This window comes from Saccharopolyspora sp. NPDC000359, from assembly GCF_040300525.1.
Taxonomy (GTDB): domain Bacteria; phylum Actinomycetota; class Actinomycetes; order Mycobacteriales; family Pseudonocardiaceae; genus Saccharopolyspora.
In genome coordinates, this window is sequence record NZ_JBEPDU010000019.1 from 57,672 (window position 1) to 113,247 (window position 55,576).

The 55,576-nt window shown below is 72.5% G+C and carries 56 protein-coding genes (2 of these 56 only partly in view); 32 read left to right on the forward strand and 24 right to left on the reverse strand.

What is annotated here, in order from left to right; genetic code table 11:
- Both ABT324_RS14740 and ABT324_RS14745 read right to left on the reverse strand, forming a co-directional pair.
- On the reverse strand, positions 1–920 hold the 5' portion of the coding sequence (locus tag ABT324_RS14740; protein WP_351176389.1) for an NAD(P)/FAD-dependent oxidoreductase. 478 nt of this gene lie to the left of the window's left edge; the window shows 920 of its 1,398 coding nt (coding positions 1–920); the start codon lies at positions 918–920; its stop codon lies beyond the left edge, outside the window.
- 6 nt (positions 921–926) lie between these two features.
- Positions 927–1,310 (reverse strand): DUF5313 family protein, encoded by a 384-nt coding sequence (locus tag ABT324_RS14745; protein ID WP_351176392.1) that lies wholly within the window; start codon positions 1,308–1,310, stop codon positions 927–929.
- A 171-nt stretch (positions 1,311–1,481) separates the two neighbouring features.
- Between ABT324_RS14745 and ABT324_RS14750 the strand changes: the two genes are divergently transcribed.
- Entirely contained in the window at positions 1,482–1,664 is a 183-nt protein-coding gene (locus tag ABT324_RS14750) for a hypothetical protein (protein ID WP_351176394.1), read from the forward strand.
- A gap of 50 nt (positions 1,665–1,714) precedes the next feature.
- On the opposite strand, the gene ABT324_RS14755 is transcribed toward ABT324_RS14750, so the two are convergent.
- Positions 1,715–2,881 carry a fumarylacetoacetate hydrolase family protein gene (locus tag ABT324_RS14755; protein ID WP_351176396.1) on the reverse strand — a complete coding sequence of 389 codons (1,167 nt, stop codon included), beginning with the start codon at positions 2,879–2,881 and terminating at the stop codon, positions 1,715–1,717.
- 207 nt (positions 2,882–3,088) lie between these two features.
- Here ABT324_RS14755 and ABT324_RS14760 point away from each other — a divergent pair, with 207 nt between their 5' ends.
- From ABT324_RS14760 to ABT324_RS14770, 3 genes are all read left to right on the forward strand, one after another.
- Complete coding sequence (locus ABT324_RS14760; protein WP_351176399.1) at positions 3,089–3,730, forward strand: hypothetical protein; 642 nt, start codon at positions 3,089–3,091, stop codon at positions 3,728–3,730.
- A gap of 53 nt (positions 3,731–3,783) precedes the next feature.
- Positions 3,784–4,584, forward strand: a complete 801-nt coding sequence (locus ABT324_RS14765) for an SDR family oxidoreductase (protein ID WP_351176402.1) — start codon at positions 3,784–3,786, stop codon at positions 4,582–4,584.
- Between the two features lie 93 nt (positions 4,585–4,677).
- On the forward strand, positions 4,678–5,442 hold the full coding sequence (locus ABT324_RS14770) for a TetR/AcrR family transcriptional regulator (RefSeq protein ID WP_351176405.1): 765 nt from the start codon (positions 4,678–4,680) through the stop codon (positions 5,440–5,442).
- Positions 5,443–5,451: 9 nt separating this feature from the next.
- Here the strand turns inward: ABT324_RS14770 and ABT324_RS14775 are convergent, their stop codons facing one another.
- Complete coding sequence (locus ABT324_RS14775; RefSeq protein WP_351176407.1) at positions 5,452–6,456, reverse strand: NADP-dependent oxidoreductase; 1,005 nt, start codon at positions 6,454–6,456, stop codon at positions 5,452–5,454.
- Between the two features lie 113 nt (positions 6,457–6,569).
- Between ABT324_RS14775 and ABT324_RS14780 the strand changes: the two genes are divergently transcribed.
- Positions 6,570–7,214, forward strand: a complete 645-nt coding sequence (locus tag ABT324_RS14780; RefSeq protein ID WP_351176410.1) for a TetR family transcriptional regulator — start codon at positions 6,570–6,572, stop codon at positions 7,212–7,214.
- Between the two features lie 43 nt (positions 7,215–7,257).
- Positions 7,258–8,205, forward strand: a complete 948-nt coding sequence (locus ABT324_RS14785; RefSeq protein ID WP_351176550.1) for a threo-3-hydroxy-L-aspartate ammonia-lyase — start codon at positions 7,258–7,260, stop codon at positions 8,203–8,205.
- Here ABT324_RS14785 and ABT324_RS14790 read toward each other — a convergent pair whose 3' ends face one another.
- From ABT324_RS14790 to ABT324_RS14805, 4 genes are all read right to left on the reverse strand, one after another.
- Positions 8,206–9,591 carry an amidase gene (locus ABT324_RS14790; protein ID WP_351176413.1) on the reverse strand — a complete coding sequence of 462 codons (1,386 nt, stop codon included), beginning with the start codon at positions 9,589–9,591 and terminating at the stop codon, positions 8,206–8,208.
- Between the two features lie 165 nt (positions 9,592–9,756).
- Positions 9,757–10,839 (reverse strand): VIT1/CCC1 transporter family protein, encoded by a 1,083-nt coding sequence (locus ABT324_RS14795; RefSeq protein WP_351176416.1) that lies wholly within the window; start codon positions 10,837–10,839, stop codon positions 9,757–9,759.
- Positions 10,840–10,883: 44 nt separating this feature from the next.
- The gene (locus tag ABT324_RS14800; protein WP_351176418.1) at positions 10,884–11,663 is read right to left on the reverse strand and encodes an enoyl-CoA hydratase-related protein; all 780 of its coding nucleotides are present in this window, start codon (positions 11,661–11,663) and stop codon (positions 10,884–10,886) included.
- Positions 11,664–11,727: 64 nt separating this feature from the next.
- Complete coding sequence (locus ABT324_RS14805) at positions 11,728–12,678, reverse strand: DUF1177 domain-containing protein (protein ID WP_351176421.1); 951 nt, start codon at positions 12,676–12,678, stop codon at positions 11,728–11,730.
- Between the two features lie 172 nt (positions 12,679–12,850).
- On the opposite strand from ABT324_RS14805, the gene ABT324_RS14810 reads away from it, so the two are divergent.
- From ABT324_RS14810 to ABT324_RS14825, 4 genes are all read left to right on the forward strand, one after another.
- Complete coding sequence (locus tag ABT324_RS14810; protein ID WP_351176422.1) at positions 12,851–13,705, forward strand: IclR family transcriptional regulator; 855 nt, start codon at positions 12,851–12,853, stop codon at positions 13,703–13,705.
- Between the two features lie 49 nt (positions 13,706–13,754).
- A complete protein-coding gene (locus tag ABT324_RS14815) occupies positions 13,755–13,940 on the forward strand; it encodes a hypothetical protein (RefSeq protein ID WP_351176424.1) in 186 nt (61 codons plus the stop codon).
- Between the two features lie 559 nt (positions 13,941–14,499).
- On the forward strand, positions 14,500–14,676 hold the full coding sequence (locus tag ABT324_RS14820; protein ID WP_351176425.1) for a hypothetical protein: 177 nt from the start codon (positions 14,500–14,502) through the stop codon (positions 14,674–14,676).
- 83 nt (positions 14,677–14,759) lie between these two features.
- On the forward strand, positions 14,760–16,652 hold the full coding sequence (locus tag ABT324_RS14825; RefSeq protein WP_351176428.1) for an ABC transporter ATP-binding protein: 1,893 nt from the start codon (positions 14,760–14,762) through the stop codon (positions 16,650–16,652).
- Here ABT324_RS14825 and ABT324_RS14830 read toward each other — a convergent pair whose 3' ends face one another.
- Complete coding sequence (locus ABT324_RS14830; protein WP_351176431.1) at positions 16,653–17,846, reverse strand: FAD-dependent monooxygenase; 1,194 nt, start codon at positions 17,844–17,846, stop codon at positions 16,653–16,655.
- A 275-nt stretch (positions 17,847–18,121) separates the two neighbouring features.
- On the opposite strand from ABT324_RS14830, the gene qcrB reads away from it, so the two are divergent.
- The 6 genes from qcrB (at position 18,122) to ABT324_RS14860 (ending at position 23,407) form a co-directional block, all read left to right on the forward strand.
- Positions 18,122–19,789, forward strand: coding sequence for a cytochrome bc1 complex cytochrome b subunit (gene qcrB / locus ABT324_RS14835; RefSeq protein ID WP_351176434.1), 1,668 nt, complete (start codon positions 18,122–18,124; stop codon positions 19,787–19,789).
- Between the two features lie 47 nt (positions 19,790–19,836).
- Complete coding sequence (locus tag ABT324_RS14840) at positions 19,837–20,751, forward strand: ribonuclease Z (RefSeq protein WP_351176437.1); 915 nt, start codon at positions 19,837–19,839, stop codon at positions 20,749–20,751.
- Between the two features lie 40 nt (positions 20,752–20,791).
- Complete coding sequence (locus tag ABT324_RS14845; RefSeq protein ID WP_351176440.1) at positions 20,792–21,823, forward strand: CobW family GTP-binding protein; 1,032 nt, start codon at positions 20,792–20,794, stop codon at positions 21,821–21,823.
- A 64-nt stretch (positions 21,824–21,887) separates the two neighbouring features.
- The gene (locus ABT324_RS14850; RefSeq protein ID WP_351176443.1) at positions 21,888–22,370 is read left to right on the forward strand and encodes a DnaJ family domain-containing protein; all 483 of its coding nucleotides are present in this window, start codon (positions 21,888–21,890) and stop codon (positions 22,368–22,370) included.
- Between the two features lie 200 nt (positions 22,371–22,570).
- Positions 22,571–23,092 (forward strand): winged helix-turn-helix domain-containing protein, encoded by a 522-nt coding sequence (locus ABT324_RS14855; protein ID WP_351176446.1) that lies wholly within the window; start codon positions 22,571–22,573, stop codon positions 23,090–23,092.
- A gap of 36 nt (positions 23,093–23,128) precedes the next feature.
- Positions 23,129–23,407: a DUF6343 family protein gene (locus ABT324_RS14860; protein ID WP_351176449.1), complete on the forward strand. Its 279-nt coding sequence runs from the start codon at positions 23,129–23,131 to the stop codon at positions 23,405–23,407.
- 6 nt (positions 23,408–23,413) lie between these two features.
- Here the strand turns inward: ABT324_RS14860 and ABT324_RS14865 are convergent, their stop codons facing one another.
- From ABT324_RS14865 to ABT324_RS14890, 6 genes are read right to left on the reverse strand one after another with little or no spacing between them, the layout of a single operon-like run.
- Positions 23,414–24,988 (reverse strand): dipeptide ABC transporter ATP-binding protein, encoded by a 1,575-nt coding sequence (locus ABT324_RS14865; RefSeq protein ID WP_351176452.1) that lies wholly within the window; start codon positions 24,986–24,988, stop codon positions 23,414–23,416.
- A gap of 22 nt (positions 24,989–25,010) precedes the next feature.
- Positions 25,011–27,317 carry an arylsulfatase gene (locus tag ABT324_RS14870; RefSeq protein ID WP_351176455.1) on the reverse strand — a complete coding sequence of 769 codons (2,307 nt, stop codon included), beginning with the start codon at positions 27,315–27,317 and terminating at the stop codon, positions 25,011–25,013.
- A complete protein-coding gene (locus tag ABT324_RS14875; protein ID WP_351176458.1) occupies positions 27,314–28,156 on the reverse strand; it encodes an ABC transporter permease in 843 nt (280 codons plus the stop codon). The genes ABT324_RS14870 and ABT324_RS14875 overlap by 4 nt, the downstream gene beginning before the upstream one ends.
- Complete coding sequence (locus ABT324_RS14880) at positions 28,153–29,112, reverse strand: ABC transporter permease (protein ID WP_351176461.1); 960 nt, start codon at positions 29,110–29,112, stop codon at positions 28,153–28,155. Before ABT324_RS14880 ends, ABT324_RS14875 begins: the two co-directional genes overlap by 4 nt.
- Before the next feature lie 18 nt (positions 29,113–29,130).
- Positions 29,131–30,684, reverse strand: a complete 1,554-nt coding sequence (locus ABT324_RS14885; protein WP_351176464.1) for an ABC transporter substrate-binding protein — start codon at positions 30,682–30,684, stop codon at positions 29,131–29,133.
- Positions 30,681–31,856 (reverse strand): ROK family transcriptional regulator, encoded by a 1,176-nt coding sequence (locus ABT324_RS14890; RefSeq protein ID WP_351176553.1) that lies wholly within the window; start codon positions 31,854–31,856, stop codon positions 30,681–30,683. Before ABT324_RS14890 ends, ABT324_RS14885 begins: the two co-directional genes overlap by 4 nt.
- 394 nt (positions 31,857–32,250) lie before the next feature.
- On the opposite strand from ABT324_RS14890, the gene ABT324_RS14895 reads away from it, so the two are divergent.
- From ABT324_RS14895 to ABT324_RS14905, 3 genes are read left to right on the forward strand one after another with little or no spacing between them, the layout of a single operon-like run.
- On the forward strand, positions 32,251–33,171 hold the full coding sequence (locus ABT324_RS14895; protein ID WP_351176467.1) for a TauD/TfdA dioxygenase family protein: 921 nt from the start codon (positions 32,251–32,253) through the stop codon (positions 33,169–33,171).
- Positions 33,172–33,216: 45 nt separating this feature from the next.
- On the forward strand, positions 33,217–34,629 hold the full coding sequence (locus ABT324_RS14900; RefSeq protein ID WP_351176470.1) for an RtcB family protein: 1,413 nt from the start codon (positions 33,217–33,219) through the stop codon (positions 34,627–34,629).
- Positions 34,626–35,036 carry an archease gene (locus ABT324_RS14905; protein ID WP_351176473.1) on the forward strand — a complete coding sequence of 137 codons (411 nt, stop codon included), beginning with the start codon at positions 34,626–34,628 and terminating at the stop codon, positions 35,034–35,036. Before ABT324_RS14900 ends, ABT324_RS14905 begins: the two co-directional genes overlap by 4 nt.
- A 3-nt stretch (positions 35,037–35,039) precedes the next feature.
- Here the strand turns inward: ABT324_RS14905 and ABT324_RS14910 are convergent, their stop codons facing one another.
- Positions 35,040–35,840, reverse strand: a complete 801-nt coding sequence (locus ABT324_RS14910; protein ID WP_351176476.1) for an MBL fold metallo-hydrolase — start codon at positions 35,838–35,840, stop codon at positions 35,040–35,042.
- A gap of 418 nt (positions 35,841–36,258) precedes the next feature.
- On the opposite strand from ABT324_RS14910, the gene ABT324_RS14915 reads away from it, so the two are divergent.
- The 5 genes from ABT324_RS14915 (at position 36,259) to ABT324_RS14935 (ending at position 39,172) form a co-directional block, all read left to right on the forward strand.
- Complete coding sequence (locus ABT324_RS14915; RefSeq protein WP_351176478.1) at positions 36,259–36,528, forward strand: hypothetical protein; 270 nt, start codon at positions 36,259–36,261, stop codon at positions 36,526–36,528.
- Positions 36,529–36,613: 85 nt separating this feature from the next.
- Positions 36,614–36,832 carry a DUF2277 domain-containing protein gene (locus ABT324_RS14920; protein ID WP_351176481.1) on the forward strand — a complete coding sequence of 73 codons (219 nt, stop codon included), beginning with the start codon at positions 36,614–36,616 and terminating at the stop codon, positions 36,830–36,832.
- Positions 36,833–36,918: 86 nt separating this feature from the next.
- On the forward strand, positions 36,919–37,386 hold the full coding sequence (locus ABT324_RS14925; protein WP_351176484.1) for a hypothetical protein: 468 nt from the start codon (positions 36,919–36,921) through the stop codon (positions 37,384–37,386).
- Positions 37,383–38,405 carry an alpha/beta fold hydrolase gene (locus ABT324_RS14930; RefSeq protein ID WP_351176487.1) on the forward strand — a complete coding sequence of 341 codons (1,023 nt, stop codon included), beginning with the start codon at positions 37,383–37,385 and terminating at the stop codon, positions 38,403–38,405. The genes ABT324_RS14925 and ABT324_RS14930 overlap by 4 nt, the downstream gene beginning before the upstream one ends.
- A complete protein-coding gene (locus ABT324_RS14935; protein WP_351176490.1) occupies positions 38,381–39,172 on the forward strand; it encodes an alpha/beta fold hydrolase in 792 nt (263 codons plus the stop codon). The genes ABT324_RS14930 and ABT324_RS14935 overlap by 25 nt, the downstream gene beginning before the upstream one ends.
- 53 nt (positions 39,173–39,225) lie before the next feature.
- On the opposite strand, the gene ABT324_RS14940 is transcribed toward ABT324_RS14935, so the two are convergent.
- From ABT324_RS14940 to ABT324_RS14950, 3 genes are read right to left on the reverse strand one after another with little or no spacing between them, the layout of a single operon-like run.
- Complete coding sequence (locus tag ABT324_RS14940) at positions 39,226–40,731, reverse strand: tripartite tricarboxylate transporter permease (RefSeq protein WP_351176493.1); 1,506 nt, start codon at positions 40,729–40,731, stop codon at positions 39,226–39,228.
- A gap of 3 nt (positions 40,732–40,734) precedes the next feature.
- Entirely contained in the window at positions 40,735–41,250 is a 516-nt protein-coding gene (locus ABT324_RS14945) for a tripartite tricarboxylate transporter TctB family protein (protein ID WP_351176495.1), read from the reverse strand.
- Positions 41,247–42,236, reverse strand: a complete 990-nt coding sequence (locus tag ABT324_RS14950; protein ID WP_351176556.1) for a Bug family tripartite tricarboxylate transporter substrate binding protein — start codon at positions 42,234–42,236, stop codon at positions 41,247–41,249. Before ABT324_RS14950 ends, ABT324_RS14945 begins: the two co-directional genes overlap by 4 nt.
- 264 nt (positions 42,237–42,500) lie before the next feature.
- On the opposite strand from ABT324_RS14950, the gene tatA reads away from it, so the two are divergent.
- The gene (tatA, locus tag ABT324_RS14955; protein WP_351176498.1) at positions 42,501–42,698 is read left to right on the forward strand and encodes a Sec-independent protein translocase subunit TatA; all 198 of its coding nucleotides are present in this window, start codon (positions 42,501–42,503) and stop codon (positions 42,696–42,698) included.
- Between the two features lie 63 nt (positions 42,699–42,761).
- Here the strand turns inward: tatA and ABT324_RS14960 are convergent, their stop codons facing one another.
- On the reverse strand, positions 42,762–43,766 hold the full coding sequence (locus tag ABT324_RS14960; RefSeq protein ID WP_351176501.1) for an ABC transporter substrate-binding protein: 1,005 nt from the start codon (positions 43,764–43,766) through the stop codon (positions 42,762–42,764).
- Between the two features lie 62 nt (positions 43,767–43,828).
- On the opposite strand from ABT324_RS14960, the gene ABT324_RS14965 reads away from it, so the two are divergent.
- Both ABT324_RS14965 and ABT324_RS14970 read left to right on the forward strand, forming a co-directional pair.
- On the forward strand, positions 43,829–44,752 hold the full coding sequence (locus tag ABT324_RS14965) for a siderophore-interacting protein (RefSeq protein ID WP_351176504.1): 924 nt from the start codon (positions 43,829–43,831) through the stop codon (positions 44,750–44,752).
- A gap of 118 nt (positions 44,753–44,870) precedes the next feature.
- Positions 44,871–45,848: a sigma-70 family RNA polymerase sigma factor gene (locus ABT324_RS14970; RefSeq protein WP_351176507.1), complete on the forward strand. Its 978-nt coding sequence runs from the start codon at positions 44,871–44,873 to the stop codon at positions 45,846–45,848.
- 3 nt (positions 45,849–45,851) lie between these two features.
- Here the strand turns inward: ABT324_RS14970 and ABT324_RS14975 are convergent, their stop codons facing one another.
- On the reverse strand, positions 45,852–46,640 hold the full coding sequence (locus ABT324_RS14975; protein ID WP_351176510.1) for an alpha/beta fold hydrolase: 789 nt from the start codon (positions 46,638–46,640) through the stop codon (positions 45,852–45,854).
- Between the two features lie 61 nt (positions 46,641–46,701).
- Here ABT324_RS14975 and selD point away from each other — a divergent pair, with 61 nt between their 5' ends.
- The 5 genes from selD (at position 46,702) to ABT324_RS15000 (ending at position 51,620) form a co-directional block, all read left to right on the forward strand.
- Complete coding sequence (selD, locus tag ABT324_RS14980; protein ID WP_502949742.1) at positions 46,702–47,703, forward strand: selenide, water dikinase SelD; 1,002 nt, start codon at positions 46,702–46,704, stop codon at positions 47,701–47,703.
- 68 nt (positions 47,704–47,771) lie between these two features.
- Entirely contained in the window at positions 47,772–47,852 is an 81-nt protein-coding gene (locus ABT324_RS14985; protein ID WP_351176559.1) for a putative leader peptide, read from the forward strand.
- An 87-nt stretch (positions 47,853–47,939) separates the two neighbouring features.
- On the forward strand, positions 47,940–49,100 hold the full coding sequence (locus ABT324_RS14990; RefSeq protein ID WP_351176516.1) for an LLM class flavin-dependent oxidoreductase: 1,161 nt from the start codon (positions 47,940–47,942) through the stop codon (positions 49,098–49,100).
- On the forward strand, positions 49,097–50,464 hold the full coding sequence (locus ABT324_RS14995; protein ID WP_351176519.1) for an NtaA/DmoA family FMN-dependent monooxygenase: 1,368 nt from the start codon (positions 49,097–49,099) through the stop codon (positions 50,462–50,464). The genes ABT324_RS14990 and ABT324_RS14995 overlap by 4 nt, the downstream gene beginning before the upstream one ends.
- Before the next feature lie 25 nt (positions 50,465–50,489).
- Positions 50,490–51,620 carry an MsnO8 family LLM class oxidoreductase gene (locus ABT324_RS15000; protein WP_351176522.1) on the forward strand — a complete coding sequence of 377 codons (1,131 nt, stop codon included), beginning with the start codon at positions 50,490–50,492 and terminating at the stop codon, positions 51,618–51,620.
- Here the strand turns inward: ABT324_RS15000 and ABT324_RS15005 are convergent.
- The 3 genes from ABT324_RS15005 to ABT324_RS15020 form a co-directional block, all read right to left on the reverse strand.
- Positions 51,617–52,360, reverse strand: a complete 744-nt coding sequence (locus tag ABT324_RS15005) for an SDR family oxidoreductase (protein ID WP_351176525.1) — start codon at positions 52,358–52,360, stop codon at positions 51,617–51,619. The genes ABT324_RS15000 and ABT324_RS15005 overlap by 4 nt on opposite strands.
- A 66-nt stretch (positions 52,361–52,426) precedes the next feature.
- Positions 52,427–53,713 (reverse strand): M14 family metallopeptidase, encoded by a 1,287-nt coding sequence (locus ABT324_RS15010; RefSeq protein WP_351176528.1) that lies wholly within the window; start codon positions 53,711–53,713, stop codon positions 52,427–52,429.
- Positions 53,714–54,470: 757 nt separating this feature from the next.
- Positions 54,471–55,576 carry the 3' portion of a carboxypeptidase regulatory-like domain-containing protein gene (locus ABT324_RS15020; RefSeq protein WP_351176531.1) on the reverse strand. Its footprint extends 217 nt past the window's final position, so 1,106 of the gene's 1,323 nt are visible here — the last part of the coding sequence; its start codon lies beyond the right edge, outside the window — the gene reads right to left on this strand; it ends in the stop codon at positions 54,471–54,473.

Here is a 55,576-nt window from a genome sequence, read left to right on the forward strand (position 1 = left end):
CGACCGTCCGGGGTCGGGCGGTAGTAGTGGAAGCGGTTCGCGCTGTCGGTGACGCCCTGGCGCTCCCGCCACCCCAGCTCCGCCCACTGCTGGTCCGACAGCGGTTCGGTGGCCAGCACGTAGTCCCAGATCGGCAGCACGCGGCGGCGGATCGCGCGCAGCGGGGCGCGGAAGGCGTTGGTGCCCAGCACGACGCCCTGCGCGCGGACCACCCCGCGGGGCGTGCGCACCCGGACCTGTCCGCCGCGCTCGCGCAGCCCGCGCACCGGGGTGGTCTCGTGGATGCGCACGCCGAGGCGCTGCGCCGCGTCCGCCAACCCCCAGGTCAGCCGCGCCGGGTCGACCAGGCCACCGGCGTCGGGCAGCCGGATCCCCGCCCGGTAGGTCGGCGAGTTGATGTCCGCGCGAACTCCCCCGGCACCCAGGAAGCGGGCGGCCATCCCGTGCTCCCGGTACAGCTCGGCTTCCTCGCTGAGCTCGGCGACCTCGTGCGGTTCGGTGGCCACCGCGGTCTTGCCGCACAACCTCAGGTCGGCGTCGATGTCCTGGTCCCGGACGAACTTCTCGATCTCCAGCAGGTTCTCGCGCCCGAGGGCGACCAGCCGGTCCAGCTCGCCGGGCCAGTGCAGCGCGCCGTGCGCCAGACCGTGCGTCAGGGACTCGGACAGGAAGCCGCCGTTGCGGCCGCTGCCGCCGTGCCCGAGCTGGTGCGCTTCGAGCAGCAGCACGTCCAGTTCTGGGCGGTGCTGCTTTGCCAGGATCGCCGCCCACAGCCCGGTGAACCCGCCGCCGACCACCACCAGGTCCGCGCGGTCATCACCGGCGAGGGGCTCGCGCGGCTCGGGGCGGTCGGCGCGGTCGGTCCAGAGCACGGCGATCTCGGCGTCGGCCAAGGCGGCCTCGGGTCGTGCTGCGCTCATCGACGGCTACTCCCACCAGGGGCGGTAGCCGACACCGTGCTTGGCCACGCGCTGGACGTCGCGGCGCAGTTCCCGGGTCTCGCGCGCCACCCCCGGCGGAAACCCGTGCTTGATGGCGCGGTGCTCGGCGGTCTCACCCATGTAGCAGACCGAGTAGAACAGGCCGACCAGCAGCCCGAGCAGGATGGCGCTCAACCTGATCTCCAGCGGGCCGGGCAGCAGCACCAGCGAGCAGAACGGCGCCAGCTGGGTCAGCGCGCGGAGGACGTGCCGCAGCACCCAGGTGCGGCAGGTGACGTCGTGCAGCACCCACTCGGCGCAGCGGTCCGGGAGCCTGCCGCCGTAGGCGTACCAGACCCATTGCGCTGGATTGGGTCGATTGGTCGCCATGCTCTCCAGGCTAGTCCTCACCGGGTCGACCGGAGCCGTCCCTTCGGCCGGTCCTGCTCGACGCCGAATCCTAGCCGCCCCTCCGGCGGGTCCCCGCGCTCGGTTCCGGCAATCCGCGTCACACCGGGCGGTGAACCGCGTCCCACCGGTAACGAAACCGATCGTGGACCGATGTTCACGGCAGAAGGGGTGAGTGACGTGTTCGTGGTCGTCGTGGCGCTGTTGTTGGTCGTGGTCCTGGGTGCGGTGATGTTCACCGACGTGTTCGACGGGAAGGGCTCGTCGGACCGCCGGTACCTCAAGCACCTGGCGGCGGAGCTGAAGCGGGGCATCCGCACGCCCAGCCACCGCTGATCTGTCCGAAGTGGACTCCGGGCCCGGCCGACCGGCCGGGCCCCTTCGCGTCAGAGCAGGCCGCGGCGGGCGAGGTTGCCGATCAGCGCCCGCACCCCGAAGGTCCACGGTGGACAGTCCTCGGCGCGGGCCACCCGGTTGACCAGGGTGCCCAGCCGCGGGGTGGAGATGCGCACCACGTCGCCGGTGCGGTGGGTGAAGCCCGCGCCGGGCGCGCCGCGGTCCGCGGTGGGGGCGAACAGCGTGCCCGTGTAGAGGACCAGGCCGTCCGGGTACTGGTGGTGGGCGCCGAGCGCGGCGCGGGACAGCTCCACCGGGTCGCGGCTGATCTCCCGCATCGAACTGGCCCCGGCGAGCACGAACCCGTCCTCTCCGACCACCTCCAGGCGCACCTCCAGGGCCCGCACGTCGTCGAGCCCGAACGAGTCGTCGAACAGCCGCAGGAACGGTCCGAGGGCGGCCGAGGCGTTGTTGTCCTTGGCCTTGGGCAGCAGCAGGGCGCTGCGACCCTCCACGTCTCGGAGGTTGACGTCGTTGCCGAGCGTCGCCCCGACGATGCGGCCGTCGGAGCGGACCGCCAGCGCCACCTCGGGTTCGGGGTTGTTCCACTCCGAGCCCGCCGCGACGCCGACCTCGGCGCCGACGCCGACCGCGGCCAGCAGCGGCGCCTTGGTGAAGATCTCCGGGTCCGGGCCGAGCCCGACCTCCAGGTACTGCGACCACAGCCCGTCGCGGACCAGCACCTCCTTGACCGCCCGCGCCTGCGCGGAACCCGGCACGACCGCGGCGAGCGTCCCGCCGATCGCCCGCTCCACCTGGGCGCGGACCTCGGCGGCCCGCGACGCGTCGCCCCCGGCGCGCTCCTCGATGACCCGCTCCAGCATGCTCTGGGCGAAGGTCACCCCAGCGGCCCTGAGCACCTGCAGGTCGGCCGGGGCCAGCAGGTGCGCGCCGCGGCGACCGGCGAGGGTGTCGGCGAGCACCGGCGGCAGCGGCCAGCCCCTGCGAGCCGGTGCGGAGCGGGCCAAGCCCACCGCGTCGGGGTGTTCCAGCAGGTCGGCGAGCGTCGGGGTGACGGCGGTGAGGTCCACGAGCTCGTCCCCGCGGACCGCGACCACGGCGGGCCCGTCCTCGTCCGGGTCGTGCAGCCGTCCGACCAGCGTCGCCGCGGTGCGGTCGGCGGGCAGGACGTCGAGGGCGTTGTCGAGCAGTTCCACGCGCACCCCTCCCGGTCGGTGTTGATCACGGAGGGTACCCCGCCGGACACCCCGGGCCGAGCCGCTGACCAGTGATGATCTTGCCCCGGGGCTGGCGGCGTGGATCAGCGGTCACGTAGGGTTCGACCGGACCGTCTCACCCATTCGAGTGAGACGGTGGACGAGACGACCGATCAGGTGGGGTGACAACAAGTGGGCAGTTCGTCGTTGCCTCGGACCCGCGGCCGCCACCGGCGCGTGCCGCCCAAGACCCGGCACCGCGCAGCTCCCCCGCGCTTGCTCGGCTACGCCGTCGCGGTGTTCGTCACCGCGATCGCGGTCAGCAGCGCGCACTACGGCACCGCCGCCGCACCCACCCCAGCACCGCAGGCCGCGGCACCGCAGCCAGCCGCGCAGTTCCTGCCACCGGAGCCCACCACGACCGCGCCGGACCTGAGCCACGCGGAACCGGTCGTGCTCGCCGAAGCGCCGCCGCAGGTCCCCGGGACCACGAGCAGGCCAGAGCCCACCGCCGATCCGGAACCGGTCCGCACGACCGAGGCCCCGGAGCCCGAGGAGCGGTCCACCACCGCCTCGGCACCCACGACGACGAGCTCGCCCGCGAGCAGCGTCCCCGCGGAGACCTCCGAACCGACGCCACCCACCGCGACCGCACCACCCACCGAGACCGCACCACCCTCGGAAACCGCGCCGCCCTCGGAAACCGCGCCGCCGACCGAGGAGCCGGACGAGACCGCGCCGCCGTCGGAGGAGCAGCCGCCGACCGACTCCGAGCCGGAGCGGCCCCGGCTGCTGCCCCGCCTCGGTGACGTCATCGACGGGATCACCCGGCCGCTGCTGGGCGGTTAGCCGTCGCGATCCGCGGTACCCGGTGGGACAGTCGATCCCGAGGGGGTGCCGCCATGGACGTCGTCGCGATCACCGGTGGAACTGGTCATCTGGGGCGCGAACTCGTGCGCCTGCTCAAACCCGGGCACCAGGTCCGCGTCCTCACCCGCCGCCCCGGCACCGACCCCGAGGTGCAGTGGGTGCAGGGCGACCTGACCACCGGTGAGGGCGTGGCCGAACTGGTCGCCGGTGCGAGCACCGTGGTGCACGCGGCCACGTCCTCCCCCGCCGCGCAGCGCGGGTACCTGCACCCGGTCGACTTCTGGCGCAGCCCGCCCGACGTGGACGTGGACGGCACCAGCCGGTTGCTGGAGGACTCCACCGCCGCGGAGGTGCGGCACTTCCTCTACGTCTCCATCGTCGGCGTGGACCGGCCAGCGCTGCCGTACCTGCAGCTCAAGCACACCGCCGAGGAACTGGTCAGCGTCTCCGACCTGCCGTGGTCCACGGTGCGCGCCACCCAGTTCCACTGGCTGCTGGACCGGATGCTCAACCGCGCCGCGCGCATGCCGCTGCTGCCGCTGCCCGCCGCGCTGCCCACCCAGCCGGTGGACGTCCGGGACTTCGCGGAGTACCTCGTGGAGTGCATCGGCAACGGCCCCGGCGGTCGGCGGGAGGACTTCGGTGGGCCCGAGGTGCTGACGCTCGGCGACGCGCTGCGCACCTGGCAGGACGCGCGCGGCAAGCACCGCAAGGTCATCGAGGTGCCCGCACCGCGCCGGTTGCGGCGGATCGCCGCCGACATGACCTGCCCCGGCGCGCGGCGTGGCCGGACCACCTGGGCGGACTGGCTGCGCAGCCACCCCGGCGAGTGACCCTCCACATCGGACGTCCACGCCCCGCGACCGGCGCCCCGCCGCGCCCTCCTACCATTCTCCCGTACGGGGTACGGCGAAAGCGGAGGGGCGATGGCGACCGAGCACAGCGGCGGGGGTGACCCGGTGCGCAGCCTGGCGCTGCTGTGGCGGACCCAGGACGGGCCGAGCAGCGGTCGCCGCGGGCGCTCCGACCTGGGCGTGGACCGGATCGTGCGCGCCGGGATCGAGATCGCCGACGCCGAAGGCCTCGCCGCGCTGTCCATGCGCCGGGTGGCCGACCACCTCGGCGTCGGCACCATGTCGCTGTACACCTACGTGCCGGGCAAGGCCGAGCTGATCGACGTCATGCTCGACACCGCCTACGGCGAGACCGCCCGCCCCGAGCCCGGCGCGACCGGCTGGCGCGAGCAGCTCACCGGGATCGCGCGGGAGAACTGGGCGCTCTACCACCGCCACCCGTGGATGCTGCAGGTCGCGACCGGCCGAGCGGTGCTGGGTCCGAACGCCATCGCCAAGTACGACTACGAACTGGGCGCGCTCACCGGCCTCGGGCTCACCGACGTCGAGGTCGACGCCACGCTGAGCCTGGTGCTCGGCCACGCCGAGGCCGCCGCCCGCCGCGCGGTGGAGGCGGTGCAGGTCGAGCAGCGCAGCGGGATGACCGACGAGCATTGGTGGCGTGCGCACGCACCCCTGCTCGGCCAGCTGGTGGACCCGCAGCGCTACCCGACCGCGACCCGCGTCGGTGCGGCCGCCGGGCAGGCCCACGGCTCGGCGCACGACCCCGAGCACGCCTTCGAGTTCGGCCTGCAGCGCATCCTCGACGGCATCGAGGCCCTCGTCGCCCAGCGGTGAGGCCGGGCTTCAGGCGATCTTGACCAGCATCTTGCCGGTGTTCTCGCCGCGGAGCAGGCCCAGGAAGGCCTCCGGGGCGTTGCGCAGGCCGTCCACCACGGTCTCCCGGTAGTTGATCCTGCCGTCGCGCAGCCAGCCGCCGACCTCGGCGAAGAACTGGTCCTTGAGGTGGGCGCGGTCGCCGACGATGAAGCCCTCCAGGCGCAGGCGCTTGGAGACGATCTTGAACAGGTTGTTCGGGCCGGGCTTGGGCTCGGCGTTGTTGTACTGCGAGATCATGCCGCACTCGGCGACCCGGCCGAAGTCGTTGAGCACGTCGATCGCCGCTTCCAGGTGCTCGCCGCCGACGTTGTCGAAGTAGACGTCGACGCCGTTCGGGGCGGCGGCGCGCAGCTGCTCGACCACCGGGCCGTCGTGGTAGTTGAAGGCGGCGTCGAAACCGGCCTCCTCGGTGAGGTAGCGGACCTTCTCCGCCGACCCGGCGCTGCCGATCACCCGGGAGGCGCCGCGCAGCTTGGCAATCTGCCCGACCAGCGAGCCGACCGCGCCCGCCGCGCCGGAGACGAACACGACGTCGCCCTCCTGCTGCTTGGCGACGTCGACCAGGCCGACGTAGGCGGTCATGCCGGGCATGCCGAGCGCGTAGAGGTAGGCGTTCAGCGGTGCCGCCTGCGGGTCGACCTTGACCGCCCGCTCGGCCTTGACCACCGCGTGGTCGCGCCAGCCGAGGTCGTGCAGCACGTGGTCGCCGGGCTGGAAGCCCTCCGCGCGGGAGGCCACCACCTCGCCCACCGCGCCGCCCTGCAGCGCCTTGCCGACCTCGAACGGCGGCACGTAGGACTTGCCCTCGTTCATCCGGCCCCGCATGTACGGGTCGACGCTCATCACCAGGTTGCGCACCAGCAGCTGGCCCTCGCCGGGCTGCGGGGTGTCGACCTCGACGACGTCGAAGTTGTCCGGGGTCGGCCAGCCCTTGGGGCGGGACGCCAGGCGGATCTCCAGGCCCTTGCTCATCGGTACTCCTCCACGGGACGGGTTCGGCACCGACCCTACCCAAAGTGTCAGTGACTGCCAATTGTCGTTCAATGACTTATGTCTCGGTCTGCCGCGGTGGCAGAATGGTCGGCATGAGTGCCCCGACGGACCAGGGTGGCCTACGCGCCCGCAAGAAGCAGCGCACCCGCGCGGCCCTGATCGACGCGGGGCTGGACCTGTTCCTCGCCAACGGCTACGAGGCGACCAACGTGGACGAGATCGCCGCCGCGGTGGAGGTCTCCTCGCGCACCTTCTTCCGCTACTTCGCCAGCAAGGAGGACATCGCGCTGGCCAAGGGCGCCGAGTTCGACGAGCTGCTGCTGGACGCCCTGGCCTCCCGGCCCGCCGAGGAACCCCCGCTGACCGCGCTGCGGCACGCGGTGCTGGGCATGCTCCGCGAAGCCGCCACCGACTCCGGCGTCCAGCGGTTCCTGAGCACCCAGCACCTGATCACCCGGACACCCGCCCTGCTGGCCGGCAACCTCCGGCGGGCCGTGGGCACCGAAGGACGGCTGACCGCCGAGATCGCTTGCCGCCAGGGCGTGGACCCCGACCGGGACATGCGCCCCCGGGTGCTCGTCGCCGCGGTCTGCGGAGCGCTGCGCATCGGCCTGGAGGCGACCTGCGCCGACCCCAGCCGCGAGCTCGGGCGGATGGTCGAGCTCGTGGAGCAGGCGGTCGACCTGGCCACCGCCGGGATCCCGCAGCACTGGGGAGACGACCCGCACCGCTGGTGACTACGATCACCGGCAGCCGACCGGGAGGAGCGCGGTGGACGAGATCGTGAGCGCGGCCGACGTGCAGGACGCCGCCGAACGGCTGGCGGGCGTCGCGCACCGCACCCCGGTGGTCACCTCCAGCACGCTGGACGAGCTGGTCGGCGCCGAGGTCTTCCTCAAGTGCGAGAACTTTCAGCGGATGGGCGCGTTCAAGTTCCGCGGTGCCTACAACGCGATCTCCCGGCTGGGCCCGGAGCAGCTGCGGCGCGGGGTCGTGGCGTACTCGTCCGGCAACCACGCGCAGGCCGTCGCGCTGGCCTGTCGGCTGCTCGGCACCACGGCAGTGATCCTGATGCCCGAGGACGCCCCGGCCGCCAAGCTCGCCGCCACCCGCGGCTACGGCGCGGAGGTCATCACCTTCGACCGCTACACCGAGGACCGCGAGCAGCTGGGCCGCGAACTGGCCGAGGAGCGCGGGCTCGCACTCGTCCCGCCGTACGACCACCCGCACATCATGGCCGGTCAGGGCACCGCGGCACTGGAGCTGCTGGCCGAGACCGGGCCGCTGGACGCGCTCGTGGTGCCGGTCGGCGGCGGCGGGCTGATCGCCGGGTGCGCGACGGTGGCCAAGGCGCGCCACCCGGGGATCCGGGTGGTCGGCGTCGAACCCGACACCGCCGACGACACCCACCGCTCGCTCGCCGCGGGTGAGCGGGTGTCGACGCCAGTGTCGCGCACCATCGCCGACGGGTTGGCCGTGGCCACGCCGGGTGAGCTGACGTTCTCGGTGAACCGGCGGCTGGTCGACGAGGTCGTGCTGGTTTCCGACGACGAGGTCCGCGCGGCGCTGCGGCTGACCTTCGAGCGGTTGAAGCTGGTGGTCGAGCCCAGCGGCGCGGTCGGCATCGCCGCGCTGCTCACCGGCCGGATCACCGCACCCCGACGCGTCGGCGTGGTGATCTCCGGGGGCAACATCGGAGTCGAGCGCTTCGCGGAGCTGCTGGGCTGATCAGGGCCGCGGCCAGGAACGCTGCGCCGGGCGCAGCTGCTCGTAGGCGCGGGCCAGGCGCAGCACCCCGACGTCGTCGAAGCGGCGGCCCGCGATCTGCAGGCCGATGGGCAGCCCGTCCGGGGTCCAGCCGCAGTTGACCGACACCGCGGGTTGCCCGGACATGTTGTAGGGCAAGGTGAACGCGATGTGCTCCAAGCCGCGCAGCGGGTCGCCGGTCGGGTAGGCCTGCTCGGCGGGGAACGCCGGGATCGGCGCGACCGGGGACAGCACGTAGTCGAAGTCGCGGACCACCCGGTTGGCCGCGACCGAGATCGCGTCCATCTGGCTGTACCCGTGGAACACCTGGGCCGCGGTGGCCTCCCGCGCGCTGCCCGCCCACTGCGCGATGCCCGGCAGCACCGCCGCCCGCCGTTCGGCGGGCAGCGCCGAGATGTCGGTCCAAGACCGGAAGCGCCAGAACAGGTCCATGCCGTCGAGCATCTCGCGGGACAGGAACGGGTCGATCGGTTCCACCGAGGCACCGGCCGACTCCAGCAGCTGGGCCGCACCCGCGACCGCGGCGGTGACCGCGGGTTCGACGGGCAGGCCGACGCGGTGGTCCAGCAGCAGGGCGATGCGCAACCCGCGCACCCGCCCGTCGAGCTCGTTCCAGTCGACGTCGGCCGGGGGCAGCGCCGTGTGGTCCCGGTCGTCCGGTGCGGCCAGCACCGAGGCCAGCAGCGCGGTGTCGGTGACCGTGCGGGTCATCGGCCCGACCACGCGCCCCGCGTAGGGCGGGTGCACCGGGATGCGGCCGAAGGTGGGTTTGAGGCCGACCACCCCGCACCACCCGGCGGGCAACCGGATCGAACCGCCGATGTCGGTGCCCAGGTGCAGCGGTCCGTACCCGGCCGCGGCGGCCGCGCCTGCCCCGGCGCTGGAGCCGCCCGGCGTGCGGCCGAGGTCCCACGGGTTCCTGGCCAGGTGGTGGAAGCTGGACACGCCTGAGGACAGCATCCCGTAGTCGGGCATGGTGGTCTTGGCGAAGATCACCGCGCCGCCCTCGCGCAACCGGGCCGCCGCGGGGGCGTCCTCCCGCGCCGGGACGAGCTCGGTGGCCGCGGTCCCCTGCGGGACCGGAGTGCCCTTGGTGGCGATGTTCTCCTTCACCGTCACCGGAACGCCGTCGAGCGGACCTGCCGGTGCACCGCTGCGCCAGCGCCGCTGCGCGGCCCGCGCCGCGCTGCGCGCCGACTCCGGGTCCAGCGCGTAGGTCGCGCACAGCTTCGGCTCGCAGGACTCGACGCGCTCCAACACGGCGTCGAGGGCCTCCACCGGCGAAGTCTCCCCCGCCCGATAGGCCGCCACCAGGTCCACCGCCGGGAGATCGGCCAACTCCGCCATACCCACGCTCCCTCGATCACGGCCCGGGAGTCCGAGTCTCGACCACCGCGCCCGGCGGGGAAAGTTGGCAAGGTGTGCGCGCCAGGCGCCGACACCGCGCAGATCGTCCGTTGACAGGCGATCAGCGCGCCGGGTTCCGTCCTCGACGTGTCCACTGCGGACTGATCAGCCGACGGTCGCGCCGAAGACCAGGCCGAGCAGGTAGGTGGCCGCGGCCGCTCCCGCGCCGATGCCGAGCTGGCGCAGCGCGCGGGGCAGCGGCGCGGCACCCGACAGCACGCCGACGGTCGCGCCGGTGAGCATCAGCGCGAGCCCGACCAGCACCACCGCCACCAGCACCGCCCACCCACCGGACATGCCGAACAGGAACGGCAGCACCGGAACCAGGGCGCCGGAGGCGAAGAACACGAAGCTGGACAGGGCGGCCTTGATCCCGGTGCCGACCACCTCGTGGTCGTCGGCGGGCGACTCGAGCGGGGGCACCGGCGGTCTCGGATCGCGCAGCAGGGCGTCGGCGCGGCGGTGCGCCTCGTCCTCGGGCATCCCCCTGGCCCGGTAGACCAGCGCCAGCTCGTTGGCGTCGACGTCGAGGTAGGGCACCACGGCGCGCGCCTCCGGGTTCGGCGCGGCCGCGGCCAGCAGCTCCCGCTGGGAGCGCACCGAGATGTACTCCCCGGCCCCCATCGACAGCGCCCCCGCGAGCAGTCCGGCCAGGCCGGTCAGCAGCACCGTCCCGGTCGGGACGTTCCCGCCGATCACCCCGAGCACCAGCGCCAGGTTGCTCACCAAGCCGTCGTTCGCGCCGAAGACCGCGGCGCGGAAGGTGCCCGACACGCGGGCCCGGCCGCGAGCGGCCAGCGCGCGCACCACCTCCTCGTGGATGCGCTCGTCGGCGGCCATCGCCGCGGAGGCGTCGCGGTCCGTGCCGTACGGCGAGCGGCTCTCCGCGCGCTGGGCCAGCGCCAGCACGAAGACCGAGCCGAAGCGGCGGGCCAGGAACACCAGCAGCCGCATCCGGAACTGGCCGCGGCGGTGCGGCCCGGCCTCGTCACCGAGCAGCTCCGCCCAGTGCGCGGCGTGGCGCTCCTCGGCCTCGGCCAACCCGAGCAGGATCTCGCGCTCCTCGCCGGTGCGGCGGGCGGCGAGCTCCCGGTAGACCGCGGCCTCCTCGCGCTCGTCGGCGAGCCGACGCCGCCACCGGCGCACCGACCTGGCATTGGCCTCGGGCGATCTCCCGCTCTTGCGCACGCACCCAGCCTCGCAGCCGATCACCGCGGGCACCAGTCGGCGGTTCAGCCGTCGAACGTCGGCTTGCGCTTCTCCAGGAACGCCCGCACCTGCTCGCGCGCGTCCGGGGACTGCGAGGTCCCGGCCATCACCTCGGTGGCGATCGCGTAGGCATCGGCCTCGGGCCGGTCCAGCTGGGCGTAGAGCGTCTGCTTGCCCACCGCCTTCGCGTGCCTGCTCCCGCGCGTGGCGCGCGCGAGCAGGTCGTCGACCGCGGCGTCCAGCTCGTCGTCGGGCACCACCCGGTTGACCAGCCCCCAGCGCTCGGCCGTCGCGGCGTCGACCGGATCACCGGTGAGCGCCAGCTCCATCAGCCGCTTGCGGCCGATGGAGCGCGCCACCGGCACCGCCGGGGTGTGGCAGAACCAGCCGCCCTTGCCGCCGGGCAGCGCGAACGCCGCGGACTCGGCGGCCACCGCCAGGTCGCAGGAGGCGACCAGCTGGCAGCCGGCGGCCATCGCCAGCGCGTGCACGCGGGCGACCACCACCTGCGGCACGGCGTGCATGGTGTGCATCAGCGACTCGCACAGCCGCAGCATCTCGCGCATCCCGGCCAGGTCCCGCTCGGCCATGTCGCCGAAGTCGTGCCCGGAGCTGAACACCGGCCCGGCACCGGCGAGCACGATCCCGGTCGCCTTGGTCTCGGCGGCCGCCTCGAACGCCCGCACCAGCTCGGCCAGGTGCGCCACCGACAGCGAGTTGCGCCGCTCCGGCCGGTTCATCGTGATGCGGACGGTCGCACCGTCCTGCTCGGACAGCAGGTGCTCGTACTGCGAACCGCTCATCGGCGCTCCCGAGGACCTCGACCACGTCGTCGTCCTTGAGCTTGGCACACCCGGTGCCGCGCGGTCACTCCGCGGCGGGCAGCGCCCCCAACGTCTGCAGGTGGGCCAGCGAGCCGTAGCGGGCGACGAGGTGGTCGAACTCGGCCTGGTCGTGGAACGCCAGCTGCTCGGCGCCGAACTCCTTGGCCACCTCCACCGCGTAGCGGGCCGCCGCGGCGATGTCGGTCTCGTGGCTGGCGCCGGTGGCGCAACCGGGCACGGCCGTGGCCGCCACGATCGCCAGGCCGACGACCGGCGCGTCCGTGCCGGTGGCGGGCTGCAGGATCGAGTTGATGTGGTAGACGCCGTTGCCGTAGGGCGTGATGTCCTGCGTGGTCACCGGGTAGGTCACCAGCGGTTCCCCGGTGACCGCCTCCAGCAGGGTGCCCAGCCGGTCGGCCACCCGCAGCACCCAGCCCTGCTTGACCGTCGGCGACAGCGCCAGGCCGCGGTGGTTGATGATCCGGTTGCCCTTGGTGGTGTCGATGGACAGCACGGCGTCCATGTCCGCAGTGACCTCGTGGGCGTTCATGGTGGCGATGTCCACCGGCGAGTCCATGAACGGCACCGGCTCGTGCGGGCGGGTAGGCGCCGACGGGCACACGTGGGTGCTGATCACCACGTCACCGGGCAGCTGGTCCCCGCGAGCGCGCATGGCCAGCAGCTTCGCCGCGGCCGAGAGGGCCGCCGCGGCACCGTCGCCGTCGGAGACGAAGCCGGTCACCTCGGGGCGGGCCCCGATACCGCCCAGCCGACCGATCACGCCCAGCGTCGGGGCGTCGCCGCCCACCGACCGGCCCCGGGTGCCGGGCACCCGGACCTGCACGAAGTCGGTGCTGCCCACGTCGCCGCGGACGGTGGTGCTGGTCGCCAACCCGCTCTCCCCGGCCGCGCGGTCCAGGTGCGCCACCACGTCAGCGCCGGTGACCTCCGGCGAGTCGAGCAGGTCCACCACGTCCAGGACGTACTTGAGCATCCGCGGTTCCTCCGGGCCTGGGCCGCACCTCCGGGGGCAGGACGGGGGGCTGCCCGCGCGGTGCGGCCGGGTTCGACGGCGGCCGGCCAGGTTCGGGCGGCCGCTCACCGACCACGGTGCTCGTCGACGACACCGCCGAGCAAGCAAATCCCGCTATTCGCAAAATGGGTGCATGCCGGACTTCGGAACCGACCCCCGCACCCCGCCCGGCCTGCCGCGCACCGCAGACCGGGCGCTGCAGGTCCTGCTGGCCTTCGACCGCGCGCATCCGGAGCGGGGCGTCACCGAGATCGCCGCCGAGTTCGGGTTGCACACCTCGGTCGCGCAGCGACTGCTGGCGACGCTGGCCCACCGCGGGTTCCTGGTCCGCAACGACGCCAACCGTCGCTACCGGATCGGCCCGGCCGCGCTGCACCTGGGCCGGGTGTGGGACCGGGCTGGCGCGCTGGACCTGCTGGTGCGGCCGCTGCTGGCCGAACTGGCCGAGGACACCGGGCACAGCGTGCTGCTGGCGCTGCCGGACAGCGCGCACATGCGCTGCGTGGTGGTTGCCGAAGGCGCCGACGGCCGGTTGCGCGGCTACCCGCTGACCAACGAGCTCTACCCGGCACACGCCGGGGCCACCAGCAAGGCCTTCTACGCCTTCCTGCCGCCGGAGTCGCGGGCCCGGATCTTCACCGACCGCCCGCTGGCCCGCTTCACCGAGCGCACGGTGACCGACCTGGCGGTGCTGGAGCGGCAGTTCGCCGACGTCCGGGCGTCCGGCTGGGCCTACACCGTCGGCGAGTACGACGAGGGCGTGGCCACGTTGGCGGTGCCGGTGTTCCTGCGCGACGAGCTCTACGGCAGCGTCAGCGTGGGCTGGCACGCCGACCAGCACGACCACGACCCAGGCGACTGGGTGGAGCCGCTGCGCGAGCTCAGCTCCCGCATCGGGTTGCGGCTGACCAGGCCGCTGCCCCGCGGCCGCGGGGCGCGACGCGCCGCAGGTGGCGGTGGTGCCACCGCGCAGCCGCCCGCCGGGTAGGGTTTTCGCGTCGCTGCGCTGGTGGTCTGACGACGGGGAGGCTGAGCCGATGAACCGCAAGCCGGTGATCGCGGTCGTGGTGCTGGTGATCGTCGTGCTGGGTTTCCTGCTGGTCCGCGACCCGGTGGGCGCCGCGTCCACCGTGCAGGCCGCGTGGGACCTGGTGATCTCGGCGGTCACCACGGTGATCAGCTCGCTGACGACCTTCTTCCAGCACCTGTTCCACAACAGCTGAGCCAGCTCGGTAATTCCTCCACCGCCGCTGCCGCGCGCCACTCCTCCACCGCGCATTTCCGCGCTTCGCGACCGTGAAAGCGCGCCCAGCGGAATGGAAGGATCAGCACCACCCGGCCCCAATTCCACCCACGGGAAAGCGGCGGCCGAATAGGACTAGGGACCAAGTACCCGTTTTCCCGCGACCGCGCGACGACACCGCGCTGGAAGGCGAAAAAACCCGTCGAAGCAGGGCCTAAAGTCAGCTTGTCCCGCCCCACCGGACGTCTTAACGTGGATGGCGGTCACGTCGAGGAACGCGAAATGACCCGACGTCCGGAGGACATCGGGAACTGGGGAAGTCCGGTTCGCCCCGCGAAGTGACCCGACGCGAGGGGCAATTCCGGAACGGGCCGCGAACCCGAAGCTCCCACCGCGCGGCAGTTCGATCCACGGGCCCAGATCGAATCCCGCGCGGAATGCGGTTCGGGGCACCACCTGAATTCAGCTCGTGTCGCGTGCAAGCGCACGCCGGGCAGCACGACGGTCCGGTACGCGACGTGCATCGACTCCGGAAATGAGTGATCGGAATGCAGATCAAGGACACCTTCAAGGTCGACTTCAACCGCAACCGTCACGGCTGGGGCTGGGGATCCGGCTGGGGCTGGGGATCCGGCTGGGGCTGGGGTCACTGGGGCCGCTGGGGCCGCTGGGGCCGCGGCTGGGGCTGGGGCGGCTGGGGCGGCTGGGGCTGCTGAGCCCTGCAGTTCCATCCATCCGATTCGCGTAGCTCCCGCTCCCCCGGAGCGGGAGCTACGCCTCTGCCTGGGGGGTGAGGCGGGTGCCGGGTTTGGTGAGCTGGCTGTTCCGGCCAGCGGAGCGGGACACCGAGGGGTTGGTCGAGCACGCGCCCGTGATGCGGGTGCGCGCGGTCATCAGGCGGTTCTGGCCGGACGCCCGGCCGTTCCGCGGCTGGCTGCTGCTCAGCCTGCTGCTCGTGCTGATCTCGCCGCTGCTGGACACCGCGGCGATCTGGCTGTTCAAGGTGCTCATCGACGAGGTGCTGACACCGCAGAACTTCGCCGTGTTCCCGATGATCGCCGCCGCCTACGCGGTGCTCACGCTGGCCTCCGGGGTGATCGACTTCTGCGGCCAGTACCTCGCGGTGTGGATCGGCGAGAACTTCCTGCACCGGATGCGAACCAGGGTGTTCGCGCACCTGCACACGCTGTCGGTCGGGTTCTTCGACCGCCGGCGCATCGGTGACACGCTGTCCCGGCTCACCGGCGACGTGGGCGCCATCGAGGCCCTGGTGCTCTCCGGCGTCACCCAGACCTTCTCCTCGCTGGTCAAGGTCCTGATGTTCACCGGGGTGCTGTTCTACCTGAACTGGCAGCTGGCGCTGGTGTCGCTGATCGCGGTGCCGTTCTTCTGGGTGGTTGCCCGGTTCTTCGCCCGCCGCATCAAGGCCGCCTCCCGCGAGGAGCGCGGGCGCAGCGGCTCGATCAGCACCGTCGCCGAGGAGAGCCTCGGCAACGCGCCGCTGATCCAGGCCTACGGGCGCGAGGCGGCCGAAGTGGACCGCTTCGCCCGGCAGAGCCGCGGCAACGTCGTCGCCGAGCTGGCTTCGGCCCGGGTCGGGGCGCTGTTCGGCCCGCTCACCGACCTGCTGCAGGTCTGCGGTGTGCTGGCGATCGTCGGGGTGGGGATCCTGGAGCTGTCGGCCGGGCGGATCAGCCTCGGCGGGCTGCTGGCGTTCCTGGTCTACCTGTCCCAGCTCTACGCGCCGGTGCAGAGCCTCGGGCAGCTGTCCAACACCATCTTCTCCGCCTCGGCCAGCGCCGAGCGGATCATCGAACTGCTCGACCAGCGCCCACTGGTGCAGAACCCGGCGAACCCGGTGCCGCTGCGGCGGGTCACCGGCCGCATCGACGTCGACCGGGTCGACTTCCGCTACCCCGGCACCCCCGCCGACGTGCTGCACAGCGTGAGCTTCTGCGCCCCGCCCGGCCAGACCACCGCGGTGGTCGGCGCCAGCGGCGCGGGCAAGTCCACGCTGACCAAGCTGCTGCTGCGCTTCTACGACCCGACGGGCGGCCGCATCCTGCTGGACGGCGTCGACCTGCGGCAGCTGGACATCGCCGAGCTGCGCGCCAACATCGCCATCGTGCTGCAGGAAACGCTGCTGCTGGACGGCACCATCGCGGACAACATCCTGGCCGGACGACCGGACGCCGACGAGCGCCAGCTGGTCGAGGCCGCCGAGGCCGCCGACGCCCACGAGTTCATCCAGGCGCTGCCGGAGGGCTACGAGACCCGGGTCGGGCAGCGCGGTCGGCTGCTCTCCGGCGGGCAGCGGCAGCGGATCGCCATCGCCCGCGCGATGATCCGGGACGCGCCGATCCTGCTGCTGGACGAGCCGACCACGAGCCTGGACGCCGACGCCACCCGCCGGGTCCTCGCGCCGCTGCGCCGGTTGATGGCCGGGCGCACCACCATCGTGATCTCGCACAACCTGCTCACCGTCCGCGACGCCCAGCAGATCGTCTACCTGGAGCAGGGCCGGATCACCGAGGTCGGCACGCACGAGGAGCTGTTGCGCAACAACAACGGCTACGCCCACCTCTACCGGCTGCACCACCCGGAGCGCGGCGGCGGCCCGGCGGTGCCCGAACAGCAGCAGGCCGGGTCGGTCACCCCGACCCGGCCCGTCGACGGCCAGCTGCCGAACTGATCAGCGCCAGGGCTCGCCGCGGCGGCGAGCCCGCAGCCACCGCTGCCCGTTTCCGGTCCACCGCAGCGCTTTCCGCGCCACCAGGGTCTGCTGCGCCAGGTACTTCTGGTACTGCCAGGGCCCCTGGATGCCGTGCCGACCAGCCATCGCGTAGCAGAACTCCACCGCCCCGCGGTCGGTGTAGCGGTCGGCCCGCTCGAACCAGGCCATGCTGCTGCGCGCGGCGATCTGCAGCTCCCGCATCGCGGTGTGCCCCGCCTCGTCGAACTCCTTGACCGCCAAGGCCGTTTCCGGCTGCTCGTAGAGGCCCTGCGCGAGGACGATGGCGTCCAGCATGGCCAACCTGGTGCCCGATCCCAGCGTGAAGTGCGTGGTGTGCGCGGCGTCCCCGATCAGCACCGCGTTGTCGTAGCGCCAGGTCTGGTTGAACACGTGGGCGAAGCGCTGCCAGGACGCCGGTCCGCCGCGGGACTGGCTGATCAGCGACCTGCCCCGCAGCGGCCCGGAGAAGACCTGCTCCAGCAGCTGCCGGGTCTCGGCGTCGCCGAGCCGGTCCAACCCCAGGTTCCGCCAGGTCGGTTCGGTGCACTCCACGATGAACGTGCTGATGCCCGCGGCCGACGGGTAGGCGTGGAACCAGATCCAGCCCGCCTCGGTCTGCTCGAAGTCGAAGGTGAACTTGTCGAACACCCGCTCCGTGCCCATCCAGATGTAGGGGTTGTTGCCGTGGTCGACCTGGGTGCCGAACTGGTCCTGGTAGCGCTGCCGGGTGCGGCTGTTGGCCCCGTCGGCCACCACCACCAGGTCGGCGTCGGCGTAGTCGGCGAGGTCCTCGGCCGCGGTCCCGTACTCGATCTTCACGCCCAGCTCGGTGGCCCGCTCGGCGAGGATCGCCAGCAGTGGGGCCCGGTTGACGCTGTATCCGTAGCCGCCGAGGTAGGCCTTGTCGACGCCGCGCAGCGCGACCACCTGCTCCTGCCAGAGCGTCGACTCGGCCCGGATGCGCTGCGCGCTCTCCCGGTCGTTGCGGTAGAGCGTGTCCAGCAGGTCCTCCCAGTACACGACACCCCAGCCGTAGGTGGCACCGGGCGGGTCCCGTTCGATCACGGTGATGTCGTGGCCGGCGTCGCGGAGCTTCGCCGAGATGGCGAAGTACAGCCCACCGGGTCCGGCCCCGATGCACACGATTTTCACAGCAGCACCTCCTGAGCGACAGGCGGGCAGCTGCGCAGGCGGCCGGACCGGACCGCCAATGTCCGCGTGAGAAGTCGATACGCCCTCGTTGTACTCCTCACCGCGCATGGTCGCACCCGCGACCGCGGACGCGCCGAGCCGGACACCAGTTCGGCTGCTGCGGACCTGCCGAAGCAGTACGCTCGGAACCGCGCATCGTCCTCCCCCGGGCCACGCAGGGGGTTCGGCAGCAGGCGGTCCCCGCGCAGGCCGGGGCGCGGCAGCCGGGAGTCGAGATGAGCAGGCTGACCCAGCCCACCAGGTCCGAGAGCAGGTTCGCCGCTTCGCTGGGCCGCCAGGCCAACGAGCTGGACCTGCGGTTCCAGCTGGCCTCCGGGATGCGGCGCCAGCTCAACAAGGTCTTCCCGTCGAACTGGTCGTTCCTGCTCGGCGAGATCGCGCTCTACAGCTTCGTCGTGCTGCTGCTGACCGGCACCTACCTCGCCTGGTTCTTCGACCCGTCGATGACCGAGGTGGTCTACAACGGCAAGTTCACCAACCTGCGCGGCATCCCGATGTCGCGGGCCTTCGAGAGCACCCTGGACATCTCCTTCGACGTCCGCGGCGGGTTGTTCGCGCGGCAGCTGCACCACTGGGCCGCGCTGATCTTCATGGCCTCGATCGTGGTGCACATGTTCCGGATCTTCTTCACCGGCGCGTTCCGCCGCCCGCGCGAGGTGAACTGGACGATCGGGATCCTGCTGTTCATCACCGGCATGTTCGAGGGCTTCATCGGCTACTCGCTGCCGGACGACCTGCTGTCCGGCACGGGGCTGCGGATCGCCTCCGGGATCCTGCTGTCGGTGCCGGTGATCGGCACCTGGCTGCAGTGGCTGCTGTTCGGCGCGGAGTTCCCGGGCACCGAGATCATCCCGCGCTTCTACATGATCCACATCTTCCTGCTGCCCGGCATCATCCTGGGGCTGATCGCGGCGCACCTGGCCATCGTCTGGTACCAGAAGCACACCCAGTACCCTGGCCGGGGCCGCACCGAGTCCAATGTGGAGGGCGTGCGCATCATGCCGTCCTTCGCGGTCAAGAGCGGCGGGTTGTTCTTCCTGGTCACCGGCGTGCTGGCCATCATGAGCGGGGTTTTCCAGATCAACGCGGTCTGGAACTTCGGCCCGTACAACGCGGCCATGGTCTCGGCGGCCTCGCAGCCCGACTGGTACATGATCTGGACCGACGGGATGGGGCGGCTGTGGCCGCCGTGGGAGCTCTACCTCGGGCCCTACACCGTGCCTGCGGTGTTCTTCCCACTGGTCCTCGGGCTCGGCCTGGTGTTCACCGTCGCGCTGATGTACCCGATGCTGGAGCGCAAGCTCAGCGGCGACGACGCCCACCACAACCTGCTGCAGCGGCCGCGCGACGCCCCGGTGCGCACCTCGCTGGGCGCGATGGCGATCGCGTTCTTCCTCGTGGTGCTGGCCTCCGGGGCCAACGACATCATCGCGTTCGTGTTCGGGCTGTCGCTGAACATGACCACGTGGGCCGGGCGGATCGGCGTGCTGCTGCTGCCACCGATCGCCTACTACGTGACCTACCGGATCTGCCTGGGGTTGCAGCGCGCGGACCGGGAGGTGCTGGAGCACGGCGTGGAGACCGGCATCGTCCGGCGGCTGCCGCACGGCGAGTTCGTGGAGGTGCACCAGGCGCTGGGCCCGGTGGACGAGCACGGCCACCCGGAGCCGCTGCCCTACCAGGGCACCCCGGTGCCCAAGAAGATGAACCAGCTCGGCGCGGCCGGGCACTCGGTGCCGGGCAGCCTGCTGGTGCCGGACCCGCGGGAGGAGACCGAGGAGTTGGAGCGGGCCCGGCACGAGCAGGCCGAGGAGGCCGAGCGGGCGCGGACGGGCCGAGAACCCGAGGTGCGCTCCGGGCGCCCGAGGGCACCCGAGCAGTGATCCGGCCGCGCGGACCGGGCGCGACGGCGATCATCTAGGGTTCAGCGATGTCCACCCGGGAACTGGTCGTGCTCGGCACCGCGAGCCAGGCGCCCACCCGCGCCCGCAACCACAACGGCTATCTGCTGCGCTGGGACGGCGTCGGGTTCCTGTTCGACCCGGGCGAGGGCACCCAGCGGCAGATGGTCCGCGCGGGCGTCAGCTCGCACGCCATCGACCACCTCTGCATCAGCCACTTCCACGGAGACCACTGCCTCGGGCTGCCGGGCGTGCTGCAGCGGCTGTCGCTGGACCGGATGCCGCGCCCGGTGCACGCGCACTTCCCCGCCGCCGGTGCCGAGTTCTTCCGGCGGCTGCACCACGCGTCGGCCTTCGACGAGGTCGCCGAGGTGCGGGAACGGCCGGTCGAGCGCGCCGGCACGGTGTTCACCGGCACCTTCGGCGCGCTGGAGGCGGTGCCGCTGGACCACCGCATCGAGACGTTCGGCTACCGGCTGGTGGAGCCGGACGGGCGGCGGATGCTGCCCGAGCAGCTGGCCCGGTTCGGGGTGCGCGGGCCCGACGTCGGCCGCCTGCAGCGGGCGGGCTTGCTGCGGGTCGGCGACCGGCAGGTGTCGGTGGAGCAGGTCAGCGAGCCGCGGCCGGGCCAGCGGTTCGCGTTCGTGATGGACACCCGGCTGTGCGACGGGGTCTTCGAGCTCGCCGACGGGGCCGACATGCTGGTGATCGAGTCGACGTTCCTGCAGCAGGACGCCCGGCTGGCCGACGAGTACCGCCACCTCACCGCGGCCCAGGCCGCGCGGGTGGCCGCCGAGTGCGGGGTGCGGTGCCTGGTGCTCACGCACTTCTCCCAGCGCTACCCCGATCCGCGGCGCTTCCGGGACGAGGCGGCCGCGGTGTTCGACGGCCAGCTGGTGGTGGCCGAGGACCTGGTGCGGGTGCCGGTGCCGCCGCGCCGGTGAATATGCTCCCGGGTGGCTAGCGATCGTCGGAGGCACTTCTTTGGTTCGGCAACCGATCCCGGTCATCATCGTCGCCGGGTTCCTCGGCTCCGGGAAGACGAGTCTGCTCAACCACCTGCTGCGCAACCCGCAGGGCGCGCGGATCGGGGTGGTGGTCAACGACTTCGGGCAGATCAACATCGACGCGCTGGGCGTGGCCGGGCAGGTCGACTCGACGGTCTCGCTGGGCAACGGGTGCCTGTGCTGCGCGGTGGACGCCAGCGGGCTGGACGACCTGCTGGCCCGGTTGGCGCGCCCGAGCAGCGACATCGACGTGATCGTGATCGAGGCCAGCGGGCTGGCCGACCCGCGCGGCATGGTCCGGCTGCTGCTCAACAGCACCAACCCGCGGCTGGGCTACGGCGGGCTGGTCGAGGTGGTCGACGCCGCCGAGTTCGACCGCACCCGGCAGCGCCACCCCGAACTCGACCAGCACCTGCGCTTCGCCGACCTGGTGCTGCTGAACAAGACCGACCGGGTCGCCGAGGCCGACCGCGACCGGCTGCTGGCGCTGGTGCGCGAGCTGGCCGGGGGCAAGCCCGTGCTGCCGACCGCGCACGGCCGCGTCGACCCGTCCCTGCTGTTCGACCGGGACTCGGTGCGGCAGCGGCGGGAGACCGCCCGGCAGCTGTCCTTCGACGACCTGCTCGCCGACTCCCACCACGACGACTGCGCCGAGCACCTGCACACCGCCTACCAGAGCGTGTCGTTCACCGCCGAGGAGCCGGTCGACCCGCGCGCGCTGATGCGGTTCCTGGATGCCCGCCCGGCCGGGGTGTACCGGGTGAAGGGCCAGGTGCACTTCGGGGTGCCCGGCCACGAGCAGAAGTTCACCCTGCACACCGTCGGCGACTTCCTGCGCTTCCACCGCTCCCGCTGGGCCCGCGGTGAGGCCCGCCGCACCCAGCTCGTGGTGATCGGCTCCGGGCTGGACGGCGACCGGGTCCGCGACGACCTGGCGGCCTGCCTGGGCGAACCCGACGTCGCCGACGAGCACAGCATGCTCGACGTGCTGAAGTACACCCGCTCCTGACCGGCTGCCGAGCGCGGTGGGCCGGGGTGGCACCGCGGGAGCGGCCTGTCGGACAATCGGTGCCATGACCGAGCGCAAGCCTCCCGGCACCACGTTCGAATCATGGGTGGACCGGCAGATCCGGACGGCGCAGGAGCGCGGCGACTTCGACGACCTGCCCGGCGCGGGCAAGCCGCTGCCCGGCGCGGGGCAGCCCGTCGAGGAGCAGTGGTGGCTCAAGGACCACCTCCGCCGCGAGGGCCTGTCCGGCGAGGCGCTGCTGCCGACGGCGCTGCGGCTGCGCAAGGAGGTCGAGCGGCTGCCGGAGACCGTGCGCGAGCTGCCCACCGAGCAGACCGTGCGCGAGGCCGCCGCTGAGCTCAACCGGCGGATCGTCGAGCACCTGCGCGCGCCCAGCGGCCCGCAGGTGGCGATCGGGTTGGTCGACGCCGACGAGCTCGTCGCGGCTTGGCGCGGCGCTCGGCAGCAGGCGGTGCCGCCCGAGCCCGCCCCGCAACCCGCACCGGCGGCGCGGAAAACCCGCTGGTGGCACCGTTTTCGGCGGTGACCCGTCCCACCTGCTGAGCAGCTTTGACGCCGTTGCGGCCGTGGTGCTTTGATCCGTCCATGGCACTGGGACCGCTGCTGGTGCAGCGCGCGCACATCGACCTGCTGTGGGTCGCGTCCGCGGCGTGTCCGCGCGGTTGAGCACTCCCGCGCACCACCCTCCCCGGATCCGCACCGCGATGTGAGACGGAGATTCGTGCCATGACATCGGAAGCCGCTCGGCCGCTCGCGGCGAACTCGTTCGAGACCCGCCCGCTGCAGGACGGCGCGGTGGTCGAGGTGACCGCCCGGTTCATCGTCACCCGCCAGGACCTGGCCGCCCTGGAGCAGGTCCTCACCCCCCAACCCGTCCCCTACCAGTCCACAGTGGAGTCACCTCGGCTGCGGTCGCTGCCCGCCCCGCCCGAACCGGCGGAGCCGCAGCTGCAGGTCCTGGTGGCCTCGCGGCGGGTGCTGCGCGCCGACGGCACCCCAGTGGAGCTGACCCGGCTGGAGTTCGACCTGCTGCTGTTCCTGTGCGACAACCCCGGCCGGGTGCACCGGCGCAGCGCGCTGCTCAACGCGGTGTGGGAGTTCAACAGCACCCCGAGCACCCGCACCGTGGACGTGCACATCCGGCGGATCCGCAGCAAGCTCGGCGCCGACCTGAACCTGATCACCACGGTGCGCGGCGTCGGCTACCGGATGGACCGGCCAGCCGATGTGCACATCGTCCGCGACTGACGGCATGGCACCGCGCCCGCCGGGTAGCCCAGGGGCATGCCGAAACGCAGTCGTGAGGAATACGAGCGGGGGTTGCCCGGCTACCACGACCCGATGGCCGGGGTCGGCGGGGCGCCGTACGCGCGCAGCGCGCTGACCCTGCGGTTGTGGCTGGCCGGGTTCGGCCTGGTGTTCTGCGCGGGCGCGGCCGTGGTGCTGTTCCTGGTGCTGCCGGAGCTGGCCTGGTTCGCCTGGGTGCTCGTGGCACTGGCGGTGATCGCGGCCGTCGACTTCGCCTGGGTCGCGCACCGCAAGTGGCGCGGCGAGCCCGGCTGAGCGGGGTCACACCTCCGCCAGTTCCTGGGCCCCGGGCACCGCGGCGAGCAGGTCCCGGGTGTAGTCCTCGGCCGGGGCGCGCAGGACCTGGCGGGTCGGACCCTGCTCGACCACCCGGCCGCCGCGCAGCACCACCACGCGGTGGGTCAGGTTGTCGGCCACCGCCAGGTCGTGGGTGATGAACAGGCACCCGAAGCCCAGCTCGGCCTGCAGCTGCCGGAGCAGGTCCAGCACCGCCGCCTGGACCGAGACGTCCAGCGCGCTGGTCGGCTCGTCCGCGATCAGCAGCTGCGGCTCCAGCGCCAGCGCCCGGGCCAGGCCGACCCGCTGGCGCTGCCCGCCGGAGAGCTCGTGCGGTCGGCGGTCGGCCACCCCGCTGGGCAGCTGCACCGCGTCGAGGAGCTCGGCAACCCGGCGCCGCACGCCGCGCCCGGTCGCGGCGCGGTGCACGACCAGCGGTTCGCCGATGCAGTCCCGCACGGTCCACCGCGGGTCCAGCGACGCCGCCGCACCTTGGAAGACGAAGCCGATGCGGCGGCGCAACTGGCTGCGCTGCGCAGCGGACAGCGCCGACGGGTCGTTCCCGAGCACCGACACCGAACCCGAGCGCGGCACGAGCAGCCCGGCCGCCACGCGGCCCAGCGTCGACTTGCCCGAGCCGGACTCCCCGACCAGGCCGAGCACCTCCCCCGCGCCGACCCGCAGGCTCACCCCGTCCACGGCGCGGAAACCGCCGTAGTCGACCACCACGTCGGTCAGCTCCAGCCCCGTGCGGTCGGCTTCGACCGCTGGGGCGGGTTCGCCACCGAACCGCGGGACCGCGGCCAGCAGCTGCCGGGTGTAGTCGTGGGCGGGCCGGGTGAGCAGCTCGCCGACCGGCGCGGTCTCCACGACCTGCCCGCGGCGCAGCACCACCACCCGGTCGGCGACCTCGGCCACCACGCCCATGTTGTGCGTGATCAGCACGATCGACGTGCCCCGCTCGTCGCGGAGCCGACGCAGCAGCGCCAGGACCTCGGCTTGCACCGTCACGTCCAGCGCGGTGGTCGGCTCGTCGGCGATCAGCACCCGCGGGTCGTTTGCCAGCGCCATGGCGATCACCACGCGCTGCTGCTGGCCACCGGAGAGCTGATGCGGGTACTGCCGCAGGCGCCGCCGCGGCTCCGGGACGCCCACCGCGGTGAGCAGCTCGACCGCTTCGGCCCGCGCCTGCTCCCGGCTGAGGCCGCGGTGCGCCCGGAGCACCTCCACGAGCTGCCAGCCGATGCTGAACACCGGGTTCAGCGCCGCCGACGGTTCCTGGGGGACCATCGCGATGCCGGTGCCGCGCACCTGCCGCCACCGCCGCGGGTCCGCGCCCAGCAGCTCCTGCCCGTCCAGCCGGATGCTGCCGGACACCGTCGCCGGGGGCGGGAGCAGGCCCAGCGCGGCGCGGGCGCTGAGCGACTTGCCCGACCCCGACTCGCCGACCACCGCGACGACCTCCCCGGGTGCCACCTCGAAGCTCACGTCCCGCACGACCGGGCCGGCGGCGAAGCCGACCGCCAACCCGTCGAACGCCAGTACCGAACTCGCTGCCATGCCGATCTCCTTGCACTCGTCGTTACTCGTAGCAGCGCTGCGCCTCGGCCCACAGCTGCGCGACCTGCTGCGGGTCGTAGTCGGCCTGGCGGCCCGGTTCGTAGCGGACCGCGGCGAGCTGGCCGGTGTAGGGGAAGCGGCCCTCCCGGCGGTGCAGCTCCCAGTCCACCGGTCCGCCGCGGTCCGCGCCGGTGCTGATGCCGGTGAACGGCGCCATGCCCAGCAGCTGCGGCACCGGGTCGAGTTCGGTGCGCTCCGCCCCCACCTCCAGCGCCAAGCGCCACCGGAACTCCGGCAGGGCTTCGGCCACCAGCCGGACGGCCACCTCACCGGTGCCGACCGGGACCGGGCCGCTGCGGTGGATCCGGCCGTAGGCGTTGTAGACCAGCCACGCGGCGTCGCCGTCGACGTGGACCAGGTAGCCCCCGCCCTGGTCGCCGTGGGCGAACAGCACGCCGCGGTCCCCGGCGGTGTGCCGGAGGTGCGCGGTGGCGGTGAAGTCGCGGAACTGCACCAGCCGGGCCGACCGGTAGCGCTCCAGCGTCGGGGTGCCGGGGAACAGCGTCACCGGGCGCTGGAACCGCTCCTCGTCCGGCCTGCGCAGCCGCGCGGCGGGGCTGCCGTCGTTGAGCGGGAACACCCCGTTGCGCCAGGCTTGCCGTTCCCACTCCGCCGCGAGCTCGGCGAGCTTGCCGGGGTGCTCGGTGGCGACGTCGCGGGTCTCGGTCGGGTCGGTGTCCAGGTGGTAGAGCTCCCACTCGGCGTCGGCGAACTCGGTGCCCGGCCGGTGGCGGGTCACGATCTTCCACCCCTCGGCGTAGTAGCCGCGATTTCCGCCGGTCTCGGTGTACTGGCGGGTGTGGCGGCTCGGCCGGTTCGGGCTGCGCAGGACGTCCACCGCGCTGACCCCGTCGAGCTCGGCCGCAGCGACGCCGTGGCGCCGCTCCAGGCGCGGCACCCCGGCCAGCTCCAGCAGCGTCGGCGCGACGTCGGTGACGTAGACGTACTGGTGGCGCAGGCCGGTCGCGCCCAGCCCGGCGGGCCAGTGCAGCAGGAACGGGGTGCGCACCCCACCAGCGAAGGTGTCGAACTTGTACAGCCGGAAGGGCGTGTTCGACGCCTGCGCCCAGCCGCTCGGGTAGTGCACCGTGGTCTGCGGCCCACCGATCAGCTCCAGGTCGCGCGGCACGTCGCGCTCCCACTCGGCGGGCAGCCCGGGCACGTGCGCGAACTGGCTGAAGTAGCTGCGGGTGCCCTCCTCGCCGCCCTCGGCGGTGGCGCCGTTGTCCGAGGTGAAGGCGATGATGGTGTTGTCCAGCTCACCGTGCCGGGCCAACGCCTCCAGCAGCTTGCCGAGGCTCTGGTCGACGCTGTCCACCGCCGCGGCGTAGACCTCCATGTAGCGCGCGAACAGCTCCTGCTGCTCGGTGCTGAGCTCGTCCCACGGCGGGACGCTGCGGCCCGGTTCGCTGTTGCGCGGCGGCAGGGCGGTGCCCTCGGGGAACAGCCCGGCGGCGAGCTGGCGGTGGAAGCGCTGCTCGCGGAGCACGTCCCAGCCCGTCGCGTACCGGCCCCGGTACTTCGCCAGGTCCGGTTCCCGGGCGGCGATCGGGCCGTGTACCGCGTGGTGGGCGAAGTACAGGAAGAACGGCTTGTCCGGGTCGTTGGCGCGCAGGGTGTCGATCATGCCGGTGGCGCGGTCGGTGAGGTCGTCGGTCAGGAAGTAGTCCGGCGGCTGGTCACCGACGTCGTAGGGGCTGTTGTCCCACACCAGCCGGTGCGGGTGGTGCAGGTTGGTCAGCCCCTCCAGGCTGCCGAAGTAGCGGTCGAAACCGCGCTGCAGCGGCCAGGAGGACCGGTCGGCCGCGTCGTGGCTGAGCGCGTCGCGGGTCAGGTGCCACTTGCCGACCGCGAAGGTCGCGTAGCCCGCGGCGCGCAGCAATTCGGCCAGCGTCGGCGCGTGGTCGGGCAGTTCGAAGGCGTGCGCCGGGAACCCCGGGTCGGAGTTGGCCGGGACCGCGAAGCCCGCGCGGTGCGGGTTGAGCCCGGTCAGCAGCGCGGCGCGCGAGGGCGAGCACAGCGGGGTGGTGTGGTAGTTCGCCAGCTGCACGCCCGCGGCGGCCAACGGGTCCAGGTTCGGGGTATCCACTTCGGACCCGTACGGGCCGGTGTCGGCGTAGCCGAGGTCGTCGACCACGATCAGCACGACGTTGGGCGCGCCCGGCTCGGGGCGGGGCGTCGGCGGCCACCACGGCCGCGACCCGGTGAAGGTCCGGCCGACCTCACCGCCGAACCCCTCGTAGCCGCGGGCGTGGTCGGGAATGCTCACCAGGTCCTCTCCCCTGTTCTCGTGGCCGCGCTCGCGGCCTGTGCGATCAGCTGGAAGCCCAGCACCAGCGCGGCGATCACCAGCAGTGGTCCGACGGCGTAGGCCGGGTTGGCGTCCAGGTAGTTCAGCGAGCCGTTGAGGGTGCTGCCCAGCGACGGCTCCGGCGGGCGCACACCCAGCCCGAGGAAGCTCATCGCGCCCTCCAGGAACACCGCGATCGACATCGACAGCGCGGTCTGCACGATCAGCGGGCCGACCGAGTTGGGCACCACGTGGGTGCGCAGGACCCGGCCGCGGCGGGCGCCGATCACCTCCGCCGCGGTGACGAACTCCAGCTCGCGCACCCGCAGCACCTCGCTGCGCACCAACCGGGCGAAGACCGGGACCTCCACCACCACGACGACCACGAAGATGGTGCCCAGCCCGGGCCCGAGCACCGCGGTCAGCGCGATGGCCAGGATCAAATGCGGGAACGCCAGCAGCACGTCCAGCACCCGCTGCACCACGACGTCGAGCGCCCGGTGCGCGGCGGCGGCGACGCCGACCGCGATGCCGGTCAGCGCGCCCAGCGGCACGGCGAGGAAGCTGATCAGCAGGTCCACCTGGATGCCGTGCAGCACCCGGGAGAGCACGTCCCGGTTCAGCTCGTCGGTGCCGAACCAGTGCGCCGCGCTCGGCCCGAGCAGGTTGGCACCCTCCACCTGCGCCTCCGGCGCGAAGGGCGCCAGCAGCGGCGCGGCCAGCCCGGCCGCGAAGACCACCCCGACCACCAGCGCGCCGACCAGGCCCCGGGTGGGGACCCGGCGCGCCGCCGGGGCGGGGCTCAGCACCTCGGTCATGACGTCCTCCCGATCCGGATGCGCGGATCCAGGTAGGCGTGCACCACGTCGGTCACCAGCTGGATGACCACGTAGACCGCGACGGACAGCACGAGCAGGACCTGCACCACCGGGTAGTCGCGGCGGTCGATGCCCTGCTCGATGAGCATCCCCAGGCCCGGCCAGGAGAACACCGCCTCCACCAGGACCGCGCCGCCCAGCAGGTTGCCGACCTGCAGGCCCAGCACGGTCACCGCCGCGGGCACGGCGTTGCGCAGCGCGTGCCGGAACACGATGCGGCGGCGTGGGATCCCGGCCGCCGCGGCGGTGGTCGCGTAGTCGCGGGCCAGTTCGCCGCGCAGCGCCTCGGAGAAGAACCGGGTGAGCACCGCGGCCACCGGCAGGGCGAGGCAGCTGGCGGGCAGCACCAGGTACTGGGCGGTGATGTCGAGGCGGTCAGCCAGCCCCTCCGAGGGCACTCCCCCGGCGGGCAGCAGCCGGACGGCCACGCCGAACACCAGCACCAGCAGCACGCCGGTGACGTACGGCGGCAGGGCCACCGCCGCGGTGGTGAAGCCGGTCAGCACCCGGTCCACCCAGCGGTTGCGCGTGACCGCCCACAGTGGACCGAGCAGCGCCGCGCACAGCACCGCCAGCACCAGCGCGGTGGTGGCCAGCACCGCGGTGTTGGCCGCGCCGTCGGCGAGCAGGTCGCCGATCTCACCGCCGATCAGGTAGGAACTGCCGAGGTCCCCGGCGAACAGGCCGCCCAGCCAGTGCAGGTACTGCAGGTGCAGCGGCTGGTCCAGGCCCAGCTCGCGGCGGATCGCGGCGACCGCCTCCGGCGTGGCGTCCGAGCCCGCCAGGACCGCGGCCGGGTCACCGGGGATCAACCGGATCACCAGGAACACCAGCACCGAGGCCAGCAGCAGCACCAGCAGCGCCGACGGGACGCGGCGCACCAGGTAGCCGAACATGGCACCCCCTCTCACGGGTCAGGCCAGGAAGGCTTCGGTCAGGTCGAGCTCGCGGCGCCGGCTGTAGCCGATGCCCTGCAGCGCGGGCGAGTGCGCCCAGCGCTGCCAGTACACGCCGATCTCGATCAGGAACAGCTCGTCGAGCAGCTGGTCGGACAGTGCGGCGTGCGCACCGGCCGGATCACCGGGGAGCTGCCAGGCCGCGTCGGCGGCCCGCGTGTAGTCCGGTGAGCTGAAGTGCGACGCGTTCTGGCGCGCGTTGAACGGGTAGGCGCTGACGGCCAGCGTCGAGGGGGTCATCTGCGCCCACGAGTGCGTGGCCACCCACAGCCCGCGGAAGCCCCCGGCGATCAGCTGCTGGGTGAACTGCGCCCGGTCCAGCGGTTCCAGCCGCACGTCGATGCCGACCTCGGCGAGGTTGTTCTGCACGATCTGGGCCACCGCCGCCAGCGACGGGTCCTTCGCCGCGTACACCAGCGGCAGCACCGGCACCGGGCCGTGCTCCGCCACCAGGGCGCGCGCCCGCGGCAGGTCCCGCGCGTAGCGCCGCGCGCGCACCTCGTCGTGGGCCGGGCTGTCCTGCGGCCACGGCAGCGAAGTCGCGTAGCCCGCGCCGCGGAACACCTCGGTGATGATCCGCTCCCGGTCCAACGCGTGCGCGATCGCACGGCGGATCCGCACGTCGTCCAGCGGTGGGGTGGTCACGTTCGTGCCCACGTAGGCCTGTAGTTCGGCCCCGGTGAGCGTGATCGCCCGGGCCGTGCCGAGGCGCACCGCGGACTCCACGTCGCGGTGGCCGAGGGTGTCGGCGAGGTGCACCTGGCCCGACTTCAGCGCCGACAGCAGCGAGGACTTCTCCGGGATGATCCGCGCCCGCACCCCGTCCAGGTAGGGCCGGCCCGGCACGAAGTAGTCGGGGTTGCGGGTGAACCGCAGTTCGGTGTTCGGCCGCCACCCGTCGAACCGGAACGGGCCGGTGCCCACGAACCGGGTGCCGCTGCGCAGGTCGTCGATCGAGTCCGAGTCGATGATCGGCACCGTGTCCAGCAGGTCGAAGATGTTGCTCAGCGGGTCGGCGAAGCGCAGCACCACCTCGTGCGGGCCGACCACGTCGATCCCGGTGATCGCCGCCGCGGTGCTGCGCAGCTGCCCGTTCCACTTCGGATCCGCGTAGCTGCGCAGCGAGAACTCGACGTCGGCGGCGGTGAACGGGCGCCCGCTGTGGAAGCGGACGTCGTCGCGCAGCAGCAGGGTCAGCGCGGTGCCGTCCGGCGCGGGCGTCCAGGAGGTGGCCAGGGCCGGTCGCGGTTCCAGACCCGACGGGCCGTAGCGCACCAGCCGGTCGTAGACCAGCCCGATCAGGGTGGTGATCGCCGGGCCGGTGTTGGTGAACAGGTTCTTGGGCACCAGGTCGGAGAGCAGGCCGAGCTGCGCGGTGCCGCCCGGTTCCGGGGGCCCGGCGGACACCACCCGCTCCTGCCTGGCCACCGCCGACTCGCAGCCGGTGACCAGCAGCGCGGCACCGAGACCGAGGCCGCGCAGCAGCTCGCGGCGGCCGATGTGTTGCGTCATGACTTCCTTCGGGCAGCGGTGAACAGGGCGAACGGTCGGTCGTAGAGGTGGGCCAGGACGCTGGTGCAGGCCGCGACGGCCTGCACGTCGGCACCGAAGCGGGTCACCTGCGGCGGGGGCGCGCCGGGCAGCGCGGTGTGGTCGGCGAAGCTGTGCCGCAGCTCGTCGAGCTGCTCCGGCGCGTCGGTGATCGCCTGGCCGCCCAGTACCACCAGGTCCGGGTCCACCACGTCGCGCACGGCCGCGACCGCGCGGCCCAGGGTGCGGGCCCGCGCGGCGAGGATCCGCGCGGCACCGGGGTCCCCGGCGGCCGCGGTGGCGTGCAGTAGGTGGATGTCCGGCCGGTCGACCACCCCGTCCGCGACGGCTTCGGCCAGCACAGTCTGCTCGGACACCGAGACCTCCAGGCACCCGGTCCGCCCGCAGGGGCAGGGCACGTCGGTGCCGACGGCCAGGTGCGCGATGTCGCTGCCGCGCCCCGGCCCGCGGTGCAGCCGACCACCCGAGACCAGCGCCACGCCCACCACCTGGCGCGCGTAGCAGTACAGCAGGCTGCGTGGTGTCCGGCGCAGCCCGAACAGCAGCTCCGCGGTGGCCATCGCGGGCAGGTGCCCGTCGACGTGCACCGGCCGTCCGGTGGCGGCGGCCAGCAGGTCGCGGACGGGCACCTGGTACCAGCCGAGCCGTTCGTGGTCGACCACGCCGTGGTCGGGGTCCACGTGCCCACCGGTGACCAGCCCGATGCCCACCACGCTGCGCTGCGGTCGGCGGTGCAGGAACACCGCCAGCCGGGAGGCCAGGAAGTCCAGCACGTCCTCCGGCCCACCACCCGGTGTGGGCAGGTGCTCGTCGGCCAGCAGCCTGCCGCGCAGGTCGGCCAGCCCGAACGTGGTGGTGCTGACGCCGATGTGCACGCCGCACGCGGCCAGCGCGGTCTCGTCGATGTCCACCGGCACCCGGGGGCGGCCGATCGCGCCGGAGTGCGTCAGCTCCGGCACCTCGCGCACGATCCCGAGCTCGATGAGCGCCGCCACCTGGCGGCTCACCGTCGGTGGGCTCAACGCCACCCGCCGCTCGATGGCGGCGCGGGACAGCGGCCCGGCCTGGCGGATCACGTCCAGGACGGTGGCGGCGTTGGTTTCGCGCACCCCGCCCGGGCGCGCGGACAGCATGGTCGTCACGAGGGGTCCCGTCTGCTCGGGAAGGTTCGGGGAACAGCACGCCGCGGCACCGCCCGGCGGTGCGCGGCATTGCTTTCGGTGGTGGGAGGAAGTCGCGGATCGCGCGCTCAGCCGCGGCAACAGCACGGCGCGGCCGAGGCCGGGGTGCCGTGCGGGAGCGGGGCGCGGAACTGCTGCATGGGCCGAGCATTGCCCGCCCGCCGGGGCAGCGTCAAAGCCTTCCGCGATGCGGGACGCGACCCGCGACTTATTTTCAGTGGCGCGAAAAGCCTTGCTGCAGCGCGGCATTCGTCCTTAGCGTTCGTCCGAGGTGGAGCAACTTCCCCTTCTCCGTGCCGCAACAGTCCGGCAACGAGACCTTCTTCATCCCCCTGGGAGGACAACCATGACCGCTCAGCTCAACACCCGGGTCGAGGTCGTCAAGCTCGGTGCGCACATCGGTGCGCGCATCGACGGCGTTCGCCTCGGCGGCGACCTGGACGCGGCCACCGTCGCCGAGATCCGGGCCGCGCTGCTGACCCACAAGGTGGTCTTCTTCCGCGACCAGCACCACCTGGACGACGCCGGGCAGCTGGCCTTCGCCGAGCTGCTCGGCGAGCCCACGCTGGCCCACCCCACCGTCAAGGGCCGCGAGCACGCCAACATCCTGCCCATCGACTCGGACTACTCGAAGGCCAACAGCTGGCACACCGACGTGACTTTCGTGGACCGGATCCCGGCGATCAGCCTGCTGCGCGCGGTGCGGCTGCCCTCCTACGGCGGCACCACGACGTGGGCCAGCACCGTGGCCGCCTACGAGAAGCTGCCGGACTCGCTGCGGGCGCTGGTGGACCGGTTGTGGGCGGTGCACAGCAACGCCTACGACTACGCGGCGAACATCGACGAGCAGCGCATCGGCGGTGTCGACGTGAAGTCCCAGCAGTACCGGGAGGAGTTCGTCGCCGACGTCTACGAGACCGAGCACCCGGTGGTGCGGGTGCACCCGGAGACCGGTGAGCGGTCGCTGCTGCTGGGCCACTTCGTGCGCCGCCTGGTGGGGCTCACCAGCGTGGAGTCGGCGGCGCTGTTCCGGCTGCTGCAGGACCGGGTCACGCAGCTGGAGAACACCGTCCGCTGGAACTGGGCGGACGGGGACCTGGCGATCTGGGACAACCGGGCCACGCAGCACTACGCCATCGCCGACTACGACGACCAGCCGCGCCGCCTGCACCGCATCACGCTCGCCGGTGACGTCCCGGTCAGCGTCGACGGCGTGCGCAGCACCACCCGCACCGGCGACGCCGCGCACTACTCCCCAGCCAGCTGACCGCCGGGGCGTGTCGCTCCGCGTGGCGGCGGGTACTGCGGGGGCGTGGAGCTCGTCGAGGAGACGCCCTACCGGTTCCGGATCGAGCCGCGCGGAGCGATGCGGGTGCCCGGGGTGGTGTTCGCGTCGCGGCGGCTGCTGCCGCCGGGGGGCGACGGGTCGCTGGAGCAGGTGGCCAACGTCGCGGCGCTGCCGGGCATCGTCGGCGCGTCCTACGCGATGCCCGATGTGCACTGGGGCTACGGCTTCCCGATCGGCGGGGTCGCCGCCACCGACGTCGGAGCCGGTGGTGTGGTCTCGCCGGGCGGGGTCGGGTTCGACATCTCGTGCGGGGTGCGGCTGCTGGCCGCCGAGCTGGAGCGGGCGGAGTTCCACCGGGTGGCCGAGGAGGTGCTCAACGGCCTCAGCCGCGCCACCCCGCGCGGGGCTGGCCGGGGCGCGGTGTGGCAGGTGCCCCGCGAGGGGCTCGAACGCCTGCTCGCGGACGGGTCCCGCTACGCCGTGGAGCGGGGCTGGGGCGTGCCGCGCGACCTGGAGCGCTGCGAGGACGGCGGAGCGGTCGCCGACGCCGCGCCCGACCGGGTCAGCACGCGGGCGCGGGACCGCGGGCTCGGGCAGGTCGGCAGCCTCGGTTCCGGCAACCACTTCCTGGAGGTGCAGGCCGTCGCGGAGGTCTACGACGAGGGCACCGCCGGGGCGTTCGGGCTGCATCCCGACCAGGTGTGCGTGATGATCCACTGCGGGTCGCGGGGGCTGGGCCACCAGATCTGCACCGACCACGTCCGGCGGATGGACGAGGCGATGGCCGACCGCGGGCTGGTGGTGCCGGACCGGCAGCTGGCCTGCGCCCCGGTCGACTCCGCCGAGGGCCGGGCCTACCTGGGTGCGATGGCCGCGGCGGCGAACTACGCCCGCGCGAACCGGCACGTGCTCGGCGTCGCGGCCGGTGAGGTGCTGCGGCGGGTGACCGGGCACGGGCTCGACCTGGTCTACGACATCTCGCACAACCTCGCCAAGCTCGAGACCCACGAGGTCGCCGGGCGGTCCCGCGAGCTGTGCGTGCACCGCAAGGGCGCCACCCGCGCGCTGCCGCCCGGGCACCCGGAACTGCCGCCGGACCTGCGGGAGGCCGGGCAACCGGTGCTCGTCCCGGGTTCGATGGGCACCGCGTCCTACGTGCTGGCCGGGGTTGCTGGTGGCGACGCGTTCCACTCGACCTGCCACGGGGCGGGCCGCGCGCAGAGCCGCCACCAGGCCGTCCGCACGACCGACGCGCACCAGCTGCGGCGGGAGCTGGAGCGCGACGGCATCGTGGTGCGCGGGAGCTCCGCGCGCGGTCTGGCCGAGGAGGCGCCGACCGCCTACAAGGACGTCGACGCGGTGGTGGCCGTCGCCGAGGGGGCCGGGCTGTGCCGGAAGGTGGCCCGGCTGGTGCCGTTGGGCGTGGTGAAGGGGTGAGCGGCGGTTACCGCTTCCTCCCGCACACCGCCGACATCCGGTTCGAGGCGTGGGGCGGCACCCGCGAGGAGTGCCTCGCGCAGGCCTGCCGCGCGCTGGTCGCCTCCTTCGCGGAGGTCCCCGCAGCAGCACCGGCCCGGCCCGCCTCGGTGGTGCTCGACGGCGGCGGCGAGCAGCTGCTGCTCGCCGCGCTGGACGAGGTCATCTACCGGCTCGACGTCGGGGGCACCGTGCCGCGCGAGGTCGACGTGCGGGCCACCCCGGCGGGGACCGCACTGGAGTTGTCCGAAGTGGACTCAGATGCGGTCCGGTTCACCGGGGCGGCACCGAAGGCGATCTCCCTGCACGGGTTCTCGTTCGCGCGCGACGAGCAGGGCTGGCGCTGCAGCGTCACCGTGGACGTGTGAGCCCTACGCCTCGGTGGCGAAGCGCACGTAGCGCTCGGCGGAGCGCTGGACGATGCGGTCCGCCCCGGACGGGATCACCAGGTCCCACCACGCGCCGTAGAGCGCCTCGAACCGGTACGGCTCAAGCATCCGCGCGGCCCGCTGGACCACGCTGGGCCGCTCCGGGATGTAGTTCGGGTAGCTGTACATGAACGCCACGTGCGTGCGGTCCGGGATGACCTGCACGATGTCACCGCTGAACAGCGCGCCGTCGCCGCGGTCCCAGTGCAGCACGGTGCCGCCCGCGAAGTGCACACCCAGGTTGAGCAGCATCAGGCCGGGGGCCAGCTGCTTGGTCTCCCCCTCCCACAGCTCGATCGCCGAGTCCGGGCGACCGATCCACTCCTGGTCGGAGGCGTGCAGGTGCACCGGCACGTCGAAGGTGCGCGCCCACTCGACCATCGTGGTGTAGTAGTGCGGGTGGCTGATCGCGATGCCCGCCAGCCCGCCGAGCGCGTTGATCGCCCCGACGATCTCGTCGTCCAGGTAGGCCAGGCAGTCCCACAGGAAGTTCCCGGCCTCGGTGCGCAGGAGCAGCGCCCGCTGGCCGATGGCGAAGTTCGGTTCGCAGCCGATGCCCAAAACCTCGCCCTCCTCCCGGATCACCGCGGTGCGCTCACCGGACCGCAGCTGCGCCAGGTCGGTCCACTGCTGCCCGGCGGAGGGCAGGTACTGCCGCTCGTCCTCGCAGATCGGGCAGTCAGGTCGCGGGTGGGCGTACTGCGTCCCGCAGGTCGCGCAGATCGGCAGCGCAGCGGCTGGCATGACCATCGTTCCTCGCTCTCTTCACGGACCGCCAGCCTAACCCGCACCTGCCGCTCCCAGGCCCGCAGTCGGCAAACCCGGGTGCACCAGTTGTCGACGGCGCCCACGTGGTCAATTGCGGCCCTGATTCCCGAATTGCGCTGGTGCGCCCGTTGCCCGAATCGCTGGACCGCCCGGAGCGCACCAGGGATGAACGCGAACGGCATCACCCTCGATGTCGGCGAGCCGATCGGAAGCCGGGAAAGGCCTTCGCGCACCGGCCAACTCGGCACCATTGAACTGCCCGCCGAGAACTGTGCCTCCTGTCACGTCGGGCGCTGCTCCTTGCGGGTGGCGCAGGACGGGAAACGCCCTGTCCCTGCCCAGAAGCGGGCAACTCCGCTTGCCCCGGTGATCGTGATCGCGCAAAGCTGCACGCATGTCCCAGTCATTCTTCGACGACCTCGAGGAGTACGTCGTGCTCGCGACTGGCGCAGATCGCGCCACTGCCAATCGGCTGGTGCACACGATTGTCGAGAACCTCAACGAACCGGTGGACGACTACGTGCGACGCCGACACCGCGAGCTCCAGGACTGCGGCTACAAGAACAGCAAGATCTGGGAATTCCTGCGAGCCGAGCTGGCGACCAGGCCGCTGGCCCCGCCGCGCTTCAGCGAGCGCCAGCTCCGGCGCATCGTCTACGGCTGAGCGGCAGCCCGGCGGTGGCACCGCCGATAGCATGGCGGGGACGGCTCCCGTCGCAGCCCACCGGCCACCACCCCTGGGAACGCTCATGTGCCGCAGTATCAAGACCCTCCGCCCGCCCTACGCCGAGGAGGTCACCGAGGGTGACGTCCGCGCGGCGGCGTTGCAGTACGTCCGCAAGATCTCCGGGTTCCGGCAGCCCGCCGCGCACAACGCCGCGGCGTTCGAGCAGGCCGTGGACGAGGTCGAGCAGGCCACCGCGAAGCTGCTCGGCGCGCTGCAGGTCCGCGGCCAGCACCGCGCCTGAGGACCCGCCCGGAGCCAGCACCCCACTACTTGACACCAGTCGTCAAGCGCTTGCTAGTCTGCGTCAAGCAGACGGGAGGTGCTGCCGTGCTGGACGAACAACGGGAACTGGCCGGGGAACTGCGTCGACTCGTGACCACCCGGCTCCTGGACCCGCTGAGCATCCTGCTCGAATCCGACACCGCGACCAACGAGCTGCAGCGGCAGGTCGAGCAGCAGGCCGCGCAGTGGGCCGCGACGATGCTCGGCCCTGATCAGCAAGCCGCCGCGCACGCCTGCTCGCGGGCGCTGGCCGCGCTGTTCCCGAGCGATGGCCCGTTCGCCCCGCCGGATCCCTGGTGGCGCACCCCGCTCGGGCGGGTCGTCGCACGCCGCCTCGGCCACCCCGGCGCCGACCACGTCCCCTTCTCCACCGCGGGTGCGATCCTGGGCATCACCCGGCAGGGCGTGCACGACCTGGTCAACCGCGGCAAGCTCGAACGCCACCCGGACGGCGGCGTGCGCACCGCGTCGATCCGCGCGCGGCTGGACCACATCCACGGAGGCACCGCATGAACGACGTCCTGATCGACACCCCGAGCAGTCGGGTAGCCGTGCGCGACCACGGCGGCACCGGGCCCGCCGTGGTGCTGTTGCACGGCGCGGGCGGAAACCTGTTGGCCTGGCGGCACTTCGCGCCGCTGCTCACCACCGAGCACCGGGTGATCTCGCTGGACCTGCGCGGCCACGGGCATTCGGGGGACGGGCCGTGGACGTGGGACGACGTGCTCGACGACCTCGATGCCGTGGCCGCGCACCTCCAGCTGGCCCGCCCGGCCGTCGTGGGGCATTCGCTGGGCGGCATGATCGCCGCCCTGTGGGCGCTCCGGCACCCCGACTGCCCCGCCGCCATCAGCCTCGACGGTCACCGCGCCGCCCTCACCCACCCGGAGAACTACGCGGGACTGCCCGAGGAACAGGTGCACGCGCAGCTGGCACGCCTGCGCGCGGTCTTCGACGCGCAGACCGCAGCGGCCGGGCAGCCGATGACCCCCGAGCAGGCCGCCGCGGTGCTGGAGCAGCAGCGCACCTTCGCCGCGCGGACCGGGATCGACGTCGAGCACTGGCTCGAGCAGCTCCAGCGCGGCTGGCAGGTGCACGGCGACCAGACACTGGTGCGGCCGGGCCCGCAACTGCTCGAACCGCTGCGCAACAGCCCGGAGTTCGTCGATGCGCTCCCAGTCTTCGCCAAGGTGACCAGCCCCTTCCTGCTCGTCCGCGCCACGCGGGTGGCCGGGTTCCCACCCGAGTTCACCGACCTGGTGGAGGCCCTGCACGAGGGCCTCCGCCGAGACCTCGCGGCTCAGCGCCGAGCAGCCCAGCTTCGAGGTCCAGGAGGTCGACGCCAGCCACGGCATGGTCTTCGAAGCACCGGACGTGGTCGCCGAGGTCGTGCTCAACTTCCTGCGCGACCACCGCTGATCGGCGACCGGTGGCACCGCGGCCTGGACGCGGTGCCACCGCGGCAGCAGAATCGATCACGGCAACCGGAGTGGGGAGTTGATCGAGGGTGCAGACCGCGACGGCCGCGCTGAACGACATCCAGGTGCGCTACTGCGCCCACGGCTCGGGACCGGCCGTGGTGTTCGTGCACGGCTTGGCCCAGGACCACCGCAGCTGGCAGCGCCAGCAGGAGGCGTTGACCGAGCACCGGACCTACGCCTACGACGTGCGCGGCCACGGCTCCAGCAAGCTCGGCACCGCGAACGGCACGCTGGAACAGCTGCGCGACGACCTGCTGGCGTTCCTCACCGAGATCTCCGGCCCCGCGGTGTGCGTCGGATTCTCGCTGGGCGGCACCGTGGTGCTCTCCGCCGCCGCGCAGCGCCCCGACCTGGTCACCGGAGCAGTGGTGCTCGGCACGTCCTCTGTGGTGGGTCGGCGGGCAGCCGAGATGAACATGCAGCGCGCCGCAGAAGTCGCGGATCCCGCTGCCCTGTTGGAAACCCTGCGCGGGGACACTCGGGCGATGACCACCGATTCCACAGTGGACATCGACGAGCTGGTCACCTACCGCGCATCGACGATCGGCGACGGCGCGGGGTACGCGAACGCGCTGACCGCGATGGCCGGGATCCGCGACAACCCGCTGACCCCCGCGCTCGCCGCGGTCGAACGCCCGGTGACCGTGATCGGCGCCGAGCACGACGCGGTCTGCCCGCGCAAGGCCGCCGACATCCTCCTCGCCGGCCTCCCCCGGGCCCACTACGTGGAGATCCCGAACGCCGGGCACCTGATGAACGTCGACAACCCGGAAGCCGTCACCGCTGCTCTCCGCACCGCCCTGGCGGACCCGGCCTGAGCACGGGAGGCGGCCGCGGTGCGACACCGCGACCGCCTCCCGGGGCCGGTCGATCAGGCGTCGACGTGCTCGTCCCGCTTCGCCGAGCGCCGCACCAGCCTGTTCCACAGCGGCCAGGTCAGCAGCAGCGCGATCACCACGTAGACGGTGATCGCCAGCGGCGAGTTCACCAGACCGGTCAGCGAACCGTCGCTGATCTGCAGCGCTCGCCGCATCTGCAGCTCCGCGGCCGGGCCGAGGATGACCCCGACGATGGCCGGGAGCACCGGCAGCCCGTAGCGGCGCATCGCGAACCCGATCACGCCGATGATGAACAGCAGCACCAGGTCCAGCGCCGCACCACCGACCGCGTACGCGCCGACGCTGGCGAAGAACAGGATCCCGGCGTAGAGGTACGGGCGCGGGATCTGCAGCAGCTTCGCCCACACCGGGGCCATCGGCAGGTTGATGACCAGCAGCAGCGCCAGGCCCACGAACATGCTCGCGATCAGCGCCCACACCAGGTCCGCCTCGCGCTCGAACAGCAGCGGTCCGGGCTGGATGCCGTACTGCTGGAACGCCGCCAGCATCACCGCGGCCACCGAGGTGGTCGGCAGGCCCAGGGTGAGCATGGTGACCATCGTGCCCGCCGCGCTCGCCGTGGCGGTCGCCTCCGGCCCGGCCACGCCCTCGATGGCGCCCTTGCCCCAGTCACCGGACTTGCGGGACAGCTGCTTCTCCACCGTGTAGGACAGGAACGTCGGCATCTCCGCGCCACCGGCGGGGATCGCGCCGAACGGGAACCCGATCAGCGGCCCGCGCAGCCACGGCTTCCAGGTGCGCCGCAGGTCCGCCCGGCCCAGCCAGGGGCGGCCGACCGGCAGCGGCCGGTCCTGGGTGTGCCGCAGGTGCGCGGCGACCCACAGCGACTCGCCGACGGCGAACATCCCGACCGCCACGACCACCACGTCGATGCCGTCGGCCAGCTGCAGCGAACCGAACGTCAGCCGGGCCTGGCCACTCATCTGGTCCAGGCCGACCAGCCCGATGGTCAGGCCGATCAGTAGCGAGGCGAACCCGCGGATCCGCGAGCTGCCCAGCACGGTGGCGGTCGCGGCGAAGGCCAGCACCATGAACGCGAAGTAGTCCGGGGCGCCGATGTTCACCGCGTAGCTGGCGATGACCGGTGCGAGCAGCACCAGCAGGACCAGCCCGATCAGGCCGCCGATGAAGTGGCCGATCGCCGCCGCGGCCAGCGCCTGCGAGCCGCGGCCCGCCTTGGCCATCTTGTTGCCCTCGATGGCCACCACCACCGCCGCGCTCTCCCCCGGGGTGTTGAGCAGGATGGAGGTGGTCGAACCGCCGAACATGCCGCCGAAGTAGATCCCGGCGAACATGATGAACGCACCGGTCGGGTCCAGCGCGTAGGTGACCGGCAGCAGCAGCGCCACCGCCATCGCCGGGCCGATGCCCGGCAGCACGCCCACGGCGGTGCCCAGCAGCACGCCGATCGCGGCGAACAGCAGGTGCTCCGGGGTCAGCGCGGTGCTGAACCCCGCCAGGAGGTTGGACAGGTCCATCGGTTACAGCACCTCCATCAGCGGGCCACCGGGCAGCGGGACGCCGAGCAGGTTGTTGAACGCCAACCAGGTCAGCACCGAGATGACCGCGGCGAGCAGCGGGTCCCGCACGTGGTTCCGGCTGCCCAGCGAGTAGGCCGCGCCCCAGAACAGGACCGCTGCCGACGCCGGGAACCCGATCACGTTGATCAGCGCCGCGTTGAGCAGGAAGAACCCGGACAGCAGCAGCAGGGTGCGCCAGTCGGTCGGCGCGTCCAGGTCGACGTCCTCGCCGCCCTCGGCCTCACCTCGACCGCCGCGCAGCACGTCGCGGGCCAGCAGGACGGCGACGACGACCAGCAGCGTGCCGACCACGACCGGCACCGCCTTGGGGCCCACCGGGCCGCGCTGCGCGAAGTCGGTCGGGATGGTGATCGCGTCCACCAGGACCAGCACGCCCACCGCGAGCAGCAGGGCGCACAGCCCCAGCTCGGAGTGCGACTTCCACCAGCTCCGGCGCTGGTGCGCAGTGGAACTCATGCCGCCCCCAGTTCCTCGAGCACCGACGCCACCCGGTCGTTCTCCCCCTGCAGGAAGGCGCCGAAGGCGTCACCGGTCTGGAAGGCGTCCGTCCAACCGTTGAGCCGCATGGCCTCGCGCCACTGCTCGCTGTCGTGCAGCTCGGCGAACAGCGAGATCAGCTTCTTCCGCTCGGTGTCGCTGATGTCCGGCGGGGCGACGATGCCGCGCCAGTTGGTGAAGCTGACGTCCACCCCGGACTCCCGCAGGGTCGGGGCGTCGATGCCCGGCACCCGCTCGGGGCTGGTCACCGCCAGCGCCCGCAGCTCGCCAGCGGCGATCTGGTCGCGGGTCTCACCGATCCCGGACACCCCGAAGGCGACCTTGCTGCCCAGCACCGAGGCCATCAGCTCGCCGCCGCCGTCGAAGGGCACGTAGTTGACGTCCTTGGCGGGCAGGCCGACGGCCCGCGCGGTCAGCATCGGCGCCAGGTGGTCCGGGCCGCCCGGCGAGGAGCCGCCACCGACCGGTACCGCGCCGGGGTTGGCCTTCCACGCCTCGATCAGCTCACCGATGGTCCGGTACGGCGACCCCTTGGCCACCACGATCACGTCGGCTTCCTCGGTGAGCTTGGCGATCGGCGTGGTGTCCTGCAGCGACACCGGTGAGTGGTTGGTGTAGACCGACCCCACCACGCCCAGGCCCATGGACATCACCAGCGCACCGTTGCCCGCCTCGTTGACCAGCCGCCCCAGCCCGACGGTGCCGCCCGCGCCGGGCAGGTTGAAGACCTCGGTCGGCCCGTTCAGCCCGATGTCCTCGATGGTCTTCACCGCGGTCCGCGCGGTGATGTCGTAACCACCGCCGGGGGTGTTGGGCACCATGACCCGCAGGCCGCGGATCTGGGACCCCGCCGCCTCGTCCCGGTCCGACCCCACCAGGGGTGGGACGACGAACACCAGCAGTGCCGCGCCCAGCACCGCCAGCGCCACTTTCAGCTTGCGCATCATCACCTCACTGTGACCCCGGTCTCGCACCGACCGGGTGGTGGGTGATCATCCCCCGTGCGAGGCGGAACGTCTCGGTTCCGGACCTATCGGAAGTTGCGGAAGTTCTGTAACCGGGGCTTGCCGCAGGTGCCGGGGGGCACCGCGGAGCCTACTCGGCGAAGAGGCGGAACCCGCTCGCGTTCGCCGGATCGGTAGACTCCGGACGGCGCATCCGCAGGCCGCCTGATCTCGAACCAGGCGGCTGAACAGCGAGGAGTTCCCATGGGTTCGCTCAGTGTCTGGCACTGGCTGATCGTGCTCGTCGCGGTCGTGCTGCTGTTCGGCTCGGCGAAGCTGCCCCAGCTGGCGCGCTCGCTCGGCCAGTCCGCCCGCGTCCTCAAGGCCGAGGCGCGCGGCATGAAGGCCGACGAGGAAGCGGCCAAGCAGCCCGCCGACGACGGCAAGCCGCAGCAGGGCTGACCGCTCGAACTGACGAGCTCCCCCGCCGACCCTGTCGACGGGGGAGCTTTTCGGCGTCGCGGGTCAGGCCCGGGCCAGGTTCGCCTCCAGCTGGTCGGCCAGCTTGTTCATGATCCCCGCGTAGCTGGCGTAGCTCATCGGCGCGACCGCGTCCCACTCGACGAAGCGGTCCGCGGCGGCGGCCGGGTGCGCGGCGAAGACCGGGTTCTGCTTCATCTGCTCCGGCGTCATCGACGCCGACCGCGCGTCCCACAGCAGGATGTCGCCCGGGTAGGCGTTGGCGTTCTCCCAGGACAGCCGCTCGAAGTAGCCGCCACCGGCGACGTCGGGGTGCTTCGGCGTGGTGATCGGCAGGCCCAGCTCCTCGACGTAGTAGTCCAGGTCGGGATTGCGCCCGGGCACCACCACGAAGAACTCCTCCTTGGTGCCGCCGACGGCCAGGATCGACTTGCCCTCGGCGCGCATCGAGGCCCCGATGTCGCGCAGCCGCTGGGCGGCGGCGTTGAACGCCTGCTTGTCGGCCTTGATCGCCGCGGACTCCACGTCGGCGCCGAGCGCGCGGGCCAGCTCCTCGTACTTGCCGATCGCCTCGGGCAGCGAGATGCCGGACTGCTGCACGCCGACCGTCGGCACGATCCGCCTGACCGCGTCCTCCTGGTCCTGCACCAGGTGCCACAGCCCGGGGAACTCCGCGTACTTGCCGCTGACCAGCAGGTCGGGCTGCAGGGAGGTCAGGCGCTCCAGGTTCACCTCGCCGTAGCCGGGCCCGGTGACGTCGGTGACCTGCTCCGGGTCGATGCTGCCGGCCTCCGGTTCGGTCGAACCGTCGTCGCGCACCAGCGGGCCGAACGTGCCCGCGATCGGCACGCCGAAGTCCTTGAGCGCACCGGCCGCCGAGACCTGCGCGATGATCCGCTCGGGACGGTGCTCGGCGGTCACCGTGATCCCGCGGTCATCGGTGTAGGACCAGCCGCCCTCCCCCTGGCCTCCCGGCGCGGGCGAACCGCACCCCGCCAGCACGCCCACGGCCGCCAACGACGCGGCTGCGGCTCGGATCTTGTGACGCACACCAACCTCCCCAAATCTCTAAGGCTAGGCTAACCTAGCACCTGATCTCGGGAGGTTCACGGATGGCAGTCACGCAGACCGTCGAGCACCGGCCGGACTACCGGCTGTTCCCCGTCGAGGTGGCGCGGGTCCAGCGGCTCGGCCCCAGCTTCGCGCGAATCACCTTCACCGCCGACTGCCTGCGCGGCTTCGGCTTCGGCGGGGACGACCAGCGGATCAAGCTGGTGCTGCCGCAGCCCGGGCGGACCATCGCGGACTTCCCGGACGGCGCCGACTGGTACCAGCGGTGGCTGGCGCAGCCCGACGACATCCGCCCGACGCTGCGCACCTACACCGTCCGCTCCTTCCGCCCGGCGGACGCCGAGCTCGACGTCGACTTCGTGCTGCACGGGGTGGCCGACGGGCATGGCGGGCCCGCCTCCACCTGGGCCGCCACCGCGCGCCCCGGCCAGCAGATCGGTCTGCTCGGCCCGGACCGCCCCGGCCGCGGGCGCCCGTGGGGCTGCGAGTGGGCCCCGCCGGAGTCAGCCAGCCACCTGGTGCTGGCCGGTGACGAGACCGCCGTGCCCGCGGTCGCGGCGATCGTCGAGAGCCTCCCGCCGTGCGCCCGCGGCGTCGTCTGCCTTGAGGTGCCCGAGGAGCAGGACCGGCAGGACTGGCGAGTGCCCACCGGGGTCGAGGTGCGGTGGTTCTCCCGCTGCGGAGGGGCGCCGCACGGCAAGCTGCTGGAGGAAGGCGTCGCCAGCGCGCTCGCCGAGCTGCACCCGCGCTCGGCCTCCGGTGCCGCCGAGCTCGACGACATCGACGTGGACACCGAGACGTTGTGGGAGGTGCCCGCCGCCGAGCCCGCGCCGAGCCGCCTCTACGGGTGGCTGGCCGGGGAGGCTGGGGTGATCAAGCGGTTGCGCCGGATGCTGGTCACCGACTACGGCATCCCGAAGCAGTCCGTGGCGTTCATGGGCTACTGGCGCGAGGGCCGCAGCTGACCTGGTCCCGCGCGCCTGTCAGTGCTCCCCCCTACTGTTCCAGCGACTGCGCTGGTCTCGCGAACCCCGCCGGGACCGTCCTAGAGTCGCAACCAGGGGCAGCCGAAAGGGGGAGGCCATGGGCGCCACCATGGTCGTCGAGGACTTCGCCACCGCGACCGATCCGTACCGGCGCGAGCTGCTGGCGCACTGCTACCGGATGCTCGGTTCGCTCCACGACGCCGAGGACCTGGTGCAGGAGACCTACTTGCACGCCTGGCGCGCCTACGACCGGTTCGAGGGCCGCTCGTCGCTGCGCACCTGGTTGCACAAGATCGCCACGACCGCGTGCCTGACCGCGCTGGAGAACCGCAAGCGCCGCCCGCTGCCGACCGGTCTCGGCGGGCCCAGCGAGATCCCCGGCGACGAGCTGGTGCAGCGGCCGGAGATCCCGTGGCTGGAACCGATCCCGGACACCGTCGTGGTCGACGACCCCACCGACCCGGCCGCCATCGTCAGCGCGCGGGAGGGCACCCGGCTGGCGTTCATCGCCGCCCTCCAGCACCTGCCCGCCCGCCAGCGCGCGGTGCTGGTGCTGCGCGACGTGCTCAAGTGGAAGGCCGCTGAGGTCGCCGAGGTCTTCGGCACCAGCACAGCGGCGGTCAACAGCGCCCTGCAGCGCGCCCGAGCGCAGCTGGCCGAGGTCAAGTCCTCGTCGGACGATGCGCCCGCTCCGCTGAGCGACGTGCAGCAGCGGCTGCTGGACCGCTACGTGGCGGCCTTCGAGGCCAAGGACATCTCCGCCCTCGTGCAGCTGTTCACCACCGAAGCGGTCTGGGAGATGCCGCCGTTCACCACCTGGGTGCGCGGTGCCGAGCAGATCGGTCGGCTGGTGGACCTCAAGTGCCCGGCCGGACCGGGCGACCTGCGGTTGCTGCCCGCGCGGGCCAACGGCCAGGTCGCCTTCGGCGTCTACCTGCGCGAACCCGACGAGGTGTTCCGGCCGTTCCACCTGCAGGTGCTGGAGCTGGACGGCAACGCGGTGCGGCACACCGTCGCCTTCTTCGACGTCAGCGTGTTCCCCCGCTTCGGGCTGCCTGAGACCTGCCCTGGGTAGGGACTAGTCGAGCGGGTGCTCGGCCAGGAAACCCAGCACCGCGCCAGAGGCCTCCGCCCGCTGCTCCTCGAAGTAGGCGTGCCGGGCCCCGTCCAGGTAGCGCACCTCGGCACCCGGGATGCGGTTGGCGAGGATGGTGGCGTTCTCCACCGGGCTGAACGCGTCGTCGGTGCCGTGCAGCACCAGCGTCGGCGCGGTGATCTGGTCCAGCACCGCCCAGCTGTCGTGGGCGTTGCTGGCCCGCAGGTGCCCGCGGCGCGCGTGGCCGGGCATCGGGTCGCCGAGCGTCCGGTACGGGCCCGGGTTCGCACGCACCCACTCCGGGGAGTACATCAGGTCGATCAGGACCTCCCGGGCGGCTTCCGCCGACGGCTGCGCCAACGCGCGGATGATCTCCGGGTCGGCGCGCAGCCCGTGCGCTCCGCCGACCGAGGTGCAGCCCAGGATCAGCGCACCGACGTGGTCCGGGTAGTCGATCGCCAACCACTGGGCGACCTTGCCGCCCATCGACGTGCCGTACACGTGCGCGCGGGCGATGCCGAGCTCGTCGAGGACGTGGACCACGTCGGTGGCGAAGCGGCGGACGCTGTACTCGGCACCGGCGGGCTTGTCGCTGCGCCCGGTGCCCAGGTAGTCCAGCACGACCACCTGGTGCGCCGCCTCGAAGTCGGCGCGCACGCCATCCCACCAGTGGTGGGTGTTGGCCTGCCCACTGAGCAGGACCAGCGGTTCACCGCCGCCGTGCACTTCGTAGTAGATCGCTGCCTGGTCTGCGCTTTTCACGAACGGCACGCCGCCATCCTAGTGCTCGCCCCGGCTGTGCTCCGGGGCCAGAGGTGTTCTAATGCCGGGTGTGACCGGCCCGGAGCAGATCCGCTTGACCCAGTACGCGCACGGCGGCGGGTGCGCGTGCAAGATCCCACCCGGCGAGCTGGAAGCCGTGGTGGCCGGGTTGCCCACCGACGTGGCCGACCCCGCGGCGCAGCTGCTGGTCGGGGTGGCCACCGGCGACGACGCGGCAGTGGTGCGCGCGGACGGCGGCCCCGGCATCGTGGTCACCACGGACTTCTTCACCCCGGTCGTGGACGATCCGCGCGACTGGGGGCGCATCGCGGCGGCCAACGCGCTGTCCGATGTGTACGCGATGGGCGGCACGCCGGTCGTCGCGGTGAACCTGCTCGGCTGGCCCCGCGAGGTCTTGCCGTTCGAGCTGGCCGCGGAGGTGCTGCGGGGTGGCGGGGAGGTCGCCGCGGCGGCCGGGTGCCACCTCGGCGGTGGGCACAGCATCGACGACCCCGAACCCAAGTACGGCTTGGCGGTGACCGGCCTGGTCGACCCGGACCGGTTGCTGCGCAACGACACCGCACGTCCCGGTCTGCCGCTCTCGTTGACCAAGCCGCTGGGCGTCGGCGTGCTCAACACCCGGCACAAGCGCACCGGAGAGCGCTTCCCTCAAGCCATCGAGGCGATGACGGCACTCAACCGGGACGCGGCCGCGGCGGCGCTGCGGGCGGGCGCGGTGTGCGCTACCGACGTCACCGGGTTCGGGCTGCTCGGGCACCTGTTCAAGATGATGCGCGCCTCGGGGACTTCCGCTGAGCTCGACACCGCCGCGGTGCCCTACCTCGACGGCGCGCGGGATGCCGTGCGAGCGGGTTTCGTCAGCGGTGGCACGCGGCGCAACCTGGACTGGGTCCGGCCGCACCTCGACGCGGGTAGCGCGGCGGAGGAGGACCAGCTGCTGCTCGCCGACGCGCAGACCTCCGGTGGCCTGCTGGTGGTCGGCGAAGTCCCCGGTGCTCCGGTGATCGGCCAGGTCCGCCCCGCGGCCGGTGCGGTGATCACGCTGCGTTGAGCGCCCACATCGTGGGCGGCGGTCGAGATTCGTTGACGTTGCGGCGTTTCCAGCTCTAGGTTCGAGGCATGGCGCATCCGGTGCAGCTGGTCACCAGGGACCACGTCGATCTCCTCCGGGTCACCTCCGCCGCCTGTCCGCGGCCCTGACCTCGCGCACCTTCCGCCCTCCTTCTATTCCACTGTGGCCGATCCCGGGCCGCGGTGGTCGACGCCCGCAGGAAGGACGACCTGCACATGGCACCCCCCGAACTGCACCTCGCGGTAGCTCTGGACGGCGCCGGTTGGCACCCGGCCGCCTGGCGGCGACCGCAGGCCCGGCCCGCCGAGCTGTTCACCGCCGGGTACTGGGTCGACCTGGCCCAGGAGGCCGAGCGGGGACTGCTCGACCTCATCACCTTCGAAGACTCCCTGGGGCCGCAGTCCAGCCGCGACGACGGCCCCGACGACCGCACCGACCAGGTGCGCGGAAGGTTGGACGCGGGCCTGGTCGCGGCGCGCGTGGCACCTCTGACCAGGCGCATCGGCCTGGTGCCCAGCGCCGTGGTCACCCACACCGAGCCGTTCCACATCTCCAAGGCGGTCGCCAGCCTCGACTACATCAGCACCGGGCGGGCTGGCTGGCAGCCGAAGGTCTCCGCGCTGCGCTCGGAGGCGGCGCACTTCGGCCGCCGGGAGGTGCGCGCCGAGGAGCTGCTGGACGAGGCCGCCGACTACGTCGAGGTGGTGCGCAGGTTGTGGGACAGCTGGGAGGACGACGCGGAGATCCGCGACGTGGCCACCGGCCGGTTCATCGACCGCGACAAGCTGCACCACATCGACTTCGCTGGGAAGTGGTTCGACGTCAAGGGGCCGTCCATCACGCCCCGACCGCCGCAGGGGCAGCCGCTGGTCACCGCACTGGCCACCGACGCGGCAGGGCACCGCTTCGCCGCCCGCGCCGCCGACGTCGTGTTCACCACGCCGCACGACGTCGAGCAGGTGCGGATCGTCGAGTCCCGCATCCGCACCGAGCAGGCCCTGGTCGGCCGGGAGCAGGACCGCCTGCACGTCTTCGGCGACATCGTGGTGCACCTCGGCGCCGGTGCAGCCGACCGCAGGGCCCAGCTGGACGAGCTCGACGGCAGCGGGTCCACATCGGACGCACCGGTCTTCACCGGCACGGCCGCCGAGCTCGCCGACCGGCTGCAGGCCTGGTCCGCGGCGGGGCTGACCGGTTTCCGGTTGCGGCCGGGCGCGCTCCCGGAGGACCTGACCGCGATCACCCGCGACCTGGTGCCGGAGCTGCAGCGGCGCGGGGTGTTCCGCACCTCCTACGACACCGGGTCGTTGCGCGGGCGGCTCGGGCTCCCCCGTCCCGCCAGCCGCTACGCCACGACAGCCGGAGGACGTCCGTGACCAAGCAGATCCACCTGGCCGCCCACTTCCCCGGGGTCAACAACACCACGGTGTGGAGCGATCCGCGGTCGTTGAGCCAGATCGAGTTCTCCTCGTTCGAGCACCTCGCCCGCACCGCCGAGCGCGCCAAGTTCGACTTCCTGTTCCTGGCCGAGGGGCTGCGGCTGCGCGAGCAGGGCGGCAGGATCTACGACTTGGACGTGGTGGGCCGCCCGGACACCTTCACGGTGCTGGCCGGGCTCGCCGCCGTGACCGAGCACCTCGGGCTGGCGGGCACGATCAACTCGACGTTCAACGAGCCCTACGAGGTGGCGCGGCAGTTCGCCAGCCTCGACCACCTCTCCGGCGGTCGCGCCGCCTGGAACGTGGTGACCTCCTGGGACTCGTTCACCGGGGAGAACTTCCGGCGCGGCGGCTTCCTGCCCGAGGACCAGCGCTACGAGCGCGCCGAGCGCTTCCTGCGCACCGCCTGGGAGCTGTTCGACTCCTGGCGCGGGGACGAGGTCGTCGCCGACAAGGAGAGCGGCTCCTTCCTCACCGATCCGTGCGCCGGTTCGTTCGCCCACCGGGACGCGCACTTCGACATCGCCGGGCGGTTCAACGTGCCGCGCAGCCCGCAGGGGCGGCCGGTGATCTTCCAGGCCGGGGACTCCGACGCCGGGCGGGAGTTCGCCGCCGCCACGGCCGACGCCATCTTCACCGCGCACGGAACCCCCCAGGCGGGCAAGGACTTCTACGCCGACGTCAAGCGGAGACTGCCGGGGCACGGGCGGTCCCGCGACGAGCTGCTGGTCTTCCCGGCGACGACCGTGGTGCTCGGCGACACCGACGCCGAAGCCCACGAGCGCGCCGCGCACATCCGGCGCCAGCAGGTCAGCGGGCAGACCGCGATCCGGTTCCTGGAGCAGCTGTGGAACCGCGACCTCAGCGACCTGGACCCGGACCGCCCGCTGCCGGAGTTCGACCCGGTGCCGGGCGAGAACACCATCGCCCGGGGGCGGGCCAGCGTGCGGCGGTACCGCGACCCGGTCGCCACCGCGCAGGAGTGGCGCGAGCTGGCCGAGGCCAAGCAGCTGTCGATCCGGGACCTGATCATCGAGGTGACGGCCCGGCAGTCGTTCATCGGCACCGCTTCGGGGGTGGCGGCCGAGATGAACCGGTTCGTGCAGGAGGACGCCTGCGACGGGTTCATCCTCGTCCCGCACCTCACCCCGGGCGGCCTGGACGAGTTCGTGGACACCGTGGTGCCGCTGCTGCAGGAGCGCGGCGTGTACCGCACCGAGTACCCGGGCGGGACGCTGCGCGACAACCTCGGTCTCCCGCCGCTGCGGAACCCGCAGCACAGCAGCAGGAACGCCTCGTGACCCGGTCCTACTGGAGGTACCACTGATGTCCACCCCGCTCTCAGTCCTCGACCTGGCGCCCGTCCCCTCGGGGCGAACCGCCGCGGACGCGCTGCACAACACGATCGACCTGGCACAACGCACCGAGCAGTTCGGCTACAAGCGCTACTGGGTCGCCGAGCACCACCTCTTACCGGGAATCGCCTCGGCGGCGCCCGCGGTGCTCATCGCCCTGATCGCCGGCGCCACCAGCCGAATACGGGTCGGCTCGGCGGCGGTCCTGCTGGGGCACCACTCGCCCCTGGTGGTGGCCGAGCAGTTCGGCACCACCGCCCAGCTGCACCCGGGACGGGTCGACCTCGGTCTCGGCCGGATCACGCTGAACCGCACCGGGGAGCTGGCGCGCCGCTTCGCCGAGGAGCCACGCACCCCACCGGGAGTCGTGGACGGGTTGCTGATCCCGCCGAAGCCGCGCGGGCTGGCCAGGCCCGAGCGGTTCCTGGCCCGCATCGCCGAGCAGCAGCGCCTGGTCGGCAGCCCGGTGGCGGACGAGGACCTGGACTACCGCACGCAGGTCAGCCGGATCCTGCAGTACATCACCGGCAGCTTCCGCGACGGCCAGGGCGAGCTGCCGCGCGCCACCCCCGCCGAGGGGGCGGACCTGGACGTGTGGGTCCTCGGTTCCAGCGCTGGGGAGAGCTCGGCGACCGCGGGCGCACTGGGCCTGCCGTTCGGGGCGAACTACCACGTCAGCCCGTCCACGGTGCTGGAGTCGGTGGGGGCGTACCGGAGTGCGTTCACCGCATCGACCAGGCTGGCCCGGCCGTACGTGGTGGTGTCGGCGGACGTGGTGGTGGCCGAGACCGACGAAGCGGCCCGCGAGCTGGCCGCACCCTACGCGCCGTGGGTGCACAGCATCCGATCCGGTGCGGGCGCGATCCCGTTCCCCAGCCCGGCGGAGGCGGCGGAGTTCAGCTGGACGGACGAGGAGCGGGAGCTGGTCGCCGACCGGGTGGACACGCAGTTCGTCGGCACACCGGAAGCGGTGGTGCGCGGTTTGGCGGCGCTGCGCGACGCCACCGGGGCCGACGAGCTGGTGGTCACCACGGTCACCCACGACCACGCGGACCGGGTGCGCTCCTACGAACTGCTGGCCAAGGCGTGGCAGGTGGCCTAGCCGCGGCCGATGAACGGCATCGCGGTGGCCGTGATGGTCAGGAACTGGACGTTCGCCGAGAGCGGCAGTCCGGCCATGTGGAGCACGGCCTCGGCGACGTGGCGGGCGTCGAAGGTGGGTTCCGGGCGGGTGGTGCCGTCCGCCTGGACCGCACCGGTGGCGATGCCCGCGGTCATCTCGGTGGCGGCGTTGCCGATGTCGATCTGCCCGCAGGCGATGTCGTGCGGTCGGCCGTCCAGCGAGATCGACTTGGTCAGGCCGGTGATGGCGTGCTTGGTGGCGGTGTAGGCGACGCTGCGCGGCCGCGGGCTGTGCGCGGAGATCGACCCGTTGTTGATGATCCGCCCACCCTGCGGCCGCTGGTCGCGCATGATGCGGAAGGCGTGGTGGGCGCAGAGGAACGAGCCGGTCAGGTTGACCTGCACGACCTCCTGCCAGTCCGCGCTGGAGAGCTCACCGACGGACCCGGCGGGACCGAAGGTCCCGGCGTTGTTGACCAGCAGGTCGAGGCGCCCCCACTGGTCGCGCACGCCGTCGAACAGCGCGGCGACCGAGTCCGGGTCGCCGACGTCGGTGGGCACTGGGAACGCGGACGGGGAGCCCTGCGCCGTTTCCCGCAGCGGTTCGAGGCGTCGACCGGCCAACGCCACCCGGTACCCGGCGTCGAGCAGCGCCCGCGCGATCTCCCGGCCCACGCCGGAGCCCGCACCGGTCACCACCGCGACTCGCATCTCGCCCATCTGCCCTCCCGTTGTGGTTGTCGACGGCCCGCCCATTGATACCTGAGCGGGCCGCCGACCCGCGGGTCAGGCCCCGGCTTCGCGCAGCAGGATGTCCACTGCCGCGTCGTTGCGCTCGGTCTCGCGCTGGATCACCTCGTCGGGCGGGTAGAAGCCGTCGATGCCGCCGCTGGAGGGGTACATCTCGAAGGTGAAGGACAGGATCTTGTGCTTGCCCCACATCCAGTCGTTGACGCTGCCGTCGGTGATGTAGAGGTCGCTGGACTGCTGCGGGGTGTAGCCGTTGGTCCGGGCCATCTCGGTGCCGACCCGGGCGAACCGGTCGTACTCCTCCTGGGTCATGCCCTCGGCCGTGTCCGAGTAGGTGTAGCCGTAGGGCCAGAGGACGAGTTCGGAGAAGGTGTGGAAGTCGATGTGCGCCTTGATCTGCTGCGCACCGTCGACCACCCGGGAGTCGACGAACGCGGCGAGCTGGCTGGCTTCTGGCGAGGAGAAGGGCGCGCTGCCGCGGTAGGTCTCCGAGGCTGGGTTGCCGCTGGAACCGCCGCAGCAGCCCCACTGGTAGTCCCAGTTGCGGTTGGTGTCGGTACCGGTGTCCTGCCGGTTCTTCCGCCAACCCCGGTACTGGCCGGACTCGACGTCGTAGGTGGAGCCGTCCGGGTTGGCCATCGGCACGACCCAGATCTCGCGGCTGTCGACGACCTCCTTGATGGCCGGGTCGGTCGCGTAGCCGTCGGTGAACCGGTCGATGATGCGCAGGCACATCTCGGTGGTCAGGTGCTCCCGCGCGTGCTGGTTGCAGCTGAACAGCACCTCGGGTTCGGCGTCGTCCTGCGCGACGTTGCCGCTGATCTTGAGCACCGGGATGTCGCGGCCCTCGAAGGACTGGCCGATGCTGGACTTCGCGGCGATGTCACCGTGGTCGGCCACGGCCTGGTCCAGGGCCTGGTTGACCTCGTCGTAGGTGTGGTAGCCCTGGTCATCCGGCGGGAACGCGGTGGGGCTGGAACCTGCCTCGCGGCCGAGGTTGAGCTCCTCGAGCGCGTTGAAGACGTCCTGCTGCGCCTGGAGCAGGAAGCCGCTGGCCCGGAGCTGCTCGGCCTGCTCGGGAGTGGCCTGGACCGTGGCCGTGTTCCCGGTGACGGACAGGACGTCCGCGCCGCTGCGGTTGATCTCGGTCCTGCTGCGGCTGTCGGTGTCCGGCACGGTGTAGACCGCGGTGCCATCGGCGTCGGCCGCCGGAACCGCAGCCGGGTCGTCGGGAGCGGCCGAGACACCGGCTTGGGCTGCCGGGAGCAGCAGGAAGCAGGCAGCGGCCGCGACTACCGCTGCGGTGCGCCGTGAACTGAACATCGGACCTCCGATCGATCAGCGGTCGTGGACATTCGCAATCTGGCGGACGGTCGCACCGCCCACCACCAGCGAAAGTGGCAATCCTGCGCGCAGCCGGTTCCCAGTTGTCCGGAGCAGAACGGGAAACCCGGCAGGCCGCCGCAGGGCATCACGGGATGTCCGCCTGGCTCCGAGAAGCAGGGATGAGATCCCGGAGGGTGTCGCGGTACGCGGCGGGCAACGCCGTGCCGCCTGGTCCAGATCTCCGACTCACATCCACACTGGACGGTGGGGTGAACACCGCGCGACCGTCACGCAGGGCGGTGTCCCACCCCTGACCGTGGATGACGCGGTGGTGGTGCGCGCAGGTCATGACCATGTTGTCGAGGTCGGTGGGACCACCACCGACCCAGTGGACGATGGTGGTGCGCCTGCGGTGTCCCCGGCGGCCGATCGCACCCGGGGAACGCGCAGACCCCGTCGCGCTGGAGCAGGGTCGCCCGGATGACTGCGGTGATCAGAGGTGCCATGCCTCAATGATCCCAGGGGTCGAACGGACTTTCGATTGTTTATCGGTCGCTCGATGCGGTGATCATTTGCGAGGGCCCCTCGGATTGGTGGGTCTCAGTCGCGGGCGACCGACCACTGGTGGGCCAGTGGTGATAGCCGGGGACGCCGACGAGTGATGACACCTCGCGCACGGGGTGCCTTCGGGCTCAGAGCAACCAGGTGGTCACCTCGGGAGGGCGCAACCCCGATCGAAGTCCCCCGAGAACACTCACCCCACCCCGACCCGCTCCTCCCGCTCCAGCACGAAGTCGCACCCGACGCGCCCGGCCCGAACCCCGACCCGATCGACCCCAGGCCGCATCCCGGGCGCGGCGGCCACCACGGTCACGTACTGCGGCGGCAGATCGTGCACCTCGAACTCCCCACCCCCGCCGGTGACCAGGTGCGCCAACTGCACCCCACCGGCGTCGGTCACGGTCACGATCGCCCCGGCCACCGGTTCCCCCGCACCGTCCCGAACGGTGCCGACCAGGGTGTGGTGGTACCGCGGCACCGGCGCCTCGATCGCCGGGTCGACCACGACCCCGCTGTCGTCCTCGTGCTCGTAGGTCCCCGCGGTGGTCACCACCTCCGGGTCAGCAGCCTGCTTGCGCTTGGTCCGGACCTGGTTGACCACCACCAGCGCGACCCCGATCGCGCACCAGGCGCACAAGCCCAGGACCGCGGGCAACGCCCCCACCCCGTCGAAGTAGAGGATGCCGCGCATGGCGTCGACGGCCTGCCCCAGCGGCAGGAACCGGTGCAGCGACTGGAAGAACGGCGGCACCAGCTCCTTCGGGATGGCGCCGCTGCTGGACGGCATGCTGAGCAGCACGAACATCCCCATCGCCACCCCGGGGATGAACTGCTTGACGAAGGGCACCAGCCCGAAGGTTGTCCAGGCGACCGCCTGGGTGAGCAGGAACCCGATCAGGACCAGGACCGGTTCGGCGTGGACGACGTCCATGGACAGCGCGGCGAAGTAGCACACGACCGAGCCGAACGCGCCCACCCCGACCAGCGCGAGGAGCTTCTGCCGGGTGCTCAGCGCGGCGCGCAGCAGCATCATCACGGTGATGTAGGGCGGGATGTTCAGGGCGAGCAGGCAGTAGAACAGGCCGGTGCCCATCACGTCGCCGGGCGCGGCGGGCGCCAGGTCGGTCAGCACCAGGTGGTGCCCGGCGGCCGAGGCGACCGGAGTGAACAGCTGCTGCAGGACCATCAGCAGCGCGGAGCCGTTCGCCTTGGCGTAGAACAGCTCGCCGTGCGCCGGGTCGTACGCGGCGACGGCGTCGCGGTGCGTGATCGCCTCGCGCGCCTCCTGCACGTCGGGCA

Excerpts from the sequence above, each read along its gene's own strand:
- ABT324_RS14745 (WP_351176392.1), bottom strand. The coding sequence starts at position 1,310 with ATGGCGACCAATCGACCCAATCCAGCGCAATGGGTCTGGTACGCCTAC.
- ABT324_RS14750 (WP_351176394.1), top strand. The coding sequence starts at position 1,482 with ATGTTCACGGCAGAAGGGGTGAGTGACGTGTTCGTGGTCGTCGTGGCG.
- ABT324_RS14765 (WP_351176402.1), top strand. The coding sequence starts at position 3,784 with ATGGACGTCGTCGCGATCACCGGTGGAACTGGTCATCTGGGGCGCGAA.
- ABT324_RS14770 (WP_351176405.1), top strand. The coding sequence starts at position 4,678 with ATGGCGACCGAGCACAGCGGCGGGGGTGACCCGGTGCGCAGCCTGGCG.
- ABT324_RS14775 (WP_351176407.1), bottom strand. The coding sequence starts at position 6,456 with ATGAGCAAGGGCCTGGAGATCCGCCTGGCGTCCCGCCCCAAGGGCTGG.
- ABT324_RS14780 (WP_351176410.1), top strand. The coding sequence starts at position 6,570 with ATGAGTGCCCCGACGGACCAGGGTGGCCTACGCGCCCGCAAGAAGCAG.
- ABT324_RS14790 (WP_351176413.1), bottom strand. The coding sequence starts at position 9,591 with ATGGCGGAGTTGGCCGATCTCCCGGCGGTGGACCTGGTGGCGGCCTAT.
- ABT324_RS14800 (WP_351176418.1), bottom strand. The coding sequence starts at position 11,663 with ATGAGCGGTTCGCAGTACGAGCACCTGCTGTCCGAGCAGGACGGTGCG.
- ABT324_RS14805 (WP_351176421.1), bottom strand. The coding sequence starts at position 12,678 with ATGCTCAAGTACGTCCTGGACGTGGTGGACCTGCTCGACTCGCCGGAG.
- ABT324_RS14810 (WP_351176422.1), top strand. The coding sequence starts at position 12,851 with ATGCCGGACTTCGGAACCGACCCCCGCACCCCGCCCGGCCTGCCGCGC.
- ABT324_RS14815 (WP_351176424.1), top strand. The coding sequence starts at position 13,755 with ATGAACCGCAAGCCGGTGATCGCGGTCGTGGTGCTGGTGATCGTCGTG.
- qcrB (WP_351176434.1), top strand. The coding sequence starts at position 18,122 with ATGAGCAGGCTGACCCAGCCCACCAGGTCCGAGAGCAGGTTCGCCGCT.
- ABT324_RS14840 (WP_351176437.1), top strand. The coding sequence starts at position 19,837 with ATGTCCACCCGGGAACTGGTCGTGCTCGGCACCGCGAGCCAGGCGCCC.
- ABT324_RS14850 (WP_351176443.1), top strand. The coding sequence starts at position 21,888 with ATGACCGAGCGCAAGCCTCCCGGCACCACGTTCGAATCATGGGTGGAC.
- ABT324_RS14855 (WP_351176446.1), top strand. The coding sequence starts at position 22,571 with ATGACATCGGAAGCCGCTCGGCCGCTCGCGGCGAACTCGTTCGAGACC.
- ABT324_RS14860 (WP_351176449.1), top strand. The coding sequence starts at position 23,129 with ATGCCGAAACGCAGTCGTGAGGAATACGAGCGGGGGTTGCCCGGCTAC.
- ABT324_RS14865 (WP_351176452.1), bottom strand. The coding sequence starts at position 24,988 with ATGGCAGCGAGTTCGGTACTGGCGTTCGACGGGTTGGCGGTCGGCTTC.
- ABT324_RS14875 (WP_351176458.1), bottom strand. The coding sequence starts at position 28,156 with ATGACCGAGGTGCTGAGCCCCGCCCCGGCGGCGCGCCGGGTCCCCACC.
- ABT324_RS14880 (WP_351176461.1), bottom strand. The coding sequence starts at position 29,112 with ATGTTCGGCTACCTGGTGCGCCGCGTCCCGTCGGCGCTGCTGGTGCTG.
- ABT324_RS14885 (WP_351176464.1), bottom strand. The coding sequence starts at position 30,684 with ATGACGCAACACATCGGCCGCCGCGAGCTGCTGCGCGGCCTCGGTCTC.
- ABT324_RS14890 (WP_351176553.1), bottom strand. The coding sequence starts at position 31,856 with ATGCTGTCCGCGCGCCCGGGCGGGGTGCGCGAAACCAACGCCGCCACC.
- ABT324_RS14895 (WP_351176467.1), top strand. The coding sequence starts at position 32,251 with ATGACCGCTCAGCTCAACACCCGGGTCGAGGTCGTCAAGCTCGGTGCG.
- ABT324_RS14910 (WP_351176476.1), bottom strand. The coding sequence starts at position 35,840 with ATGCCAGCCGCTGCGCTGCCGATCTGCGCGACCTGCGGGACGCAGTAC.
- ABT324_RS14915 (WP_351176478.1), top strand. The coding sequence starts at position 36,259 with ATGTCCCAGTCATTCTTCGACGACCTCGAGGAGTACGTCGTGCTCGCG.
- ABT324_RS14920 (WP_351176481.1), top strand. The coding sequence starts at position 36,614 with ATGTGCCGCAGTATCAAGACCCTCCGCCCGCCCTACGCCGAGGAGGTC.
- ABT324_RS14930 (WP_351176487.1), top strand. The coding sequence starts at position 37,383 with ATGAACGACGTCCTGATCGACACCCCGAGCAGTCGGGTAGCCGTGCGC.
- ABT324_RS14940 (WP_351176493.1), bottom strand. The coding sequence starts at position 40,731 with ATGGACCTGTCCAACCTCCTGGCGGGGTTCAGCACCGCGCTGACCCCG.
- ABT324_RS14945 (WP_351176495.1), bottom strand. The coding sequence starts at position 41,250 with ATGAGTTCCACTGCGCACCAGCGCCGGAGCTGGTGGAAGTCGCACTCC.
- ABT324_RS14950 (WP_351176556.1), bottom strand. The coding sequence starts at position 42,236 with ATGCGCAAGCTGAAAGTGGCGCTGGCGGTGCTGGGCGCGGCACTGCTG.
- tatA (WP_351176498.1), top strand. The coding sequence starts at position 42,501 with ATGGGTTCGCTCAGTGTCTGGCACTGGCTGATCGTGCTCGTCGCGGTC.
- ABT324_RS14965 (WP_351176504.1), top strand. The coding sequence starts at position 43,829 with ATGGCAGTCACGCAGACCGTCGAGCACCGGCCGGACTACCGGCTGTTC.
- ABT324_RS14970 (WP_351176507.1), top strand. The coding sequence starts at position 44,871 with ATGGGCGCCACCATGGTCGTCGAGGACTTCGCCACCGCGACCGATCCG.
- ABT324_RS14985 (WP_351176559.1), top strand. The coding sequence starts at position 47,772 with ATGGCGCATCCGGTGCAGCTGGTCACCAGGGACCACGTCGATCTCCTC.
- ABT324_RS14990 (WP_351176516.1), top strand. The coding sequence starts at position 47,940 with ATGGCACCCCCCGAACTGCACCTCGCGGTAGCTCTGGACGGCGCCGGT.
- ABT324_RS15000 (WP_351176522.1), top strand. The coding sequence starts at position 50,490 with ATGTCCACCCCGCTCTCAGTCCTCGACCTGGCGCCCGTCCCCTCGGGG.
- ABT324_RS15005 (WP_351176525.1), bottom strand. The coding sequence starts at position 52,360 with ATGGGCGAGATGCGAGTCGCGGTGGTGACCGGTGCGGGCTCCGGCGTG.
- ABT324_RS15010 (WP_351176528.1), bottom strand. The coding sequence starts at position 53,713 with ATGTTCAGTTCACGGCGCACCGCAGCGGTAGTCGCGGCCGCTGCCTGC.